The organism is Variovorax gracilis (assembly GCF_030317115.1).
GTDB classification, from domain to species: Bacteria; Pseudomonadota; Gammaproteobacteria; order Burkholderiales; family Burkholderiaceae_C; genus Variovorax; species Variovorax gracilis.
In genome coordinates, this window is sequence record NZ_JASZYF010000002.1 from 223,470 (window position 1) to 280,897 (window position 57,428).

Genomic DNA, 57,428 nt, shown 5'->3' on the forward strand with positions numbered 1-57,428 from the left:
GAGCAACATGCCGCTGGGGTCCAGTTCGACCGTCGGTTCGGTGATCGTCCCGGTGACTCTCGCGACGCCACTTGTCAGGCCCAGCAAGCTGAACTGAAAGAGTCCGCGTCGCACTGCGCGGTACCCGAACAGGATCTCGCTCGTTCTCAGATTCACCGCGCCACCGCCCAGAATGTCCAGATGCTTCAGGCGCAGAGCAATGCCGTCGCTCGAGGTGGCCACGCCATCGGCGATGGTGAAGCGCGCAGCCGCACATTCGAGCTGGGCGTTGTCCTCCGCCCTGCGCCCGGGCAGCAGCGTCAGGAGAAGGTTGCCGGCAACTCTCTCGAAGCCGTAGCCCGCATTGATGGGCAATGTCCCCTCGCCTGCCGTGAGCAGGAACTCACCGCGACTGGTCGCGAGCATGTTGCGCAACGTGGTGCCAGTGCCAGCGAGCTGAGCGTTGATCGACAGCATCGGCGTGGCGGCCCCGCGCGGCGGCGCCACCCGCGGCGTATGCAGCGCCTCTGTGTCGACGTCCTTGAGCGACAGGCGCAATGCCACGCCCGGCACTTCCTGGCGCAGATCGAGGCGCAGGTTCCCGCGCAACTCGCCCTCGGCCGCTGTGGTCGAAACCTCGATCAGTCCGTTCCTGAGCGTGCCATCGAGTTGAAGGTTCGCCAGGTCGTATCGATGCAGGAGGAAGCGCTCTGCTCTCAGTTGCAGCTGCGCGTCGCGTGAGAGCAGGGACGGCATGCGGATGGGCCGGTCCAGCACCGGTGTCTCGTTGGCCGTGGGTTCCGCCGCCCACTGCGTGGTATCGATCAGTCTGGACGTGAGATCCGCTGACAGGTCCGGGCGGTCACGCCAACGAATTCGCAGCCGCCCGGCCGCGTCCGACTTGCCGGCCTGCGCGCTGAGATCGTCGACCGCCACCTCCCCGTCTCCCAGCGTCACGCGTCCCGTGGCGCTCAACGGGAGGGCAGGCAGGCGCGAAGCGCCAAGCATCGCCGGCGCCTTCGCCAGGTTGTCGATCTCGATCCGGGCGTCGAGCCGCGTGCCCGTCGGCGCCGCAAGGTTGCCCACATTGCCCTGCAGGGTCGCGCGCGCGCCAGGCAGCGTCGCCTGCATCGCCACAGGCACGTCACGCAGGCCGATCAGACGCTGCAACGGCCCGCTGGTCGCGAGGACCTGGAGTGTTTCTCCGTCCAGAGCCGTGCGCAGATTCGCTTCCATCTTCGGCCACGCGGTCTCGGGGCTCAGCAGTTCGGCCAGCGGCCCGGCGACTGCCGTCAAAGTCATCGGCGCGCCGAGTGCTCGGCCAACCGCGCTCACGCGCACGGGGCCACCCGGCTCGACATCGATGTTCGCCTGCTCCACTCGGACCGGAGAGCGATCGCGACCCACCGCAAGGGAGAAGGGAGCATTGCGAACGGAAAGCTTCGCCTGCTTCATGAGTTCGCGCACACTCGTGCCCTGCGAGCCAAACACGACTTGCAGTCCCTGAATCGCGCCGCTCACCGTGGCCTGCCGATTCGGCGCGCGCAGCAGCGCCGCCACGTCGACGCGGTCGGCTCCCGCATTGGCATCGACGCGCCATGCCCGCCCGCTTGCATCGAGCGTGACATGGCCCTGCACCGGAGCGTTGGCGACCGTCGCAGACGTCAGGTCGATGGCGAGCTTGCCCTCCCGCAAATGGGCGAGCGCAGCAACCTTGCCGATCGGCACCGGTGCGCCCGCAATGCGGGCAACGTCGAACTGCAATCTGCCATCGAACGCACGCAGCGGCGCGAGCGGCAGTGGATCGTCGAATGCACTGCGTGGTCCTTTTCTCGCCGCGCCACCGCCAAGCTTGGCGAAGTCGAGCACCGCGATGCTCGCATTGCCGTCGATCTGCGGCCGGCCATCGCGCCAGCGAAGCGTGCCGTCTCCCGCGACAACCGTGCCGGCCAGCGTGGCGGCAAGGCCTTGCAGACCGACCACGTCGTCGCGCCAGTGCACCCTGCCGGACAGGTTCCTGGCCGACACCGGCAGGCCGGTGATGCCCGCAATCCGCAGCGACACATCCGCTTCGACGCGCTTGAGCCACGCCGGCGCGCCCCCACCGGGGGCGTCCCGTGGACGTGACTCAGGCGGCGCCAATTCGCGAGCCTTGATATCCAGCTGATTCAAGTCCAACTGGCCGAGGTCCAGCGCCCCGCTGAGCAGCGCACGCGGTGCGCTTTCGTACGCAAGATCGCCCGACACCTTCGAGGCGAGTACCAGGCCACGGATGTTCCTGGCCGAATAGCTCTCCTTCGAATGCGTCACGTGAGCCGCAAGATCCACTGGCAAGGGTTGGCTCAGGTGAAGGCCTGCAAGCGCGCGCATCGGCCCCAGCGCGTCGCCCCGGGCGGTCAGCGCCAGATCGAAGTCCGTGGCTTCCGCCGCGGGCGTGATGCTGCCATTGGCGCTCAGGGTGAAGTCCGCAAGCTCGGCGCGCAGCGTCAGAGGCACGAGGCCATCGACCTTTTGCAGCTCGGGCCACGGCGCGGTGCTCGCCTCGAGCGAGAACGGAGCTTCGCCGATCTTGCCCTCCACGGTCAGCCGGCTGTCCGCTTTCGCTCCGAACACAGCCTTGCCCGATCCGATCTCGACGCGCGACGGGTTCATCGGCAGTCCATCGAGCGACAGACTCAAGTCCTCGACCTGGAGGCCGCCTTGTGCGTAGCGCGTCTGCGCCGAAAGACGGTACGGGCCCCACGCCGGCAATGTGCGCCCCAGGACGCCGGACCACGCGTCGAGATGCTCGCCGGCCATCTCAAGTCCGAGTTCAACGCCCTCGAGCGACGCGATCGATGCCAACCGCACGTCGAGCGTGAGGGACGCGCCCGGAGGTCGCAGGCCGACGGACAGACGCCAAGGCTCGCCATTGAGCGCAGCCTGCAGCGAGGCGTTGGCCTCCACCGTGAGATGGATCGGAGACTTTCGGTAGTCGGCAAGCGCGTGAACCCGAAACGGCACGCTGCCGCTGATCGTGGCCTCGGCGGTGTCGACACGAACCTGCTCGACGGAGCCGCCGCCTTGCCGCCAGCCGATGTGCAAGTCGGACAGCGACATGGTGCCGAGGTCAGGCACTGCAGCGCGTTTGGTGTCCCGATCGGGCGTGCCGAACTGCCAGTTGACTGCGCCCTCCGCATTGCGCTCGAGCAGCAGGTCGACGCCCTCCAGGTGCACGTCGCGCATTTCGACCTGACCGTTCCACAGCGCGATGAGATCGAGGTGCGCCTCGCCGCTCGCAGCGGTCACGAAGTCCGGTCGCGATGCCCAGGGGGGATTGGCGATGCGCAGATCGCGCACGGACAAGGTCGGTCGCAGGGCAAGGTCGAACGACAGACTGCCCATCGAAACCTCCCGATCCAGAACGGATGAAAGCTTTCGCTCCAAGGCTCGTCTGTAGACCTCCGCGTCGAGCGTCTTCAGGAAGAGCATCACCCCCAAGACCGCGGCAAACAGCAGCCCTATCACCCACAGCAGCAACTTGGTTGCACGTCGACGCCGTGGCGACCCGGGTGTGGTCATGGATTGGGCAATGAGAAGCGGGCGGGCGGGTCGCGGGGTGGATGACGAACGGAGTGCCGCCATCGTAGCGAAGGAGCGCGACCTGCGCTCTGCTGCCCAGAGCATCGAGGCTATGCAACCAGATTTCAACGCTTGTAAGCGATTGCCGCACGCTATCGCTTGGCTGCGGCCTACGGCGATTGACGCGGGCTGAAACTTAAATGCAGCTTACCTCCGGCAGGAGGCCGGCACTGCAGTCGTGACCGGCTCGTGGGTTCAAGGAAGCGAAGGGCCCGACGCCATGGCGCCAGCGGCCTCGCTGTGCCGCCGATCGAACTCCGCAGGAGATGCCGATTTCCAGCTCTGCTTCAAGGAGAACGCACTGACCTCACGACATTTCCCCGCGTTTGCAACGCAGGAAGTCCCCCTCCCGGGCCCGGTGCCGCCTCGGGCCGCTGAAAAGCGCGACATCGAAAGGCGTGCTTCCGCTTACAACCACGGCGACCCGGTGGCCCCCGGCGGATCAATGATGGAAGGCATGGGATGGCTAGGCGTATGGCTCGTCTTCGGAATGTTGGCCGCGCAAGAGATCAGTGGGCTGTCGACCCAGCCCGCGAGCGATCCTGCGTTGGTGGTGTTCTACGGGGTGGCGGGACTGTTCGGACTCGGGATGATGGTCCGGCGCGCAGTGCGGAGAAGGCACCCCGCGCATCTCTATGCACCGCTCGCACTGAGCATGGCGGGCCTGGCGGTCGTTGCCTTGCTCATGTACGAGGGAAAGGTCCCGCCGGAGTGGATCAACACGCTCGTCGCTGTCGCCGGCTTCCTCGCTTTTTCCGCCTGTGCCGCGTCGGCTGGCGCCGTCATCGCATGGCGTCGGCGCGAGGCGGATCGCGATCGACGCAGCAGGGAGACACAGGCCTGGGAACGCCGGAGGCTGCTCGAACGAACATCGTCGGGTCCGATCCAGCAGTTCATCGCCGAGCTCGAGAATCCTCCCGTCGAGGATGACGCCGACCTGCTGCCTCCGCGACCGCCGAAACGCTGAAGCGGCCGCGGGGACATGGCTTCCTCCGCCCTCGTCCCCGCCGCCGGATCGCTCGGTTTCGAAGGCCCTTCGCCCGAGGTGGCGCGCCGGCTGATCGGCGTGACGCTGCTGGTCGATGGCGTGGGCGGGCGCATCGTCGAAACCGAGGCCTACGACAGCACCGAGCCGGCGGCTCATAGTTTCGGCGGCCAACGGCCGCGCAACGCTGCGCTGTTCGGACCACCGGGGCGCGCCTATGTCTATCGCTCGTATGGCCTCCACTGGTGCCTCAACTTCGTCTGCCGCGAATCCGGGCATGGCGCCGGGGTGCTGATCCGCGCGTTGGAGCCGACCCACGGTATCGCGCGCATGCGAGAGCGGCGCGGCCTCGGGAACGCGAGGCTGCTGTGCGCCGGCCCTGGGCGGGTTGCCCAGGCGCTCGGTGTGGACGGCAGCTTCAACCATCTGGCGCTGGATGCGCCGCCTTTCGCACTGCTGGCGCGATCGGACGATCACCCACCGCTGGACGTGGAGGTCGGGCCGCGGATCGGCATCTCGAAGGCGATCGAGTTGCCCTGGCGCTTCGGAGAGAAGAACTCACGCTACCTGAGCAAGCCTTTCGGCGGACCCTTCCGGAACACCTGAGGCGGCGCGAGTCGCTCATTCGCCCGGGTGGACGCCTGTGGCCGAACTTCCTACGATGGCCGAGCAGGACGGGAACGCGCCGTCCAAGGAGCGCAGATGCATCGACTCAAGACTCTGGCGGCGATCGGATCGATCGTCATCGGGCAAGCTGCCATGGCGCAGGCCCCCCGGCCCGCCGCATCGCCGCCCTCGGCGGCGGACGATGCCTCCACTCTCTCTTGCGCGGACTTCAATGCCGCGGCCTCGCAGGTCCTGCCCGGCGCGAACGCGAACGAGGTGCAGCGGCGCCGCGCCGTCGAGGCCCAGGACTATCTCGGCAACGGCATGGTCTGGCTGCACGGCTACCTCACCGGCCGCAACGGCCCCTCGACCGGCCGGCTCACGCGCGACTGGATCAGCACGACCGTGGCCAGGCTCGGCAAGGCATGCGCTGCCGCGGCCGACCCGGCGGCGACCCGCATCGTCGACCTGGTGCAAAAGCCATGAACGCCTTGCGCGCCCTGCTCATGGCGGCGCTGGTGCTGGTGGCGGGCGCGGCCGATGCGCAGCGTCACCACTCGCGCCATCGCCCACCGCCGAACCAATGGAACAACAGCGGCTGGAACAACAACCAATGGCACCGCAACAACCACTGGAACAACGATTGGCACAACCGCCGCGATGCGCAGCGCGCCGGCGTGGTGACGGGCGTGGTAGCCGGCGGCGTGGCCGGCGCGGCGGAGCGCAACCGCGCCGACCAGCGGCATTCCGACTGCCTCTGGGTCACCGGCAACCACTGGGAATGCGACCGCCGCCGCTGGGACGACGAGATGCGCGCCCGCGAGCGAGCGCGCCGGACCGGCGTGGTCGCGGGTGTGGCGGCCTACGCGATCGTGCGCAACTGAGCCCCTCCGGAACAGGCCAGCATCGGCCGGCGAAGTGCGTACTTTGACTCGAAAGATCCAGCCTTGATTCGCAAAATTTGTCCACAAGAGGCGGACACTCGCCTATTCTGCGGGCCATTCCAACTACCGAGACATTCTGTGACAAATGACCGCGCCGATCGCCAACCGAGCCTCGTCCCGTGGGCTGCGGCCCTCCTGCTGGCCGCTGCCGCCCCGGCCCATGCGCTGGTCATCGGCGTGACCGAGGGCGTGACCTACCAGGCCACCGACGGCCAGATCGAAGCCAAGTTCGAACCGATCGCCGAGGCACTGGGCAAGGCACTGAAGCAGCCAGTGACCATCAAGGTCCTGAGTTCGTACCGAAACGCGCGCGAAGCGCTGAAGGACAACCAGGTCGACCTGGCCTTCGTTCATCCCGCGCACGTGGCGTTCGAGGCGACCAAGTCGGGCAACTTCAAGACGCTCGCCTGGACCGCGGGTTTCACCGACTACAAGGTGTCTTTCCTGTGCAAGGACCTGCAAGCCATCTCCAACTGGAAAGAGATCGCCGGCAAGAGCCTGGTGATGCCCGATGCGGACTCCATCACCTCCGTGATCACTCGGGCGATGCTGCGCGAGCAGGGCTTGCAGGAGGGCGCGGTGAAGACCACCAACACGCGCTACCAGGACGCGGTGCCCTTCTATGTGCAGAACGGTTTCGCCGCCTACGGCGCCACCGCGTCGGCCAGCGTGGTCAAGGCCTGGAAGTCCACCGGCGGCAAGACCTGCGCCGAATCGCGCGCCGTTCCCATCAAGCAGTGGCTCGCCTCGAGCAAGCTCGACGCGAGCACGGTCGCGACGGCGCGCGACACGCTCTTGAGTCTGGCGCAGTCCGATGCCGGCAAGCGCGCGCTCGCCACCTCGACGTACAGCGGATTCATCGCGCCCTCGGCGGAAGTCGAGAAGACGCTCATGACGTGGCTGGGAATTTGAGTCCCGAATCCGCACGGCGAGCGCCGCACTCCGGCCCGATGCCTCAGTTGTAAAGCGAGGGCGGCGGCGCTTCGTCCTTGAGCGCCCAGCGCCCCAGCATGTTCAGCTTGTAGTCGAGCGGATCATGCAGCGTGTGCGTGCGCACGTTGCGCCAGAAGCGATCGAAGCCCGACACCGCGCTGGTGCCGCGCGCGCCGACCACCTCGAAAAGCTCCTGGCTTGCGTAAAGCCCGGCCCGATGGGCCACCACCTTGGCTTCCGCGGTGGCCACGGAGACTTCGGCGCGCTCCAATGCGCTCAGCGAGTTCCCTTGCACGAAGGCGGCGTCCAGCGCGTGCGCAGCGCGATCGGCAAGAGCATTCGATGCCGCGATCTGTACGCGCAACTCGCCGAAGCGGTTGAGCATGAAAGGGTCGTCCGTGGCATGCGCCACGCCCGAGCTCACCCATGGCCGCGCACTGGTCCTCGCATGGTGCCGCGCCTCCCGCTGTGCACCGATGGCGATGCCGAGATAGAGATTGACCAGCACCAGTTGGCCGATGCAGGTGCGCAGCGTATGGAAGGGTGTGGGCACGGCATCGGCCGCGCGGATGACGTCCCGGGCCGGCAGCGGCACGTTGGAGAAGGCCACCGAGTTGCTGTCGGTCTGGCGCTGGCCGATCGGGTCCCAATCGTCAAGCACGGCGATGCCGGGCTGCTGCGTGGGCACGATGCCGAGCAACATCCCGCCACCGCACCCCGATTGCTCGGCGGAGAAAGTCATGTAGCTGGAGCCGTTGGTGCCTGAGCAGAAGCTCTTGGTCCCATCGAGCACAAACCCGTCATCCGTCGCGCGCGCCTGCAGCCGCCGATCGAGCGGGTTCATGCCGTTGCCCCACCAGCCTTGCTCGCGCACCGTCGCCGAAAGCCAGCGTGCCTGCTGGTCCTCGCTGCCGTAGATGAGCACGGTCGCGACCTGCAGGTGATGAAAAGCCAGCACGTGGGCGAGCGAGCTGTCGACGGCGGCGATGCGCCGCACGATGGCGAACACGTCGGACCAGGATCGGCCACGGCCACCGAAAGCCCGTGGCACGACATCGAGCAGCAGGCCCTTCGCCCGGATCAGCGCCTTCTCCTCGGCGGCATGCCCGCCCTTTCGGTCGCGCTCGACGGCGCTGGCATGCAAAGTCTCTATCAACCCGGCAAGATCGTCGACGGAGGAAGCGGGCGGAATGGGAATGCGGGCGTTCATGGGCGCGGGGCGGCAGGTTCGCCCAGGGTGAGCATGAGCCGATTGGCCCAGTTGAAGAAAGCCGCGCCGTGGATGACGTCCGAGATCGCGAGATCGTCCAGCCCCACCGCGCGCAGCCGCGCCACGTGCTCGGTCCCAAAGGCGATGGGCGTGGACGACAACGCCACTGAAGCCTCGACGATGGCGTCCCAGCGCTCGTCGATTCGCGTGCCCACGCCGTCGTCGAGCAAGCGCTGCACCTCTTCGCCACGGCGAGAGAAGTGCGATGCGAAGCGCGCATGCACCGAAGCGCAATAGATGCAGCCGTTGTATCTCGAAGTCGCGGCCGCCGCCAGTTCGCGTTCCGCGCGCGGCAAGCCTGCTTCAGGGTTGTAGAAGATGTCCTTGTCGGTGCGCGTGCGGGCGCCGAGGATGTCCGGATCGCGCGCCAGCAGCATGAAGTACGGCGACTTCGCCCGCGATGCGTCCACCAGCCCCGCCCAATGGCGGTCGCTCAATTCGTCTTCGCGCAACGGCGGCAGCCACGCAAGCCAATCGAGCTCGTCCTGCGTGAACGCGTGGGGCGGAACGTTGCCGGGGTATTGCAATGTCGTGAGCGTCATGATGCCAACGCCTGAAGACCCGCCACCACGCGCACCTGGAACGCGAGGAACGCAACCAACTGCGACAGCGTCACGATGTCGGTGGGAGACCATCCGGAATCGAGCAGGGCCTGCAGATCCTGCGCGCCCGCATCCCGCGGATGGAACACCAGCAGGTGGGCATGTGCCAGCGCTGCCGACAAGCGCGCGCCGAGGATGGCGCTCCCGGAATCGCTCACGCGCCAGTACGGTCCCGGCGCGTCCTCCTTGGTCAGCGGCCCTTCCGGGAACCGACCGAAAGGCCCGGTCGCGGTTCCCGTGGCAGCCTCGACGGCAAGCGCATCGATCACTTGCCGAGCGGCGCCCTGACGGGCAAGGCCGGCCGCGTAGAAGCGGCTGGCCTGCGCCTGCCCCTGCACGCCCGTCACGAAGGTGGCGACTGCAAAGCGTTCCACCAAGGTGAAATCGCCCGCGACCGGCAGCGCGGGCTCGAACAGCGCCAGATAGCTTTGCTGGCTGTGGATGCGCGCCTGCGCGCGCCCGGCGCGTATCGCGTCGAGAGGATGGCCCGGCGCGATCCCGGACAGTTGGTCGATCACGTCGGATGTGGATGTGGAAGTCATGCGGCGAGCGGCAGGGATGGTTTGTTGAAGGCGGGCGATGGCTCGGGGCGTGACCAGCCGAGGGCGGGTGCCACCCGGGTGGCGATGAGTTCGATGGAGCGAAGAATCAGCGGATGTGGCGGATCGACCGAATGCACCTGGAACACCATGTCGGTCACATGATCGAGCACGCGGTCGGCGCTCAGCGTCGCGATGACGTCGTCCACGCTGCCGACATGAACGTCGTAGCCCGTGATCAGTTCCTGCAACGTCGCGCCCGCCCCGGGACGGCTGGGGTCGCCGAAGCGCGCCACGCTGCGACGCAAGCCCAGTTCGGCCAGGCGAAGCGCCTCGGCGCGGTCATCGGCGACGAATACCGAGCGGGAGCCCATGATGCGCGGCGGACGCCCAGCAGGCAGCCGGTCGAGGTACGCGCCGATGATCGGCTCCTGAAGCTCGGCCAGCGATGCATGGGGGGCACCCTCGGGCCGGGGCTGGGTGCGCGAGAGCATCAGCCCGTCACCCGCCTCCCCTGCCCGAGTACCGCCACTCACGGAAAAGGTCGCCTGCCAGATCCGGTCGAGCAACTGCGGGGACGATGGATAGAGATGGTCGCCACCCGGCAGCGGCCGTCCGGCCCATGCGTCGCGCAAGAGCGCGAGATGCCTTGCGAAGACCCCGGCGCGCTCGTCGCTGGACAGTCCGAACGCGGTGAACGACGAAGGGGTACCGCCGGTACCGACGCCGAATTCGAGCCGGCCGCCCGACAGCAGGTCGAACACGACCGCATCTTCGGCCACGCGCACGGCGTTCTCCAGCGGCAGCGTCACGACGCCGGTGCCCAGACGGATGCGCCGGGTGCGCGCTGCCACATGGGCCAGAAAGACAAAAGGCGACGGCAGCCCGCCTTCGGCCTCGTGGAAGTGATGTTGCGCCACCCATGCGGAATCGAAACCGAAGGCCTCCGCATGCGCGATCTGTTCGGCGACCAGCCGGTAGCGCTCGGCGGCCGGCGCGTCGTCGAGAAGCCGGCTGAAGAAGCCGAGGCGCTTCTTCGCCGGCATTGCCCCGGAGGCGGATGGTGGAAAAGACAAGGTGGGGGTCTCCTGGACTGCTGGGCGTCCGCTCAAAGAAAGGCAGGTCGGGCCGAAGCCGCGTGCGTGCGCTGCGCTTCCCCGTAGCCATCGAACTCGATGCTCGCGCCATGCGTGCTCGCAAGGTCCGGCGAGAGGGGCGCGCCGGCCAGCGAAGTCCTGAGGACGACGGCGAAGGGTCCTTCCCCACGCAGCGCCAGGCGCGCGCCGATCGGGTCGATGGCGTCTCCTTGCGCTCCGGCACCTTCCAGGGCTCCGCGCGTCGACGACAGCACCAGCGTGCTGTCACCCAGCTCGATGAGCGCCAGTCGCGAGCGTCCCCCGGGCAACGTGACAGCGCCGCCGACGCGCGCGGAACCGGGTGTTTCCGAATCGCCCAGCAGCGCCCCGTACCGCGACAGCGTGGCATCGAGATCGTGCACCGCGATCGCCAGGCTGGCCACGCCGGTCGCGCCGTTGGGATGCACGCGGACATCGCCCTCGGGTACCCGCAATGCGCGCGGCGTGATGTCGCCGCAGAGAAAGGGAAGGTCCAGTGACGGCGGCCGCGCAGTCTGCCAGCTCAGGCGCTCGCCATCGGGCCGCACGCGTCCGCCATCGAGCGGGCCGTCCAGCACCAGGCCGCGACGGGCCGCCGCTTCCACGGTCTCGGCCGTGCTCGTCGGCAGCAGCGCGAAGTCCACGATGCCTTCGCCGTGGCGCTGCAGCAGTTGCCACCAGCGCTCCTGTGGCGCCGGGGCCTTCCATGCGATCAGTTCGAAGTAGCTGCCGTCGGCGAAGACCACCAACGCGTTGTGCGTCGTCCGGCCGGGATGGTCGCCTCCGCGCTGGACGTTGAATCCCAGCGCCGTGTAGTCGGAGATGCTCGCTTCGAGGTCGGTGACGGCGATGACGATGTGATCGAGTTGAAGTGTCATGAGGCGGGTCTTTCAGGAAGCAGTCCGGGCGGCATCGCCGCCCCCGAGATAGGCGTCGCGGATGCGCGCGTCGGCCAGCAGTTCCCTGGCGGAACCCTGCAGAACGATGCGCCCGGTTTGCAGCACGTACCCGTAGTGCGCGATCTGCAGTGCGAGGCTCGCGTTCTGCTCGACCATGAAGACGGAGACGCCCTGCCCATTGATGCGGGCGATGAGCTCCAGCACCCTGTCGACATACAGGGGCGACAGGCCCATCGTCGGCTCGTCCATGCACAGCAGCTTCGGCCGCCCCATCAGCGCTCGCGCCATCGCCACCATCTGCTGCTCGCCGCCCGACAGGGTGCCAGCCTGGAAGTCGATGCGCTCGGCCACGCGCGGGAAGAGTTCCAGCATGCGCGCCAGGTCTTCGGCGACGGCCTTGCGGTCGTTGCGCGCATAGGCGCCCATGAGCAGGTTCTCACGCACGGTCATTGCCGGGAACAGGCGGCGCGCCTCCGGCACCGATCCGATGCCGCGCCGGATCACCTGCGGCGTACCCAGGCCGAGGATCGACTGTCCGTCGAAGCGGACCTGGCCCGAGCGCGGCTTGAGCAGTCCGAGGACGACTTTCATCGTGGTCGACTTGCCGCTGGCGTTGCCGCCGAGCAGGCTGACGACCTGGCCGGGACGCACTTCGAGGTCGAGATTGAAGTGCGCCTGCACCGGGCGGTAGAAGCTGTTGACCTGCCGCAGTTCGAGCAGCGGGTGCCTGCCGCCGGCGCCTTCCGATCTGACGGCCTGACCGAACGCACCCTCGTCCGGGCCTGCGCCCCATCCGGAAGCCGGCGCAAGCCCGGTGCGCGCGACCGTAGCCAGCGTGCTCATGCCGCAACCGCCTCCTGGACCAAGCCGCCTACGTGGCGGTGACCCAGGTAGGCCTCGATCACCCGCGGGTCGTTGCGCACCTCTTCCGGTTGGCCTTCGGCGATCTTGCTGCCATCGTCGAGCACCACGACGCGGTCCGAAAGCTGCATCACGAGGTCGAGCTTGTGCTCGATCAGCAGGATGGTCTGGCCGCGCGCCTTGAGCGTGCGGATGATCTCGAGCATCTCGGCCGTCTCGCTTTCGTTCATGCCCGCCGTGGGCTCGTCGAGCAGCAGCAGGCGCGGCTTCAGCGCGAGAGCGCGCGCGATTTCCACGCGACGCCGGTTCGCGTACGACAGGCTGTACGCCGGATTATCGATGCGCGGCGCAAGCCGCTCGCCGAACAGCGCGATGATGCCGAGCGCCTCTTCGCGCAGCGCGCGCTCCTCGCGCGTGACGGAAGGCGGCTGCACCAGCGCAAGTGCCAGCTCGGCCAGTGCAGCGACACCCGGCACGCCGCCGATGCGCGGTTTCACTGCGCGCAGCCGCGTGTGTGCGCCGACGAGCACGTTGTCGAGCACCGTGAGGTTGGCGAACACGCGCCCATGCTGGAACGTCCGGGCAAGCCCGCGCTCCGCGAGCCGCGGCGCCGGCCAGCCGGTGATGTCTTCATCTTCGAAGTGCACCTTGCCCGCGTCGGGATGGTCGAGCCCGGTCACGAGATTGAACAAGGTCGTCTTGCCCGCGCCGTTGGGTCCGATCACACTGACCAGCTCGCCCTCGCCGACCCGGAGATCGACCGCGTTGACCGCGGTAAGCCCGCCGAAGCGTCGAGTCAGCCCGGAGATCTCAAGCAGCGAGGGCATCCGGCTCCTTCCGGCCGGCGTTCGCCGCCTCGGCCTTCGAGTTGACCAGCTTGACCTCGGCACGGATCGACTGCGGATTGCGCAGCAGATTGAGGATCGGGCAATTGCGCTCGACGGCCTCGAACAGCGCATCGATGTCTTCGCGGCTCGCAGGCGAATCGATGTGAACCGTGTAGCCGATCTCGTGGGGCCAGATCGGCGTGCGCTCATGGCCCGGCTTGCCGCCGCGCGGATCGATGATGCCGGTGACCTCGACCTCGAGGCTTTCCAGCGGCACCTGCCGCTCTGCCGCCTGGATCAGGAAGATGTGCGTGACGCAGGTGCCAAGCACGCCAAGCTGAAGCTCGGGCGAACTCGGGCCGAGGTTGTAGCCCGCAAAATCCGGCGGACTGTCGCTGATGACCTGGTGGTCTCGAATCCGGAGGCGGCGCACGCCGCTGCGGCCTTCCGCGCGCACATGGGCCTTGAGCTGGAGCGGCTGCGCGCTGCCGGCCTCGATGGCGGCATTGCGCGCGAGCACGGCGGCGCGCTTCTCGGCGAGATAGTCGTTGAGTTGGCTCATGGGAATGTCCTGTGTGTGAAGAAGTTCAAACGGTGCCCAGCAATCCTTGCGGGCGGAAGCGGATCAGGAGCAACAGCGCGATGCCGTAGACCAGCATGCGGTACTCCGCCGTGACGCGGAACAGCTCGGGCAGGCTCACCAGCGCCACCGCGCCGAGCAATGCACCGCTGATGTTGCCGAGCCCACCGAGGATGACCATCGTCAGCGCAAGGATCGATATCTGCGACGTGAAGGACTCGTGGTTGATGTACGAGTACAGGTGCGCGGTGAAGGCGCCGCTCACGCCGGCCGCGAACCCGCCGAAGCCGAAGGCCAGCGCCTTGTAGCGATCGGGGCTCACGCCGTACGCGCGCGCCGCCACCTCATCCTCGCGCACCGCGCGGAAAGTGCGTCCCAGGTGCGAGCGCAGCAGCCGCCACTGCACCAGCGCGAGCAGCACCATGGCGCCGAAGGCAGCCCAGTAGAAGGCATTGGTCGACGAGGCGTCCCTGCCGAACAGCGAGAGCGGCGGAATGCCCGAGACGCCGATCGGTCCTCGCGTCAGGCTTTCCCAGTTGAGGATGGTCAGCGCCACGATCTCGCCGATGCCCAGCGTCGCGATCGACACATAGTGCCCGCGCAGGCGGAATGCCGGGAAGATGAGCGCGGTGCCGATCGCGGCGGTCGTGAGCCCCGCCAGGACGATGCTGGTGCCCACCGGCAGGTGCAGTTCCAGCACGAGCAGCGACGAAGCGTATGCGCCGATGGCAAGCAGCCCGGCGTGCCCCAGCGAGATCTGGCCGATCGTGCCCGCCACCAGCGTGAGGCTCAACGCCAACGCTGCGTAGAGCCATGAGTTGGTCAGGGTCTGCAGCACGTACGGCGACGGATCGAAGAGCGGCAGCGCCGCGGCCGCCACGAAGAGCGCCGCCAGCAGCCAGGACGGCACTCGCCAGGGCTTGCTCGGTGCGATGAAAGTGCCGGTGAGCGGCTCGGGTGGCAGTGTGCGCTTGCGGCCGAACAGGCCGTTCGGCTTCCACACCAGGATCACCAGCAGCAGCACGAAAGCGAAGAGATTGCGGTAGGGCGTTCCGAACAGGGCCACGCCATAGCTCTCCGTCAGGCCCAGCAGCATGCTGCCGACGATCGCTCCCGGCACGTTGCCCACGCCGCCGACGACTGTCGCCACCACGCCTTTCAGGGTGGCCTGGAAGCTCATGGCCGGGCTGATGTTGTTGTAGTACATGCCCACCAACAGGCCCGACAGCCCGCCCAGCGCCGAAGCGATGGCGAACACGCTCTGGTTCACGCGGTTCACGTCCACGCCCATCTGTTGCGCGGCGTCCCGGTCCTGCGCGGTGGCGCGGACGGCCCAGCCGAGCTTGGTGAAGCGCAGGAAGCCGAAGAGAAGCGCCGCGCTGATCAGGCCGACGCCGGCGATCAGCAGGTCCAGCGCGCCGATGGTGCCGGTGCCGATCTGCAATCTCCAGTCCGGCAATTGGGTGGGCAGCGAACGCGGATCGGGGCTGGCGATGAGTTGCACCAGGATGTCGAGCACGAAGCTGATGCCGATGGTCGCCAGCAACGGCGCGATGCGAGCCGCACCCTGCAGGGGACGCAGCCCGACGCGCTCGATCAGCATCCCCAGCGCGCCCGAGCCCAGCACCACCAGCACGATCGTGAGCGGCAGCGGCGTGTGCAGGAAGGTGATCGCGGCCCACCCGATGTACGCACCCACCGTGTAGACGGATCCGTGCGCGAAGTTGATGAGATGCGAGACGCCGAATATGAGTGCCAGCCCGACCGCCAGCAGCGCATAGATGTTACCGATGATCAGGCCGTTGACCGTGTAGTCGAAGAACGAAGCGAAGGAGGAATGCATGCGAACGGCGCGCTCCGGGCCTCAACGCACCGAGGCGACGGCCGCCCTGCTCTTCGGGTCGCCGAGCGCCCACTTGCCGTCCTTCACGACCAGGTCGACGCTCTTCACGCCGATCACGCGACGTGTCTGCGGATCGAAGTTGGCCTTTCCGAACACGACGCTCGGCACGTCCTTGATCTTGTAGAACGCATCGCGCACGGCCTTGCGGTCGCCACCCGGACCGGCCTCGCGCAGCGCCGCGGCGGCGATGACGACGGCGTCGTAAGCGTAGGCGTTGAAGGCGTCGGGCTCCTTGCCGTACTTGGCACGGAAACGCTTGACGAAGTCCTGCACCTCGGCGCGCGGCTCGTCCGGGAAGAAGGCGGTGTTGGTATAGATCCCGTTCACGGCGGCGCCCCCGAGTTCGATGAACTTGGGTGAATAGACCGATCCGCTCGCCGCGATCGGCTGCTTCAGGCCCACATTGCGCACCTGTCCAGCGATCAGCGCGCCGTCGGGGTAGTACGAGATCAGCACCAGGCCATCGGGGTTGGCATCGCGAACGCGCACCAGCGTCGAGCGGAAGTCCTTCTCGTCCGGCTGATAGCCCTCTGCGATGACGACTTCCGCGCCGCGAGCTTCCGCGGCCTTCACGAACACGTCGCGGCTCGTGCGGCCCCAATCGGTGTTGAGGAACAGCACCGCGACGCGCTTGAATCCCAGTGTCTTCACTGCGAGATCGGCGAGCAGCGGCTGCGCATCCGCCTGGCTGATCGACGGGCTCCAGACGTAGTCGCCGCCCTTCGTGAAATCGGGGTGCGAGTTGGTGAAGCCCAGCTGCACCAGTCCGGCACGCTGGTAGATCGGCGATGCGGCCATCGATGCCGGGCTGGAGAAGTCACCGAGTTCGATCTGGATGCGCTTGTCGTTGACGAACTTCTGCGCCAGGCCGACGGCCTGTCGCGGATCGCTCTGGCTGTCTTCGAAGGTGTAGGCCAGCGGCCGGCCGTTGATGCCGCCGTTGGCATTGATGTCATCCAGCGCGAGATCGAAACCGGCCTTCCACTGCGCGCCGTACTGCGCGTTCTGCCCGGTCAGCGGGCCGCTGACGCCGAACCACACGGGTTCGCCGGCGGCCGGTGCCGCAGTGGCGACGATGGGTGCCAGCAGAAACGCGGCTGCGAGACGAAGAAAGGATTGACGGTGCAACATGCGGTGCGCTCCAGGGCAACGGAAAGACCGCGATTCTTCGATGGCCCGACGGCAATGGGAACGAAGAAATCAGCGCGACCTTCATCGGAATACGCATAAGGCCGTCGCTGCAAAACGTATATCGATCGGCGCATTCCTTCTTTGCGTCCTTCCCTCTGCTCGTTAGGGTTCAAGCCTCTCACGAACACACGGCGGAACACATATGGGCGCAAGGGATTCCGAAGGTCGGGCACTGTCGGGTGCCGATGGCGGCCAACGCCACGAGGCGGATGTTCTGGTCATCGGCGGTGGGCCCGCGGGCACCTGGGCCGCCATCAGCGCCGCGGCGCAAGGTGCGCGGGTGGTGCTTGCCGACAAGGGCTTCTGCGGCACCTCCGGCGCCACGGCGCCCTCCGGTACCGGCCTTTGGCACGTCTCGCCCGAAGGCAGCGCACGCGCCGACGCGAAGGCCAGCCGCCTCGCGATGGGTGGTCATCTGGCGGAGCATGCCTGGATGGACCGCGTGCTCGAGCAGACCTGGGACAACGTCGAACGCCTCAAGGACTGGGGCTATCCCTTTCCGAGCGACGATGAAGGCCAGCTCCGCTGTACTTCGCTGCAGGGCCCGGAGTACATGCGGCTGATGCGCAAGCGGGTGAAGGAGTCAGGCGTGCGCATCCTCGATCACAGCCCCGCGCTCGAACTGCTCGTCGATGAGCAAGGTACGGTCAGCGGCGCCACGGGTGTCAACCGCCAGACGGGCGATACCTGGGTGGTGCGCGCGGGTGCGGTGGTCATCGCGACGGGCGGCTGCGCCTTCCTGAGCAAGGCGCTGGGCTGCAATGTGCTGACCGGCGACGGCCAGTTGATGGCGGCGGAGGTCGGCGCGGCGATGTCGGGCATGGAGTTCTCCAATGCCTATGGACTCGGCCCGGCTTTCTCGTCGGTGACGAAGTCGCTGTTCTACAACTGGGCGACCTTCTACGACCGCGACGGCAAGGCCATCGAAGGTGCCGGCTCCTCGCGCGGCCGCAGCGTGATCGCACAGAGCCTGCAGACGCAGCCGGTCTATGCCTGCATCGACCGCGCCGACGCGCAGATCCGGGACTGGATGCGCACGGCACAGCCGAACTTCTTCGTGTCCTTCGATCGCCAGGGCATCGACCCCTTCACGCAGCACTTCCCTGTCACGCTGCGCCTGGAGGGCACGGTGCGAGGCACCGGCGGGCTGAACCTGGTCGACAGCAGTTGCGCAACCTCGGTCGCGGGCCTGTACGCCGCCGGCGACGCCGCGACGCGCGAACTGATCTGTGGCGGGTTCACGGGCGGCGGCAGCCACAACGCGGCGTGGGCCTTGTCATCCGGCTTCTGGGCCGGCGCCGGCGCAGCGGTCTTCGGCAAGGGCGCGCGCAGCCGCGTGTCGCGGACGCTGCGGCGTGCCGGCGGCGTGGCACTCGCCACCGATGGTGCCGAGGGGTACGACAGCCAGGCCGTGGTGAGCGCGGTACAAGCCGAGGTCTTCCCGTACGAGCGCAACTGGTTCCGCCAGGGCCACGTGCTGGAGGAATCGCTGGGCCGGCTCGACGCACTCTGGGCACGCCTTCGCCACAGCGCGCCGGCGGCCACCGCCAGCGATGCCGTGCGCGCCCGAGAGGCGGCAGCCATGCTCGCAACCGCGCGCTGGATGTACCGCAGCGCACTGCAACGCACCGAAACGCGCGGCATGCACCGACGCCGCGAACACGACGCCCTCGACCCGAAGCAGCGGCATCGACTCCTCAGCGGCGGACTCGACGAAGTCTGGGTCCGCGCACAGCCCCTCACGGAAGCCATCACCGCATGATCGAACTCATCAGCCCCGAACGCTGCACCGCCTGCAACATCTGCGTCAACGCCTGCCCGACCAATGTGTTCGAGGCCGTCGCCGGCGGTCCCCCCCGCATCGCGCGGCAGGACGACTGCCAGACCTGCTTCATGTGCGAGTTGTACTGCCCCGAGGACGCGCTCTATGTCGCGCCCATCGCGGACCGCCGCGCCACCGCCGATGAACGGGAGCCGGCGACGCAAGACCTAGTGGGCAGCTACCGGCGCGCCATCGGCTGGGGCCGGGGGCGCCAGTCCACGGCATCGGCCGATGCCAGCTTCGAACTGCTCCGGCGTGCGCACTGACGCGCCGCTTGCACCCTGCCCTGGAATCCGATGACCCCTACGACTTCACCCCTTGCTTCCCGCCGGAGCCTGCTTCGCAGCGCCGTCGGCGCCGCCATCGCGAGCGCGCTCCCCGTCCTTTCGAATGCCCAGGGCACCGACACCGTGCTGCGACTCGGCTACATCGGCCCCGGCAAGAAGCCGGCTGCCGCCACCGGCTGGGCCCTGCGCCAGGGATTGCTGCAGCGCGAGCTCGCGTCGATCGGCATCAAGGACATCTCGACGCGCAACTTCCCCAACGGCCCCGACCTCAACGAAGCCTTCGTATCCGGCGCGCTGGACGTGGGCATCTACGGCGACACGCCGGCCATCGTCGCGCGCTCGCGCGGACTCGACAGCCGGCTCATCGGCTTCGACGCGGTCGGCATGAACGTGTGGCTGCTGACGCCGCGCGGCGGAGTACGCAGCGTCAAGGAACTCGAGGGCCAGTCGATCGGCGTGGCGCGCGGCTCGTACATGCACCGCTATGTGCTCGGCCTGCTCAAGGAGCACGGGCTGCAGAAATCGGTCAAGGTGATTCACATGTTTCCGCGCGACGGAGAGGCCGCGCTCGACCGTGGCTCCATCGCCGCGTTTGCCGCGCAGATCGATGTCGGCCCCCTGCTGGCCTCGCGCGGCTATCCCGTCATCGACCAGGCCGATCAGCATCCCACGCTGCGCGGGACTTCGGTGATCGTCGCTTCGGACAGGGTGCTGCAATCTGCGCCGGGACTGGCCGCGGCGTGGACTCGCGCACGGCGTTCGGCGCTCGCGGACATCCAGCGCGACAAGGAGGCCTACTACGCCTTCCATGCCGAGGTCAGCGGCTTTCCGCTCGACGTGGTCAAGGTGTCCCACCCGCTCTCGCAGTTTCCGGACGTCGCCTATCCGGCCGAGGGCACGGCACTGCTCGCCGAGGTCAAGAGCTTCCTGTTGGCCGAGAAGCTCATCGACCGTGATTTCACCCTGGACAGTTGGCGCGTGAACGACGCCTGACCCGAGGCATTGAGATTCGCCACATATCGTTGTTCGGAATCCTTCGTTGTCGATGAGCGGGGTGATTCCTACGATCGCCGACTTCGTCACAGGCGCTGTCGCCTCCAAGGATTCCTCATGGCCTCACACATCACGACCCCCTTCTCGTTGGCCGAGTTGCCGTCGCGCCGCCGCGCCCTGAGATCGCTGGCCTCGCTGGCTGCCGTGGGCGCCGGGGGCCTCGCGCTGGCCGCCTGCTCGCGCAATGAAAGCGCCAACACTTCCTCCGCGGGTGCCCCGGCGGTCGTCGGCAAGACCGGCGACAAGGTCGCTTTCAAATACCCCAACAACCCGTCTTTCGACCTCATCTACCTGGCCGACGAGCTCGGCTACTTCGAAGGCACGAACACGCGGCCCGAATACGTCGGCAAGATCGCTGCGCCGCAGATCATTCCGCTCGTGGGCACCGGCGAGATCGACTTCGGCTCGCGCATGGTGCCCCTGGTTATCTCCGCGATCGCCTCGGGCGCCGACCTGAAGGTCGTCGCTGCCGGCGGAAAGACGCTGGAGGAAGCGCCGCACATGAAGTACTTCGTGCGCAAGGACTCCGGCATCCGCGCACCCAAGGATCTCGAAGGCAAGACGATCGGCTTCAACAGTTTCGGAGCCTGCGCGGAGTTCGTGACGAAGAAGTACCTGCGCGAAAAGGGCGTGGACGTGAACAAGATCAACTTCCTCGTCATCCCCGACGAGCAGGCCGAGCAGACCCTGGTCACGGGCAATACGGACGTGGCGATCATCCATGCGCCCTTCTCCGGCCGCGCCGATCATGCCGAGCAGCTGGTGCGCCTGTGGAGCGACTACGACCTCGACGGCGGCCTGGGCGGCATGGCGCCATACAGCGCGCACGGCAAGTTCATCCGGGAACAACCCCAGGCGGTGCGCGACGTCGTCGTGGCCCTGGCCAAGGCGGGAAACTGGGTCAATGCGAACCCCGAAGAGGCGCGCAAGCTCGTCTCCAGGCGCATCAACATGGCGATCGAGAACGTCGACCGCTACGCCTATGTGGAGGATCTGGTCGTGACGGAGCCACCCATCCAGTACTACATCGACATCCTGCAGTCCGAGGGCAAGATTCCCGCGGGCAAGGTGGCGATCAAGGACGTCTACACCAACGAGTTCAACCCCTTCGCCGCCAAGCCGGCGAAGGCCTGAGGCGAGGACCGACGATGACGGTCAAGATCTCGGCGCGCGACGTTCGCATGGACTTCCCCGCGCGCGGCGCGCAGGAGCGCGTGCCAGTGCTGCGGGGTTTCGACCTCGACGTTCGGGAAGGCGAATTCCTGTCGGTGCTCGGCCCGTCGGGTTGTGGCAAGTCGACCTTCCTGAGCATCCTGGCCGGACTGACGGCGCGCACCGGCGGGCACATCACCATCGGTGGCCAGGCGCTCGCGGGCGTCAATCGCAACCAGGGCGTGGTGTTCCAGGGCTACGCGCTGTTTCCGTGGCGCACCGTGCTCGACAACATTGCCGTCGGGCTGGAGATCCGCGGCATGAGCCGCGAGGCGCGGCGTCGCACCGCGCAGGAATACCTGGAGCGTGTCGGCCTGCAGGGTTTCGGCAACAGCTATCCGCACGAGCTCTCGGGCGGCATGAAGCAGCGCGTCGCGATCGCGCGATCACTGGCCTACCAGCCGGACGTGCTGCTGATGGACGAGCCTTTCGCCGCGCTCGACGCACAAACGCGCGAGATCCTGCAGACCGAGCTGCTTCGCATCTGGGAACAGGACCGCAAGACCATCGTCTTCATCACGCACAGCCTCGACGAGGCCATCTACCTCTCGGACCGCGTGGCGGTAATGACGCAGCGTCCGGGCCGGATCAAGGACATCATCGATGTCCCTCTGGCACGGCCCCGATCGAACGAGATCCGCAACTCGGCCGAATTCGTCGCGCTGCGCCAACGTGCCTGGGACGTGCTCAAGGACGAAGTGCAGTTCGGCGTGCATCCTGCTGCCGCGCGCTCGGCAACGCCCGGTCCTCTTCGCGCACTGCAGGAGGCTGTGTGAGCGCCGTCGACCCCATTCACGACCAAGGGACGCTCGAGGCCGTTGCACGGTCCCGCGATCTCCGCGCGCGGCGGCCCCTGGCCGCCCTCGCCCGCCGGGTGCGCGGCGCCGGCCGCATCGTCGAACGAGGACTGGGCATCCTGGTCTTTCTCGCGTTGTGGGAGGCCCTGCCCCGCCTCGGCGTCGTGAGCGACGCCTACCTGAGCCCGCCCTCCGCTGTGCTTGGCACGATCGTCCAGCTCGGCTTCGACGGGCAGCTCTGGAAGCACATCGCCGCCAGCCTGCAACGCTCCCTCTGGGGCTTGCTGCTCGCCATCGCTGCCGGGGTGACGCTCGGCCTGCTGATGGGTGGATGGCGAAGGCTGGAGAACATCGTCGACCCCGTCCTTCAGTTGTTCCGACAGACATCGGCCTTCGCACTGTTCCCGGTGTTCATCCTCTTCCTGGGCATCGGCGAACTGTCCAAGGTGGCGATCATCTTCTGGGCCTCTTTCTGGCCGGTGCTGCTGAGCACGATCAGCGGCGTCAAGCAGGTCGACCGGCTGCTGGTCAACTCGGCCCTCTCGATGGGCGCTTCTCGGCGCTTCATCTTCTTCAAGGTGGTGCTGCCCGCGGCGCTGCCGTCGATCTTCACCGGCGTGCGGCTGGCGGGTGCCTACTGCATCACCGCCCTCGTCGCGGCGGAGATGATCGGGGCGCATTCGGGCCTGGGCTTCCTGACCCTGAACTCGCAGGAGACCTTCCAGATCCCGACCATGTACAGCGGCATCCTGCTGCTGGCGGTGCTGGGCCTGCTGCTCAACTACCTGCTGGCCCTGCTGGAAGGCCGGCTGCTGCGCTGGCGCAAGGGATTGAGCCTCGATGATTGAGACGGCACCGAAGCGCGCGACGCCCAGGCTGCGCAAGAGACGCTGGCTCACCCCGCGCGCCGGCCTCGCGGTCGCGGCGCTGGTGGCCGCCGCCGCGGGGGTGGGCGCCTTGCGGAGCGAGACGCCTCTTGCGGCTTTGCCCCATGGCCCTGTCCTCGATCGAGCGGTCGCGCGCGGCGTGCTGCGCGTCGGCGTCCGCAGCTATCCGCGACCCGCACCGCCGGAAGCGCCGACACCCCCCGAGCCCGACAGCTTCGATGCGACCTTGGCAGCCGGACTTGCAGCATCACTGGGCGTACGGCTGGAGCTCGTAGGCCTGGCGCCGTACGCACAGGCCGCCGCCTTGCGCCGGGGCGATGTCGACGTGGTCTTCGCCGGCGTGCCGGAGTCCCGGGAACTGGAGGGCGTGACCGTCGCGCCGGGCGACTACAGCCCGGGCAGCGGCATGGTCGTGACGCTGCGCAAGGGCCGCATCCAGGACAAGGCGGCCCTGCAGGGCGCCACCGTGTGCGTCGGCGAAGGCTCCAGCTATGCCCGCACGGTGGCCTCGCGCTACGGCGCGGTTCCGCGGCGCTATCCCTCCGGCGTGCACGCGGTTTCGGCCTTCATGGCTGGGGAATGCGCCGCGCTGGCGGAAGACATCGAGGTCCTGGATCGCCTGCTGCGAGACGAACAATGGCGCTTCTATCGGCCGCTCATTACTTCGCTCGAAGCCGTCGACGGCGCCGGTGCGCGCCTGCAGGAGGGTGACGCCGCCTCTCGCGACTACCTGTCGGCCGCGCTTCGTCGCTGGGAATCCGACGGCACGCTGGACCGTGCGCGCGTTGCGCGTGGAGGCAATCTCCGCCTGGAGATCGCACAGCTCAAGGACGGACTGGTGTGCCACTCCTGAAGACGCTGGCGACTGCACCCGACCCGCCCGGCGCCCGGGCGCTCGGATGCGGAGGTCGCGCCAGCCCCAGATGCTCGCGCAGAGTGCGACCCTCGTAGTCCGTGCGGAACAGTCCGCGTCGCTGCAGTTCGGGGATCACGAGATCGGCAAAGTCCTTCAGGCCGTGGGGCAGCGTCGGCGCCAGCACGTTGAAGCCGTCGGCCGCGCCGGTGGTGAACCAGTGCTCGAGCTGGTCGGCGATGCTCTCGGCCGTGCCGACCAGCGTCCAGTGGCCCCGGGCGCCCGCCACTTTTTCGTACAGCTGGCGAATGGTGAGGTGGTCTCGCCGGGCCATGGCAGCGAAGAGTTCCTGCCGGCTCTTCCAGCCTTCGGTCACGGGCAGGTCCTGCGGGAAAGGGTCGTCGACCGAATAGCCCGAGAGGTCGACATTGCCGAGAAAGGTGGAGAGGAGCCCGACGCCAAGCGCGGGGTCGATCAAGCCCTGCAGTTGCTCGAACTTCTCCTGCGCCTCCTGCCGGGTCCGCCCGACGAAGGGCGAGATGCCCGGCAGGATCTTGAGCTGGTCCGGCGTGCGTCCATGCGCGGCGAGCCTGCCCTTCAGCGAACGATAAAAGGCCCGCGCGTCATCCGCCGTCTGCTGGGCGGTGAACACCACCTCGGCCGTGGCGGCGGCAAGATCCTGCCCATCACCAGAGGAACCGGCCTGCACCAGCACCGGGTAGCCCTGCGGCGCGCGCGGCGTCTGCAAGGCACCATGCACCGTGAAATGCTCACCTTCGTGCGCCACGCGATGCAGGCGCTGCGGCTCGAAGAAGCGGTTGGCCGACTTGTCATGGATGAAGGCATCGTCCTCCCAGCTGTCCCACAGCCCCTTCACGATCTTCACGTACTCGTGCGCCCGCGCATAGCGATGGGCGTGGTCGAGTTGCCTGGGCAGACCGAAGCTGCGGGCTTCGAAATCGCTGCCCGAAGTCACGAGGTTCCACCCGCTGCGCCCTCCGCTGATCTGATCGAGCGTCGCGTACTTGCGCGCCAGGTGATAGGCCGGCAGGTAGGTGGCGGAGACCGTCGCCACCAGGCCGATGTGCGTGGTCGATTGCGACAGCGCCGCCAGCGTGATGAGCGGGTCGAGCGGATACCACAGCGCGTTTTTAGCCACGACCGCATCGGGGGGCCCGGGAAGGCCGACGTTGTCGGCGAAGAAGATCGCATCGAACCTGGCCGCTTCGGCGATGCGCGTCCATTCCTTCAGCGATTCGATCCGGCTGGCCGCACCGGCATCCACGTCGGGATGACGCCAGGCCGCAAGGTGATGGCCGACGCCGAAGAAGAAGGCGCCGAGGTGCATCTGCTTTCGAGAGAGGGTCATGGGGCTTGCGGCGCGCTCTCCTTCAGGGCTTTGCGGCGACGACCGCATCGCTGATCCGGATGGGCTTCGGAATCAGCTTGAGCTGGAAGAAGGTGTCCGCAATCTTCTGCTGGTCCGCAGCGACGGCCGGCGTGATGGGCTTCACGTTGAACTCGTAGCGACGCAACGCCGTCTCGACCACGTCGACCGGCAGCCCCTGCAGCGGCGCAATCAGCTCGGCCGCCTGCCGCAGGTTCTTCTTCAACCAGATACCTTGCGTGACCGCGTCCTCGAACAAGGCATCGATCACTTGCGGGTTCCTGGTGACGAAAGCGCGCTCCCCCAGGTAGTACTGGTAGTTGTTCACCACGTTCGGCGTTCCGTCCGCGAGGATGCGTGCGCCCGTGGCCTTCTCGGCGGCAGCCTGGAACGGCTCCCAGATCACCCACGCATCGACATTCTTGCTCTCGAAAGCCGCACGGCCATCGGCTGGCGCCAGGTAGATGGGCTGGATGTCCGAGAGCGAAAGCCCGTTCTTCTCGAGCTGCTTCACGAGCAGGTAGTGCACGTTGCTGCCCTTGTTCAGCGCGACCTTCTTGCCCTTCAGGTCGGCAACCGACCGGATCGGTGAATCCTTGGTGACCAGGATGGCCTCGGCTTGCGGTGCAGCCGGGTCGAAGCCGACGTACACGAACCTGGCCCCGGCCGCCTGCGCGAAGATCGGCGGCGCCTCGCCGACATAGCCGACATCGACCGCGCCGACGTTGAGGCCTTCCAGCAGTTGCGGTCCCGCCGGGAACTCGACCCACTTCACGCCGAAGCCGAGCGGGGCGAGCTTTTTCTCCAGCGTGCCCTGGGCCTTCTGCAACACGAAGAGGCTGGCCGACTTCTGATAGCCGACGCGCAGTTCGCCCTTGGACTGGGCGTGGGCGGAGGGGCTGGCGAGCAAGGCCGCGATCAGCGCCATCGCGCCGGCGATCAGCACGCCGAGCGACATGAAACGCAGCGTCCATTGCGACGATCTGCGCATCGGACGGTCTTCGAAATCTTCGGAAGCGAGAAGCAACATGAGAGGGTCCTTGCAAACAAGAGGGAGGCAGCCGAGGTTCCGCCCTGCGCCTGACGCGGCGGATTCTGGTGCCGAGGCCTGCAACCGCCAAAGAAGGTTTTCGAGTTTCCTGATGCGCTTTTCATGCTGGACAAGCGCGCCCTCTCCGGGCCAAGGTGCTACGCCGCCATCCGGCGGACACCCATCCCGACACGCTACCCATGACCAGACCCCGCCAACTCAAGCTAGGCGCCTTCATGCGCCCAGTCAGCATCCACACGGGCGCCTGGCGCTATCCGGGCGCATTCGCAGACGCGAACTTCAACTTTGCGCACCTCAAGCGATTCGCGCAGACGCTGGAGCGCGCCCGCTTCGATGCCTTCTTCATGGCGGATCACCTCGCGGTACTGAACATGCCGATGGAGGCGCTCCAGCGCAGCCACACAGTGACCTCCTTCGAACCGTTCACGCTGCTGTCGGCGTTGAGCCAGGCGACTGACCACATCGGACTCGTCGCCACCGCCTCCACCACATTCGATGAACCCTTCCACATCGCTCGCCGATTCGCCTCGCTCGACCACCTGAGCCAAGGCCGCGCGGGTTGGAACATCGTGACCACCTCGAACCCCGACGCAGCCTTGAACTTCGGCCGCGAGGAGCACCTTGCGCATGGCGAGCGCTATGCGCGTGCGCGCGAGTTTTACGACGTGGTGACCGGCCTCTGGGACAGTTGGGCCGACGACGCATTCGTCCGCGACGCCGGGGCCGGCCTCTTCTTCGACCCGGCCCGGCTGCACACGCTCGACCACAAGGGCAAGTACCTTTCGGTGCGCGGCCCGCTCCACATCGCGCGGCCGGTGCAAGGCTGGCCGGTGATCGTTCAGGCTGGTGCGTCGGAACCGGGCCGTCAGCTCGCGGCAGAGACGGCCGAGGTCATATTCGCCGCGCCCGGAACGCTGGCCGAGGGCCGGAGCTTCTACGCCGACGTCAAGGGCAGGCTGGCCACCCTGGGTCGCCAACGGGACCACCTCAAGATCCTGCCGGCCGCGTTCGTGGTCGTCGGTGACACGGTCGACGAAGCGCACGCGATTCGCGCCCGGCTCGACAGCCTCGTCCACTACGAAAGCGCGATCGCTTCGCTGTCGATCGCGCTGGGCCACGACGCGTCGAAGTTCGATCCTGATGCGCCGCTACCCGACGTGCCTGAAACCAACGCCAGCAAGAGCAGCCGAGAGCGGGTGATCGCACTGGCACGACGCGAAGGCCTCACGGTACGCCAGCTCGCGCAGCGCCTGGGCGGCTACGGTGGGCTGGCGTTCGTCGGAACGGCCGCGACCATCGCCGACGAAATGCAGGAATGGCTGGAGAGCGAAGCCTCGGATGGTTTCAACATCATGTTTCCGTGGTTGCCCGGCGGCCTCGATGCATTTGCCGACAAGGTCGTGCCCGAACTCCAGCGCCGCGGAATCTTCCGACGCGAGTACGAAGGCAAGACCCTGAGGGAGAACCTGGGCCTGCCGCGGCCGGGCAACCGGTTCTTCCAGGCGGGCTGAAAAGCGATCGGGCCGGTTCGGGCGCCCGTCCTCGCGCCGGCGAAGCACCTCGACATGACGAAAGAGGCGCAAGATGGCGCCCTGCTCGTCGATGCGCCATGAGTCATTCATCTTCGTTCCCGGGATCTTCGATCACGAACGTCATGTCGCAGAGCCTGGCCTGCCTTGCGATCGCTTCGCTGGCAGCCTGCAGCGGGCTGGTTCGCGACGAAACCCGACCTGTCGTCATCGAGAACAGCCTCGGCATGAAGCTGGTCCGCGTGCCCGCAGGGGTGTTCACCATGGGCAGCGACGAGAGCGTCGAGCGCCTGGCGCAGGCCTACGCACCCTACGCGCGGGGCGATCTGCAAGCCCTCGGCGACGAAGCGCCTCGGCACGAAGTGCGCATCACCCGTGCGTTCTACCTGGGCCAGCACGAAGTCACGGTCGACCAGTTCCGGCTTTTCATCGAACGCTCCGGCTACGTACCCGAGTCCATCGCCGACGGCACAGGCGGCTACGGCTACAACGCAGCCTACGACCCGGCGACCTCAGCGCGCGGCGATGCCTTCGAGGGGCGCGACCCCCGGTACTCCTGGCGCAATCCCGGTTTCGCGCAGGCCGGTGACCACCCGGTGGTGAACGTCACGTGGAACGACGCCAAGGCCATGGCCGCATGGCTCAGCCAGAGCGAAGGCGCGGTCTACCGGCTGCCGAGCGAAGCCGAGTGGGAATATGCCTGCCGTGCCGGCACCTCGACGCGCTACAACACCGGCGACGCCCCGGCAAGCCTGCTGGGCTCGGCGGCGCTGCTCGATCTGGACACCGCACAACGCTGGCCGCGACGGCTGCCATTCGCGGTGCCCGGCCATGACGGCCATGAGTTCACCGCTCCGGTCGGAAGCTTCGCGCCCAACGCCTTCGGATTGTTCGACATGCACGGGAATGTCTGGGAGTGGGTCGCCGACTGGTACGGCGAGCACTACTACGCGGAATCGCCTCGCGACGACCCGCCGGGGCCGGGCACCGGCAGGCTCCATGTGCGCAGGGGCGGATCGTGGGCCAGTTCGGCCCTGTACGTCCGCTCGTCATATCGAAACTGGAACACGGCCGAGACCCGCTACACCCTGGTCGGCATGCGTCTCGCGCGCGAGTTGAAGCCCGGGGAAGAATGAGCGGTTGCGTTTGGGGGGAGTTGCGGATGGCGAGGCGATGGCATTCGTGGCAAGGTGCCCTGCCACCGGTCTTCTTTTGAGCATTGATTCCAAGGAGAACCCACGATGCAACGCCGACACTTTCTCCAGATGTCCACCACCACGCCCCTGCTCGGCATGCTGGGTGCCGCCCTGCCCTCGCTGGCGGGCGCCGCGCCGCGGCCGGCCGGCGAGGGCTGGCGCGCCTACGACGTGACGACCCATGTCGACCTGAGCGAACGCACGGGCCTTGGCCGCGTGTGGGTGCCGCTGCCGGCAAGGCAGCTCGTCGGCAGCGGCGGCGTGGAATACCAGCGCCTGGTGGACACACGCTTCGATGCACCGGGCGCGAGCCTGGCGAAAGTCGTGCGCGGCCCGGCCGACACTCAGATGCTGGTGGTCGAGTGGACTGACCCGAAGGTGCAGCAGCAGGTCACGCTGGTGAACCGCGTGGCGCTGCGCGACCGCGCCACCGACCTCGGCGTGGAGTCGCGCCCCGTCAACGCCAGCGCGGCCGACCTGCGCCCCTGGCTGCGTGCCACCGCGCTCAAGCCGACCGACGGCATCGTGGGCGACACCGCCCGCAAGATCACCGCCGATGCCGGGGCGCACACCGACATGGAGAGGGCGAAGGCGATCTACGACTGGATCGTGGCGAATTGCCATCGCGAGGGCAGCGTGCGCGGCTGCGGCACCGGCGACGTGAAATTCGTGCTCACCAGCGGCAACCTCGGCGGCAAGTGCGCCGACCTCAACGGCCTCTTCGTCGCGCTGGCCCGTGCCTCGGGCGTGCCCGCGCGCGACGTGTACGGCGTGCGCGTGGACGACTCGGCGCACGGCTACAAGAGCATGGGCAAGAGTGGCGACATCTCGAAGGCGCAGCACTGCCGCGCCGAGTTTTATGCGCGAGGCTACGGCTGGGTGCCCGTGGACCCGGCCGACGTGCGCAAGGTCATGCTCGAGGAGACGAAGGAAGGCTTGCCCGCCACCGACGCGCGCGTGCGCGCCGCCAACGCCATGCTGTTCGGCGCGTGGGAGATGAACTGGATGGGCTACAACCACGCGGACGAGATGCGCCTGCCCGGCGCGCGCCAGCAGGGTCCGATCGGCTTCCTGATGTATCCCAACGGCGAAACCGCCAATGGCCGGCTCGACAGCCTGGACCCGACCACGTTCCGTTACAGCATCGGTTCCACGCGCGTCGCCGCCTGACCATCGCCCCACCATGGCCACGCTGTGCCGCCGCGCGATGCTGCTGCGCGGGGCGGCGGCAGCGGTGGCGGCTTCGGTCGGTGCGGTTGCCGCGCAGGCACCGGTCGATGCCGGCAACACTCTAGCGCCGTGGCGTCCCGCCAGGGCGCCACGGCTCGATGCGATCGAGCTGCTCACCGGTCAGCGCCGCACCCTGGCCGACTTCGCGGGGCACCCGCTGCTCGTGAACTTCTGGGCCAGCTGGTGCGGCCCCTGTCGGGTCGAGATGCCGTCGCTCAACGCACTGGCCACCCAATTCGCCGCATCGCACGGACTGAAGTTCATCGCCATCAACCACGGCGAGATGCCCGAACGCGTGCAGCGCTTCCTGGCCGAAGTGCCGATTGCCGGGACCGTTCTGCTGGACCGGAGCCAGGCAGTGTTCAAGGCATGGGGTGGGCGGGGATTGCCCGCGACCTTCGTCTTCGACGCGTCGGGCATGCCGCAGGCCTGGGCCGAAGGGGAGCGCGACTGGGGGACGCCGGCGCTGATCGCTGCGTTGCGAGGCGTCGTGTCGCGCTGATGTTCCTGCCCCGCCGCCATCCTCACAATTGGCGATTGCCGACATCGAGAATCTGCCCAATACTGGTCGATCCGATCCAACTTCGCCGACTTGAACGACCTTCGCTCCGTGCGCCGGTCGCGGCGGCCACGACGCCATGAACACGTCCACCACGGCAACCCGGCTGCGCCAGTTCGACGACCTGCCCGGCCCGCGCGCCGTGCCGGTATTCGGCAACCTGCTTCAGGTCGACTCCGGCCGGCTGCATCTGCAACTGGAACAGTGGTGCGAGGAGCACGGCCCGATCTTCAAGCTGCGCCTCGGCCCTCGCCGCGCGGTGGTGGTGGGTGACCATGAACTGATTGCCGCGGCCCTGCGCGACCGCCCCGACGGCTTTCGCCGCACCACCAAGCTGGAGCAGGTGTGGACTGAACTCGGCCTGATGGGTGGCGTGTTCGGTGCCAACGGCGATACCTGGCGGCGCCAGCGACGCATGGTGATGGCCGCCTTCGACCCCGGCAGCGTGAGGCGCTATCACCCTGCGCTGCAACGCGTCGGACTGCGCCTGGCCCAGCGCTGGCAGCAGGCCGCGCGCCAGGGAACCTCCATCGATCTGCAGTCCGACCTGATGCGCTACACCGTGGACGCGATCGCGGGCCTGGCGTTCGGCGCCGAGGTCAACACGCTGCAGAGCGATGAGGACGTGATCCAGAAGCACCTGAACCGCATCTTTCCGGCCGTGTTCAAGCGCATCTTCGCGCCACTTCCGACGTGGCGCTGGTTCCCGTCGGCCGAAGATCGCGCTGTGGTGCGCAGCGTGGCCGCGGTGAATGCGGCCGTCGATGGCTTCATCGTCGAAGGACGCAGGCGACTCGAGGCGAATCCGGCCCTGCGCGAGCACCCGTCCAACCTGCTGGAGGCCATGCTGGTCGCCGCTGACGAACCCGGGAGCGGAATGGACGACAAGCAGGTGGCAGGCAACGTGCTCACCATGCTCCTGGCCGGAGAAGACACCACCGCCAACACCTTGGCCTGGATGATCCACCTGCTCTGGCAAAACCCGAAGGCGCTGGCCAAGGCCACCGAGGAAGTGCGCCGCGTGTGCGCCGACGGCCAGCCGCCCACTGTCGACCAGATCGGACAACTGGACTACGTGGAAGCCTGCGCCCACGAGACCATGCGCCTGAAGCCGGTGGCCCCGCAGAACGCCATGCAAGCCCTGCACGACACCACGCTGGGCGACGTGCACATCCCGACCGGCATGGTGGTGATCGCCGTGATGCGGCGCGACGCGGTAAGTGAGCGCCACATCCGCGATGCCGCCAGCTTCGACCCCGAACGCTGGCTGGCGGACGGCCATCCCGGGCAGACCGCGGGCGCCGCCAAGCGCATCTCGATGCCCTTTGGCGCCGGCCCGCGCATCTGCCCCGGCCGCTTCCTCGCCCTGGTTGAAATGAAGATGGCGATGGCGGTCCTGTTGAGCCGATTCGACATCCAGGACGTGGGCACTCCCGACGGCAAGGAGCCTCGCGAACTGCTGCAGCTTGCCATGGCACCCGTGGGATTGACGATGAAGGTGCGCGAGCACGCCATCGGTGCCGAGGCCTGAGATCGCGCGTGCCTCTCCTGGTCAGGGCGTTGGTGCGGCGATCGGCAAGATGGACATCACGCGCCAGGCCCCTCCCGATCTCACGAGCACCTGGTTGAGATACAGCCGGGCGACTTGGGGAGCCTGCCCGGCAGCGCCCGTCGTGAATTGGACCGGCACATGGATCTGGGCGACGTCGTCGCTGATCGCCACAACACGCAGGTTTCCGTATTCGGGCTCCAGCCGCCACGTGCCTGCATAGAGTCTGGCGAACTGCTGCAGCGCCCCGTCGCGCCCCCAGATGACCGTTCCACGTGTGATCCACAGGAAGCCGGCGGAGTCGGCAAGGATTCCCTCCAGAGCCTTGGCGTCATGCGCGTTCTGTACTTGAACGAACCGCTCGAAGGCGGCCCGCACCTCGTCGTCGGCCGCCGCGCAGGCCGTGCCTCCGGCGCAGAGACAAGCTGAAATCAACAGCGCCGTCGGGCGCAGCCTTGGCAAGACGTTCATGATCGACTCCTCGGAAAGTGGTCAAGGGCCGGCAGGCGCCGGTGCTAGGATCATTCCGGCTTCCCTCATGCCAGTCCCTGCATGACGACTGGATTTCTCCTGCAATTGGCCTGAGGCACGGGGGTTGGGCGACATGGACAGTCACCAGGCGATCTTTCGATGCGGCAACATCCTGCTGGTGCCCAGCGAGCGCCTGCTCCTGCAGGGAGGCCAAGCGGTGGAGATCACCGGCAAGGCTTTCGACATCCTCGTTGCGCTGATCCGTCATCCCGGGCACCTCGTGAGCAAGGATCAACTGCTCGAACAGGTCTGGCCGGGGCTTGTCGTCGAGGAAGTCAATCTCAGCGTGAACGTATCGGCGATCCGCAAGGTCCTGGCGCGATCGCCGAATGGCGCCGGATGGATCGAGACGGTCGCGCGCCAGGGCTACCGCTTCGTCGGCCCCGTCGAGATCGGAGACATCTCGACCTTGAACCTGGCGCAGTTGCGCGGCAGCAACGACCTCGCTTCGACGGTTCCCGATCGGGCAACAGCACCCGCTCGATCACGGCGGATGGGCGCCTGGCTTCTCACGCTGGCACTCGGCGTCGTGGTGGCCGCATGGCTTGCCTTTCAAATGCCCGGCGCGGAGACGGGGTCATCCGGACGGAAACCCACCGCCAATGAGGCGGCGTACCGCGCCTATCTGCAGGGCCGATTTCTGTGGAACGAGCGCACCGAAGACGGTCTCAAGCGCTCCATCGATCATTTCCGCCGGGCCATCGAACTCGACGCGAACTTCGCCCTCGCCTACGCTGCATTGGCGAATGCGCACACGACGCTCGGATACCTGAGCTACGTGGCGCCGGTCAACTCGTTTCCGGTTGCCCGATCCCATGCCCTCAAGGCGCTCGAACTCGACCCTTCGCTCGCCCAAGCCCACGCATCGCTGGCCTACGTCAAGTTCTATTTCGACTGGGATTGGGCCGGTGCGCGCGAGGAATTCGTGCGGGCGATCGACTTGAACCCCGCTGATCCCGTATCTCATCAGTGGTACGCGGTGTATCTGCTGGCGGCAGGCGATCCCGATCATGCCTTCCGCGAAATCGAGACGGCGCACCGCCTTGATCCGCTGTCTCTCGCCGTCAATACCGACATCGCATTTCACCACTACTACAACGGCCGCGAGGCCGAAGCCATCGCGCAATTGAAATCGGTTCTCGGGATGAAGAGCGACTTCCTGCTTGCGCATCTGTGGATGGCCCGGTCCCTGGTCGAATCCGGCCGCTATGACGAGGCGCTTGCGGAAACCGCCAGCGCGGAGCGCTCGGCGCGCGAATGGCCCGTGCTGGTCGCCGCTCGCGGCTACACCTATGGCGTTGCAGGTCGGGAAGATGACGCGCGATCGGTGCTTGTGGAGATGGAGGGACTGTCAAGACATCGCTTCGTCACCGCCTATGGGATGGCGCTCGTGCATGCGGGTATCGGCGAGAAGGCTCAAGCCTTCGATTGGCTCGACAAGGCGTTCGAGGAGCGCTCCAACTGGCTCGTGTGGCTGCGCCTGGACCCGCGCTGGAAGTCGCTTCGCGAGGATGGCAGATTCGCCACGATGGTCGAGCGGTTGAAGTTTCCACCGTGATGGGCGACGCATTGCGAAGGTGCCGGCGGATGAACGGGCGCCCACCTACCATTTGAAGCGAACACCCGCGCGGCCGCTCCAGCCGTGGCTGTCGCCGCTGCCGAGCGAATGGTTGTAGTCCACGGAGCCGAATGCGCTCATGTTGCGCGCGATCTGCCCTGACAGGCCGACGCCGACCTGCGCCCACGTCGAAGCGCCAAGCGGTGCGCTCAGTGCCACCGGGTTCAAGCCCTGCAGGTTCGTGAAGGTGGTCGTCGCTTCGGAGTCGAAGGCATGCCACACGTTCACGCGTGCCCAGGCCGTGAGGTCCTGCCCTTCTCCGCCTTGCGCGATGCGGCGTGTCAGCCGGGCGCCGATGCGGCCATAGAAGGTGCTGGTGTCGTCGAAAAAAATGCGGGCCAGGCGGTCGGCGCTGTCATCGAGCCTCGTCCACTGATAGACGAGTTGACCCTGCGGCTCGAGTGCCCAGCCGGGTGCAATCACAAAGGGGTAGCCGGCTTCGAGCGAGGCCGCCACGCCCCAGCCGTCGGCTGCGAGCTTCTCGCCATAGATCGACTGCGTCTTGACGCTGTCGTAGCGCGTGCCCTGCAGCACGCCATCGATGTACCAGTCTGAATCGCCCTTTCGCGTCCAATAGCCGCCGAGCGAATAGCCGTACATCGAAGCCGTGCCGGCCTTGCCGCCGTAGATGGCATCGACGTCGCTGTCGATGTGGCCCAAGGCGATGTAGGCGCCCGCGACATCGCCTCGACCGTTGGCGTCGGCACGGCGAAGCAGGTCGATGCCGGCCTGCACGCCCGCCTCTTTGTAGTCGTAGGACGGGCCGTTGCGCGTGAAGTCGTCGAAGCGACCGATGTTGGTGCTGCCGCTGCCATTGCGAACGTCGCCGCTGGTGCCGAACACACGGCCCCAGGCACCCATGCGGCTGGGGCCCTCGCTCGTCGCAGTGATGCTGTCTTCACCAGCCCGGTCGTGGTACGTGCCGAGCATGGCGATGCCAAGCCGGTTCGCGAGCACGGGGACGGACATGTCGAGCGGGACTTCGACACGGTAGTTGGGCAGCAGGACTCCCGGCGCGGCGGCGGGCGCCGCGCCCGGTGTCGGGGGTAGTGCCTCGCCGACGGGGAGAGGCGGCGCCGGCGTTCCTGTCGGGGCTGGAGCGGACGGCGGCGCAGGCGGTTGCGCCATCGGCGGCAATGTCGTACGCAAATACCAGCTTTCGCCATTCGCCGTCCCGCCCTTGAACAGCAGGTATTCGTACGCTCCGGCCGCAAGCCTGGTACCACCCAAGGCAAACGCCGAATTCGCAGTCGTCGCCCCGTTTGCCGCAGCGACGACCACGATCCCGTCGCCTGTCGTGAGTGCGCCGCCCCCGCCTGCGTTGGCGATCTGCAGCGTTGACGTCCCGCTCGCACTGCCTCCGTTGATGACCAGCCTGTCGGAGGGCGAGTTGTCGGCCCCAAGGAAAGTATTGAGTGACACCCGGCTGCCGGGCGCTCCGACGTAACTGTTGACGGTCAGCGTATTGCCGGGCACTCCGTTGACTGCGCCGAGCTGCGCCACTCCTGCGTTTTGCAGCGTGCCATTGACCGTGAAACTGCCATTGCCACCGGCCAGGACCGCCGGCTTCGCGAGCCATTGGACGCCTGGCTTGCTGGTCACACTGGCGGCGAGGGGCGGCGAAGTCGGACCCGCAATTGCGTCGGCGACCTTGAGCAGGCCGTTGTTCACCACGTCGCCATTCACGCTGCCGTAGCCAGCCAGCGTCGCGCCCGGATTGACGAGGACCATTCCGCCACCACCCAGCGCGGCGCTGCGGCTGCCCGAGTCGCCGACCACGAGCGTTCCTGCGTTCACCGTCGTTCCGCCGCTGAAGGAGTTGGCGCCCTGCAGGACCAATGTTCCTGCGCCTGTCTTGGTCATGGCGCCCGCACCGGTCATGCCTTGCTCGACGATGGCTTCAAAGCCTTGCGTGTCCAGCGTGGCCCCGCCGGCCTCGATCGAGATCGGCCGCGTTGCAGACAACTCGAAGCTGCCGAGCCATCGCAGCGTGCCACCGTTGAAAGTCACGCCGCCCGTCGGCGCGCCGAGGACGCTATCTGCCGGCATGGCGAGTACGCCCTGCTGAATGAACGTGCCGCCAGCGTAGGTGTTGCCGCCGGCCGCCGAGGGTGCGAGCGTGAGCGTGCCCGCGCCCTGCTGGACGACCCGCCCGACGCCGGAGATCAGGCCGCTGTAGGTGACTGTGTCGGACCGGTTGAACGCCAGCGTGCCGCTGTTCGCCACATCTCCGGCGATGCTGCCCGTCGTGCCGCCATTGCCCAACTGAAGCGTGGCAGGCGCCGCGATCGTCGTCGCACCGGCATAGGTGTTGTCCGCCGACAGGATCGTCGTGCCGGCCAGCGCATTGACGGTGCCGGTGCCGCTCATCCGCGGTGCGAACTCGTATCCGGAGGAGGTGTGGTTGAAGTTGATCGTGGCCGTGCCGTCGCCGAGCGCCACGGTGGGCGTGTCGAGCCGGCCCGGGGCAGCAGCCGCATTGCCGGTGGCCCCACCGATGTTCAGCGTGCCCACCGACCCCGGAAAGAACGCCAGATACGTTGCTGGCGCGCTGACCGTGGCCTCTTCGCTGATCGTCAATGTTCCGGTCCCACCGTTGCCAACGGTCAGGTCAGGCCCCGTGTTGACCCAGCTCGAACCGGCGCCCGTGACGACAGCGCTTCCCACACCACCGGCGACGCGCCCGACAAAGCCCTGCGCGCTGGTCACGTTGGCACCACCGGAAACGGTCAGCGAGCCCGCGCCGGAACGCGCCACTTCGAAGGTCGAGTCGCTCGTCAGTGTCGATCCCGGCCCGCTGACCAGGGCAGTGGATTGCGCGCCTGCGTTCTCCCCTATCACGACGCTGCCGCCGCGCACCTGGCCAGCCCGGTCGATGGTCATCGTGCTGGTGCCGGACAGAAGGCTGACGAACCCGCTGGTCGTCCAGCGCGAGCCGCCGCCGCTCACTCGGATGGTGGACGTCCCGCTGCCCTGCGATGCACCGAGCGCAAACCCGCTCTGGACAATCCCGCCGTTCTCGACCGTGAGCGAGCCCGAACCGGAGTCGCCGATCGTGAGGCCGCTGCTGGTTGTCCACACGGAGCCGCTGCCCGTCACCGTCACTGCACCTTGCGAACCCGCATTGGCGCCGAGGACGCTTGTCGTGCCGGTGACCTGCCCGCCGTTCTCGATACGCAAGGTGCCGATGCCCGAATTGCCGACGGCGACATGCGCGGCCGGCGAATTGATGGTGCCACCGCGCACACTCAATGTGCCGCCGTCGATGGTGGTGTTGCCGGTGTAGGTGTTGTTGCCGGTGAGAACGAGCGTTCCGACGTCGGTCTTGGCGAGACCACCGCTGCCCTGGATCGCTGCTGCGATCGTGGCGCTCATCGCGGCGCCCGCGGCAGTGCCATCACCCACCCGGATGATCGTGTCGGCCGTGTTCGTCGTCAGTGGCTGGCCGGTGACTGTGTAGCCGTCGACTGCGAACTGCGCGCCGCTGAAGGTCACCGCGCCTGCGCTGTTGTCCACCGTCACGGTCCCCGGCGTGCCCTGGAAGATCGCGAAGCCGTTCGGCTGCCATGGCGCATTCACGGCGCCGGCGCTGTCGGTCCATGCATCGTTCGCGGGCGTTGCCAGCCACGTGCCCATGCTGCCATTCACCGCCACGTTGTTGAAGAGCGCGCTGGTGTTCCCGTCCCAGAAGTTCAGTACCAGCCCCTGCGTGTTGACCAGGTTCACCTGATTCGCCACCGACGTCTGGACGAAGAACGGACCACCGGGTGGCATCGCACCCAGATCCAGCCCCTGGTTGCTCAACGCGCCGCCGTAGTTGATCACCCTGTAGACGCCTGGTCCGAAGCTGCCTCCGGCTGTTTGCGTGACGTTCAGCGTACCGTCGAGCAGCAGGTTGCCGCCCACGACCGTCAAGTCGTTGAACGGCCCGCCCGGTACGTTGGCCTGGCCTGCTTCGTAGTCGAGTACCGAGCCGGCGGACAGCAACAGATCGCCGCTGATGGTCAGCGTGCCGGGGCTGGCGCCCGGCGCGATGTGGCCGCCGTCCCGGACCGTCACCGAGCCGGCGATCCTGCCGGTGCCCCCGAGCGTTGCGGCGTTCTGAACGGTGGTCGCTGGGCTGGCAATCGAGCCGTTGACCCGCAGCGTGCCGGCGCTGACGGTCGTCGCGCCCGTGTAGGTGTTCTCGCCCGTGAGCGTCGTCGTGCCGGCACCCGACTGGGCCAAGGTTCCGGACCCGCTGATGACGCCTGAATAGGTGAGTGCATCGCTTCGATTGAACACCAGCGCAGCGTTGTTGACGATGTTGCCCACCAGGCTCCCGGTGGTGCCACCGAGGCCCACCTGCAGCGTGCCCGCGCCGATGGTGGTGCCGCCGGTGTAGGTGTTGTTGCCTGTCAGCGAAAGCGTGCCGGCCCCGATCTTCGTCATGCCGCCGATCCCGCTCGCAACGCCGCGATACTCGCTTGAGAAGCCGTTGGTGTCGACGGTCCCGCCGCCTGCAAGCAAGGTCACCGGGCGGCCAATGAAACCGAAGGCTGACGCCAGGTAGCGAAGGGTCCCGCCATTGAACACGATCGGGTTTCCGAGCGTGCCCAGGTTGTTGGGGTTGCTGAAGGCCAGCACGCCCTCGTTGAGGATCGTCGGCCCGGTGTAGGTGTTGTTGGCCGTGAGGGTGAGCGTTCCCGCGCCGCTCTTCGTCACTGACCCGGTGCCGCTGATGACGCCCCCGAAGCTCAATGCGTCGCTGCGATTGAACACCACTGCGCCGTTGTCGGTGATGTTGCCTGCCACGGTGCCGCTCGTTGCCCCGGTGCCGATCTGCAGTTGGGTTCCGGCCTGCACGGTCACCGGACTGGTCAGCGTGCCGCTGACGCGCAGCACACCGCTCTCGACCTGCGTGTTGCCGAATGCACCGCTGCCCGACCAGGTCCAGTCGGTCCCGGTCATCCGCAAGGTTTCGAAGTTGGCAAACGCGTTGGCCGCCGTCCCCGCCCCCTCGAGGATCACGCCGTCTGTCCCAGTGCCGCCGTCCGCAAGCCCTGTGATTTGCGAGCCTGCCCGCAAGGTCAGCGTGTCGTTGCCCGCGCGCAGGTCGATCGCAGTGCCCGCATCACTGCGGATGACGCCGGCATTGATCAGGTTCTCCTGGCCGTTCACGCCCCGCACCGCGAAACTTCGCTCGCTGATGATGGAGCCTGTGTTTTCGATCCTTGCGACGAAGCTGCCCCCCAGGGTGTTGGACAGGACTCCATCGGCATTGATGCCCGATGCCCGGATCGTGCCGCTGTTCAACAGCGTGTTGTTGTCGCCCTGCATGAAGACACCGAAGGCGTCCCGCCCTCCAACGAGGAGATCGCCGCTGTTGATGAAGGTGCTGTCGCCATCATCTGCGCGCATGCCGTTGCCGCGCTGGCCGCTGGTGTTGACGGTGCCCCGGTTTTCCAGTGTGTTGTCCGCCCCGGCCAGCACGTAGAGACCGTGCGCTCCTGTGCCACTGACGTTGATGGTTCCCTCGTTGCGCAGCAGATTGCTGGTGCTGCCGGCGACTTCCATCGCGCTGGAACCGATCCCGCTGGCGGTGATGACGCCGCCAACCACGTTCCCCACGATGTTGCCGCCTCCACCGGTCACGAACATCCCGAATGCCCGGTTCACGGTTTCCGAACTGCCGCCCGACGTGGTGATCGATCCTGCATTGGTCATCGACGAATCGCTCGCATCGACCAGGAGCATCCCGTGCGACCCCTGGCCTCGCGTCACGATGGTGCCGTCGTTGCGCAGCACGTGACCGAGGCCGGTGATGGCCGCCATCCCGAATGCTTCGTCCAGGTTGGATTCGATGACGCCGGTGGCGGTGTTCGTCAGCACCGTTCGATTGCTCGCCTGGCCAAACATCCCCGAGCCCTGGAAGGTATTCAACGTGATCTGTCCTGCGTTGATCAGCTGGTTGCCCTCGTTGTTGGAGGAGATCAGCCCGGTGGCGAGGTCGCCGTTGACGGTGATCCGCCCACCGGCTTCATTGCGCAGCACACTGTTGTTCCCGACGCTGACGAAGGTCAGGGAGTTGAACCCGGATGTCACGAGCGTCCCGAAGTTGCGCAGCGTGCTGTTTTCGCCGAGAGCGACCACACCGATGTTGCCCGCGCCTGTGGATACCGGTTGGATGCTTCCGAAGTTGTTGAGCTGTGCGCCCGCGCCAAGCACGATCAGGTTGCCGTTCCCGGTGATCACGGCATCCGCGTTGACATTGACCGTCACGCCGGAGGCAGCGGACGCATCGAGCGGTACGGTCGTGGGGGCGGGTCCGGTGCACGTGACGGTCTGGCCGTCGGCTGGCGGATTGGGCAGGCAGTCCGCCTTGGCCAGCCTGGAACTCATCGATGCAAGAAGGCCGGCGATGACAGACGCCGAGACAGCAGCGATCTTGCGGGTCAAGGGGAACAAAGACATGGCATCGGGCCCTTCCTTGTCTGCACCTGAGGAATAGGGCGGCCTTTCTATCATCCTGCCTCGCGATAGCGCAAGCGATCAGGCCGCGGGACAGCCGCAGCGAACATGAGCAACGGCATCGAAGCGGTGGGCGACCGTCACGCGCAAGTCGTTGATTCGCAGGGCATTTCTCCCTCTCCAGCAGTGCCTTCGAACGCGAGTCGCCAAATGTGAGTTGAACTCATATTATTCCTGGCACCGATCCAACCATCAGTTCCAGGAGACCCTCGCAATGCAACGCAGGACTTTCATGAAGGCAGGCAGCGGAATCGCTTCGGCGGCCGCACTCGCGACCGCCACGGCCTCAGGCGCCCAACCATCCAGCGGCGCGACGCGCCCGGACCAGCGACTGGCGCAGAAGTACAGATTCAACGATCCCAACATGGATCTGTTCTTCATGGCCGCCATGAGCTGGGGCCCGACTGGCGGACTCGACATCGGGCAGGTGCACTACATCGCCTCGACGATCAAGGACGGCGACGCCGACAGCTGGGTCCAGGCTTTCGCGAGCTATGGAGACCTTCAGAACGCGCAGGCCGACACGTGCAAGCAGCGCGGATGGAAGCAGGCCGCCGGTGAGGCGCGGCTGAAGGCCTTCGCGAGCTACCGCTCGTCATGGCAATTCGCGGCGCCCGGGGAGCGCTTCGCGTCGCTCTACGCGAAGCACAAGGCCGCTTTTGCAACTGCGATGTCGGAGCTCGAGTTTCCTGCGAGCTTCTTCGTCACGCCCTACCAGGGCAAGGGCCTGCCTGGCGTCTATCTCCAGAATCCGGTGAAAGATGCTCCGCTGGTGCTGGTGATCGGCGGCGCCGATACGTGCTTCGAGGACTTGTTCCTCACGGTCGGTCGCAACCTCCTCGGCCGCGGCTATTCCGTCGCGCTGGTGGACCTGCCTGGGCAGGGCATCACGCAGGCCAGCGGCCTCTATTGGGAGACCGAAGCGGAGAAGCCTGTCGCCGCGGTGCTCGATGTGCTCGTCCAGCGCTACGGTGCCAGGCCGGGCCGCATCGCCCTGCTCGGCTTGAGCCTCGGCGGCTACTTCGTCGCGCGCGCCGCCGGCCACGAGACGCGCGTCGCGACCGTGATGGCGAGCACGCCTTTCCCCGATCCGTCGGACCTGTTCGCGCAGTCGGTGCGTCATGCCATGGCGTCGGGCGGAACCCCGACCGAGGCGGCACTGCGCAGCTACCAGGCTTCGCTGTGGAAAGCCGGCGCAAAGTCGCCCGAGGAGTTCATCGCACGCACGGCCGGCATGAAGGCCGACGCTTCCCTCGTCACCGTGCCGTTCCTGTCGATCCTCGGCGCGGGCGATTCGCCGGTCTTCGCCGCGCAGGCCAAGGCATGGCATCGTGACATCCGCTCCACGCGAAAGTCCTTCGTGCTGCTTGATGCGGCCACCGGTGCCGACGGGCATGTGCAAGTCAACAACCGTCTCCGGCTCGCGCAGGAATGCTGCGGCTGGCTGGGCGAGATCTTTGCGGGCTGACGACATGCGCGCCCCCTCTGGCTCGGCGCGCTGCTGCTGAGCGCGCCCATGACCATTCCCCGCACAGCGGCAGCTGAAACGCCCGAGGCGCAGACCCGCGCGATCGCAGCCGAGGCCTACATCTACGGCTATCCGGTGGTCGAGATGTACAAGACGCTCTACGCACAGGCCGTCGCGCGCGGCGGCCCGAACTTCAGGGCAGGACGCGCTCTCCGATTTCGTCGATTTCGACGTGTTGTCGGCCGGCCCGATCGTGCAGGCGATGTCGAACGCCTTCGACCGCTACTGGCGCAGCGACCGCGTCTATCCGGTGGCATCGGTGGTCCGCACACCGTTGAAGCAGGACGCTCGATCGAGCTTCGACGAACTCGTTCGTCAGGCAGGCGAGCCGATCCCCGAACGCGCCATCGACGTGCTCGGGCGCGCGCCCGTGGCGCGGGAACTCGACGACGCAAGCTTGAAGCTCTTCGCCGCACATGCGCGCTTGTTCGTCGATGACCCCATGAAGGGTTCAGCCGAACTCGCAGGCGACGTGTCCGAAGCGACGGTCACCGATCGCACGATCGGCCTCATGGCCACGGCGCGGAGGAACGTGCGCATCGTGTCGCCCTATTTCATCCCCGGCGACCGTGCCATCGACCTGTTCGAGAAGGCACGCGTCGCAGGGGGCGCCGGCAATGTCACGGTGGTCACGAATTCACTGGCGTCGACCGATGAACCGCTCGTCTACGGGGAGTACGCCAAGTACAGACTGCGCATGCTCCAGGCCGGCGTGCGCATCTTCGAGGTCGACGCCCGGATGGGCGCGGCGCCCGGATCAGGCCAACCGGGCGTCGGAACCCGCGAAGGCGCGGTCACGAGGTTGCACGCCAAGGTCGCGACCTTGACGAGCACCTCGTCTACGTGGGCTCCATGAACTTCGACGGCCGCTCTGCCCACAGGAATACGGAGATCGGATTGGTCATTGACAGCCCGGAAGTCGCGCACACCCTGAGTTCGATCTCACGCGGCAATCTCCTCAAGGTGGCCTACGAGTTGCGGCTGTCGCCGGACGGCTCGGCGATCGTCTGGATCAGCCGCGACGAAAGCGGCCGGGAAGTCGTGCACGATTCGGAGCCGCACAGCACCTGGTGGACACGGCTCAAGCTGGGTTTGCTCCTGCCCTGGCTGAACAAGGACGAGTTGTAGGCCAGCGTCGAGCAGCCACGGATCGTGCAGGCCTGGGCTCTCCAAGCGACTCTCAATGCCGGTGGCTGCTTGCCAGCGCCCGGCGGTAGTGCTCTGCGAGCACGTCGCGCCCCCAGTCCCCTTCGAAGTCACGCCACACGTTGTGGATGTGGTTGCCACCCGAGTTGTCCCATTCGATCAGGAAGCGCGCGCCCTGGATGCGCCAGTAGTGCGGCTGGCCGCGCTCGGTGGCGCCCGCCCATCCGAAGCGGATGCCGTCCAGGCCGCCCGCGCGCACGCTTTCCAGTCGCTGCTGCGCCAACGACGATTCGGCCACCGAGGCGAGCGATTCGACGATGCGCAGCAGCAGGGCCTGCTGCGCTGCGTCCATGGCGCTGAAGGCCAGGCCCACGGGTGCCAATGGGTCCAGTTGGGCGGCATTGCGCGTGACGATGTCACCGAACGGCCGGGCATTGAATACGGCCTGCTGGCGCTGCGCCGGCGAGAGCGCGGCGAGCAGCGCGAAGGCGCGGTCCTCCTCCTCGCCCAGCGCGCGCTGGCCCTGGCGCGGGCCTTTGTTGGCGATGTCGCGCGGTACCTGCGCCGGATTGGCGCCCAGGAACTGCGGCAGCGTGGCCACGACCTGGCCGTCGGCCAGCGTGAAGTGCAGCGAGAGATGGTGCCCTTCGATGCGCCAGCCCCAGGGCGAACTGGCGTGCGGCGTGCCGAACAATGCGATGGCGTAGTTCTCCGGATCGCGCGAGAGGCCGAAGGCTTCGATCTCGCGCAGCGCGATTTCCAAGGCGATGATGGCCTGCACCTTGACCAGCCCCGGCTCCGACAGAGCCGCAGCCAGCAACTGCTGCGCGGCCTGGCGCTGTGCATCCTGCATGGCCTTGAATGCAATGCCGGGCCGGCTGCGCGGCGTGTAGTTCCAATCGCCGCGCGCCTCCAGCGAGAACGGCCGCAGCAGTTCCGGCTGCTGCCCCGCCGGTGTCGCGTCCAGCAGCGCCCGTGCCGCGGCCGTCATCGCCTGCGCGGCGCGGCTGGTGTCGCCCGCGGCCGCAAGTGGCGCCACGGCGAGCAGGGTCCAGCATGTCATCCAGGCAGAGAGAGTGCGCAACAGCATGGTTGGTCCTTCCACGTGAGCAGTCGATGCGAACGCGCGGCGATAGGCGCGCCGGCACACGAGGCTTCTGAAGTCAGGGCGCCGCCACCTCCACCTCGCCCCTGCGCGCCGCCGCCGCAAACGCCTCATGATCCCGCCGCGTCTGCTCCGCATACCCGGCCGCGAAGCGCACCAGCGCATCGTCGAAGGCCTCCGACTTGCCCAGGTAGCCAGCGATCATTGCCGCATCCCCTGACTTGGCATGCGCCAGCGCAAGAGCCCAGCCGCAGAGCCCGCAGTATTCCGCGAATGCGGCCGGCGTGGTTTCGCCCATCTTGAGTTCGACCCCACCCTTCATGTCGCGCAACTGCCGGACGTAGAAGTCGGTCCCGTCGAGCTGGCCCCAGCCGAGAAAGATGTCCGGCGAGCCCTGGATCAGCCGCTGGCCCACCACCACGCGCTGACCCTGGTTCTGCGGCCCCTTGTTCGGGCCGGGCCACGCAACGTAAGGGGAAAGCACCGAGGGCTGCGCCTCCTTGATCTGCAGGAAGAGCGGATCGTCCTCGTCCCGCCCCTGCATCAGCACCACCCAACAGCGCGTGCCGACGCTGCCCACGCCCACCACCTTCTGCGCGACATCGAGGACCGTGTAGCGCGAAAACAGGAAGCGGCGCTCGGGCGCCAGCGAATCGAGATAGGCGGCCAGGAAGTGGCCCAGCGCGTCATCCACCGGCCTGCCGGCCGAGGTGTGGCTCACACGCACGATGAACGGATGCTGCTCGACGATGCGGTGCTGGTCGTCCACCAGGTCGGTCATCTTGTCGAGCACCTGCAGGTGGTTTCGCTTGCGCGCCTTGTCCAGCAGGGCGGAGGCGGCATTGCGCCACCAGGGCGAGATCGCCTCCAGCAGCCGCGCGCTGTCGATGGTGTCGTACCAGATCTCCAGCAGCCCCATGCCGGCATAGCGCCGCATGCGTTGCCGATAGCGGGTCGCGGCGGAGCGCACCGCGGCCTCGCACGAATCGCGGTCACCGCCCAAGTGCAGCGAGGCGACGTACGCGCTGGCGGCAAGCCGCTTGATGTCCCACTCCCAGGGGCCGGGCTGGGTCTCGTCGAAATCGTTGATCGCGAAAACGAGCTGGCGCTCGGCCGACGCGAACACGCCGAAATTGGCGACATGCATGTCGCCGCAGGCCTGCACGCGCAGCGCCGTCGTCGGCGTCGGCGCGAGATCGGCGGCCATCACGGCTGCGGAACCCCGCAGGAAGGCGAAGGGCGACTGAAGCATGCGCGCGTGGCGCACCGGCACCAGCTGCGGCAGCCGCGTTCGGGCCTGGGCGAGCAGGATGCCCACCGGGTCGACGCCCGCCGGCCGCTCGAAGGCGCCGTGGCTCGCTCGGGGAACGCGTTCGCGAATCGTCTTGCCGATCGCCATGCGTTCGTCGACCGTCGGCTTGCGCGCTGTGAATGCGCTCGACAGCTCCTGGGCCCGCGTCGCGTCTTCGGTGCTGGCCTCGGCCTTCTTCGTACGTGCCATGAATCCTCCGGTGTGTCCTACGGACTTCATTCTGGGTGCCATTCCATCCGAAGGGAAGGCCGCGCGCCGCGCATGAATCAGAGCAGTCTGATGGACGCTGGCTGGCACGAAACTTAAATTTCACCGCTCCCCACTGCGCCCCCGGCCGAACCATTGCAACCCTGCTTCCGTGGGGTTCCGGCCCTCCCCACCCATGAGATCCACCTTCGATACCGGCTTGCGTATTCCCGCCAAGGTCTACCTTTTCAAGGCACTTCATCCCCTCCTCCGGCGTACAGGGCGCTACTTGCTTCTGGCCAGGCAGAGCCGGCGCTTCTTCCTGATGCCGGGGGACTATGTGAGCAGCTACACCGCGCAGTTCGGTCTGTTCGAAGCGGAGGAAGTCGAGGTTTCCCGCCGCCTCTGCAAAGCCCTGTTCGGATCGGCCCAGCTCGCGGCCTCGACGATGATCGACGTCGGCGCGCACATCGGAACGTACAGCACGGCACTGGGCGCGAAGTTCGGACGCATCGTTGCCATCGATGCGGTCGAGGCGTTTGCCCATGTGGTCCGGGCCAACCTGAGATGGAACGGATTGCAGGACAAGGCGCGCGTGCTGCATTGCGCCGTGGCCGACCATGAAGGCCACGCCGACATCGTCGTGGAGCGGTCGCTCAACATGGGCCACTCGCGGATCGCTGCCGAGGCCGAGCCGGCAGCCGGAGAGGCCCAGACGCGCGAGCGCGTCGCGGTCTCGACGCTCGACACGATCGTCCGCGAGAACTCGGCCGACCAGCGAGTCCGCTTCATCAAGATCGACGTGGAAGGCCATGAGGTCGCCGCGCTGCGCGGCGCGTTGGGTGTTCTGGCCGCGCATCGGCCTCTGGTGCTGTGCGAGATCGATCGTGGAAACCTGCGCGCAGTCAAGGAGTGCCTTGGCACGCTGCCTGCGCCCTACGACGTCTGGCACGTCGCAAGAGGCACGCCCGGCCGCCACATCGTTCGTCGGGTCTGGGACGTCGTGACAGGTGGCCAGCCCGTTGTCATGACCAGGCTCGAAGCCAGCGACAACCCGGCGCACATGTCCTGCGTGCTGCTGATCCCGAGGGAATACGTGCCGCGGATTGCCAGCGCCTTCTCCAAGCCGACGCGCATCGACCCCAGCCTCTGCATCCAGGTCCCCCGTTTGCGCTGAGGGACACCCCTCGGAACAGCCATTTCCTGGCGCCGTGAACGGTGCGCCGGGCAGAGGCGTGCCCAGCGGCGCCTGGTGCACGCGAATTTCGTCCGGCAAGCCCGCCCGGGTTTCGTCGGCGGTCCATCTCAACGTCCGTTCTATTCAAGGAAATCCGTATGAAACAAGCGAAGAACCTTTCAGCTGTCGGTGGCGCCATGCTGGTGATCGGCCTGCTGCATGGATGTGGTGGCGGCGGTGGTGGCGGCGTCGCGACTCTGCCGACCGTCGGCAGCACGGCAACGCCAGAGGGCCCCGCCTCCAGCTCGGAGCCCGAGCCCGCATCCGAGCCCATCGTCGCCGTGCCGACGCCCCCGGCCGACACGGCCAAGGATTCGCGGGAACCCGTCGAAGGCAGCGAGCCGGCACCCTCCCTGCGCGCACCGCAGCCCGGGTCCACCGCCGCGGTGGGCAATGACAGCGAAGGCGTCTACGAATCGATATTCGGGTACGCCTACGTCAGCGCGAGCGGCAAGGTCGTTCGGCAGTTCAATGTGGGATTGCTCTGGGGCTCTATCGACATCTCCGGGTCGAACTGGATATTCAATCCGGAAACGGAATACACCTTCGTTACCGTCGATCCGGTGACGGGCTCAGGGACGTTCTCGCCCAAGGCTTCGATGGACGGCACCTATTCGCGTCGCGGCAGCGCGTCGGCATTCGGGCCCCTGACCTACAGCTTCGCCAACGCCCTGGCCGTCGATCAGACCAGCGTTGCGGGCACATGGTCAACGCCCGATACCTTGGGGATGGGCATGTCGATCATGGTGGACAAGACCGGCGCATTCGCCGGCAGCACGTCCGGCAGCAGGATCGGCGTTTGCAAGCTCTCCGGGACCTTGCTGCTGGCTGAGCCGGATTCGGCCAAGAATGCCTACGCCACCACGTTGAACGCGGAGAACGCCGCCACTGGCACCGAGAGCAAATGCCAGCTCCTGTCCGACATGCCCTACGTCGGTCCGTCCGCGATCGTTTTCCACCCTGCGGGCAGGTATGTGACAAACGGGTACTTCAGAACCATCGCGTTGACGATCCGGCAGGAAGGCACCAAGGCCTCCATGACGAACTACCTGCAAAAGCAGTAGGTCAGACCGCCGAATCCGGCGCGCCGCGAACGATCGCGTCGCGCAGCGCCGCGGGAATCTCCACCGCTCGATGGCTGTCGAGCGATGTCGTGACCAGCACCTGGTGCATGCGCATGCGGGTTTCGCCCTGGTGGTCGAAGCAATGCAGCGCGAGCGTGAGCGAGCGCGTGCCCAGCCGCTCGACAGTGAGCCCGAGGATCACGCGGTCGCCCAGGCGGCTCACCGCACGGAAGTCGGCCTCCAGGCGCACGGTCGGCAGGCCGATGCGCTGCTCGGCGATGAGCTTGTGATAGCCGATGCCCAGCTCTTCGTTCACCCAGTCTTCCACCAGGCCGTTGAACATCACGAAGTACTGCGGGTAGAAGACGATGCCCGCCGGGTCGCAGTCCGAGAAACGGATCAGCCGCTCGCGGCGGAATTCGGCTGCCTTCTTCGCTTCGCTCACGCGCTCTCCTCCGCAGGCGGCTCGCCGCGCATCACATGCACCCGCAACTGGCCGAGTTGGCTGTGCAACTGGCGCACGGTCTTCACGTCGAGGCCGGCGAACATCTCCAGAATCCATTGCTCATGCTCCTTGGCCATCGCCTCGAAGCTGCGGCGGCCCTTGGGCGTGAGGCTGACGATCCATGCGCGGCGGTCGTCCGGGCTGGCAGTGCGCGACACGACGCCTTCGCGTTCCAGCTCGTCGGTGAGGCCGGTCACGTTGCCGCCGGTCACCATCAGGTAGCGCGAGAGCACGCGCATCTTGAGCCCGTCACGGTAGCGGTACAACTGCGCCATGTAGTCGAAGCGTGCCAGCGTGATGTCGAAGCGTTCGCGCAGCCGCTTGCGGATCTCGGCCTCGATCTGCGTGGTGCTCGCCAGCATGCGCAGCCAGAGCTTGAGCACGGCATGGTCTTCCTGGCCGGCGCGCGCCTCGTGGCCGAGTTCCTCGGCATCGCTCAGCGCCGCATGCGAGGGGTCGTTGCCGATGTCCGTCATGTCACTTCTCCCCCCGAGACCGAGATCGACTGCCCGGTCATCGACGCCGCGCCTTCTCCGCACAGCCAGCGCACGGCGTCCGCCACCTCGGCGGGCTGCACGATGCGACGCTGCGGATTGACCCCGGCAAACTCAGCCAGCGCATCGGCTTCGCTGCGGCCCGTCTTGCCGACCACGTTCGCGACGCTGGCACGCAGGATGTCGGTGTCCGTGTAGCCGGGGCAGACGGCATTGACCGTGATGCCCTTGCGCGCCACTTCGAGTGCGAGCGAGCGCGTGAGGCCGACCACGCCGTGCTTCGCCGCCGTGTACGCCGCCACATAGGCATAGCCCTTCTGGCCCGCAGTGCTCGCGATATTGACGATTCGGCCCCAGCCGAGTTCCAGCATGTCGGGCAGCGCCGCCTGCGCGCACAGGAAGCTGCCGGTGAGGTTCACCGCCAGCATGCGCCGCCACAGCTCCACCGAAGTCTTAAGGAAGGGTGCGCTCTCGGCCTGGCCCGCGTTGTTGACGAGGATCGCGACCGGGCCCGATGCCGCACGCGCGGCATCGAAGCCGGCGCGCACCGAATCGGCATCGCTCACGTCGGCTACAACCACACCGTGGCCAGTGCCCGGCAGTTCGTTCTGCACGCGGTGCAGCGCTGCTCGGTCGCGGCCGAGCAGGCTGACGCGCGCCCCTTGGGCCGCCAGGGTCCTGGCGATTTCGGCGCCGATGCCGCGTGCGGCGCCTGTGATGACGGCATGCCGCCCATTCAGTGCTTGGCTCATGGTCTGGAATTGGTTGACAACTAAATAATTTTAACCGTTTGGATCTGGCGACCCGCGACGCGACTCATCGCATCAGCCGTCCCCCGTTGAGGTCGAGCGTCGCGCCTGTCGTGAAGGCACCGGCCGCAGATGCGAGATACACAGCCGCCGCGGCGACCTCCTCCGCCCCGCCGAAGCGGCCGAGCGGAATGCCGGCCCGCACCGTGCGCTGGCGCGCCTCGTCCATGGCATCGAGCACCGGGCTCCTGATCGCGGCAGGCGCGATCGCGTTGACCGTGACGTCATGCGGCGCGAGTTCCTGCGCGAAGGAGCGCGTGAGCGCCAGGATGCCGGCCTTCGACGCGGCGTAATGAACGCCGGTCGCTGCACTGGCCCGCTGCCCCGCGATCGACGACAGGTTGATGATCCGGCCCGCGCCCCGGTCGCGCATGTGCAGCCCGGCGATGCGGCAGCCGAAGAAGACACCACGCAGGTTCACCGCCATGACCTGGTCCCACTCCTCGGCCGGGATGTCCCAGAGCGAAGTCGATGGCGTGAGCGCGGCGTTGTTCACCATCACGTCGATGGCGCGGAAGCGCTGCACCGCGGCGTCGAAGCGCCGCGCAAAAGCAGTCTCGTCGCGCACGTCGAGCGGCAAGGCGATGCAATCGTGGGCCGCAGCGCGAAGGTCGGCGGCGACGGCGTCGGCCGCCGCCTCGTCGATATCCGTCAGCGCTACGCGCGCGCCCGCTTCAGCCAGCCCGCGCGCAATCGCAGCCCCGAGACCTTGCCCCGCGCCGGTCACGAAGGCGGTCCGCCCTGACAGCGAGAACATGGCCCTAGCCCTTCGCCGCCTTGCGGCCGGCCGGACGCCCGTCCCACGTCTGCGGCGTCACGCCGCGCTCGCGCAGCTTGTACTTCTGCACCTTGCCGTTCTCCGTGCGCGGCAGATCGGCCAGCACGTCGATGTAGCGGGGCACAGCGAAGTACGGCAGGCGGGCTTCGCAGAACTGCGTGAGTTCTTCCGGGTCGATGCGACGATCGGGCCTCGCGACCAGCGCCGACATCACCTCGTCCTCCGCCAGTTCGGAGCGCACCGGATAGACCGCGCAGGCAGCGACGCAGGGGTGGCTCAGCAGCACCTGCTCGACTTCGAATGAAGAGATGTTCTCGCCCCGACGCCGGATCGCATCCTTGATACGGTCGACGAAGCGGAATGCCCCGTCGGCATCGCGCACCACGCGATCGCCGGTATGGAACCAAAGATTGCGCCAGGCTTCGACGGTCTTCCCCGGCATGTTGAAGTAGCCGCTCGCGAAGGCATACGGCTCATCCGCGCGCAGCAGCAGTTCGCCAGCCTCTCCGGACGGTAGCTCGACATCGTCCTCGTCGGCCACGCGCGCATCGAAACCGGGGCGCAGCCACCCCATCACGCCACCGCGTGGCGAGTCGGGCGCACTGGCGATGGCGAAGTTCGTCTCGGTCGAGCCGTAGCCTTCGAGCAGCCGCACCCCGGTGCGCTCCATGAAGGCCTGTCCGGCAGCCGCCGGCACGCCGGGGCCGAGGCCGGTGCGGACACGGTGATCGCGCTCGCCGGGCCCTTCCGGCTGCGCCAGGAGGATCGGCACCATCGCGCCAAGCAGGTAGACGACCGTCGCGCCGCTCGCGCGCATCGCCGGCCAGAATCCGGAAGCCGAGAAGCGCGACTCGAACACGACCTCGCATCCCGTGACCGCCGCCTGCGCGAAGGTGTTGAGCGCGTTGATATGGAAGAGCGGCAGCGTGGTGCACAGCACATCGTCGGCGCCGACCCCGAGCACCTCCGCGCTGTTCACGCCCCACCAGAAATATTGCGCATGCGGGCAGATGACGCCCTTGGCCGGTCCGGTGGTGCCGGACGTGTAGAGGATGGCGAGCGGATCGCCCGGCTGCACCGCTGCCGGCGGGATCGGCTCTGCACCGGCGGGATACGGCATGGAGCGCACGCCAGCGGGTGCCTGCCACGATGCCTCCTGCGCTTCGCCGACAACCCAGACCTCGCGCAGCTTCGTCTGGCCGAGATCGGCCGTCTGCAGCCGCTCAAGGAACTCGACATCGACCACGAGCAGCCTGGCCTCGCTGTTGGCGAGGAAGTATTCGATCTGCGGCCCCATCGATGCGGTGTTGATCGGCACCACCGACGCACCGAGCCAACCCGCGCCGAAGAACACCTCCAGAAACTCGATGCGGTTGCCGCACATCACGGCTACCCGGTCGCCGCGCGCCACGCCGGCCTGCGCGAGCGCCGCAGCACGCTCGCCTGCCGCCTGTGCCGCATCCCCATGAGCCCAGGCGCGCCCCGCGATCCGAAGCAGCGGTCGCCTCGCGAACTGCGCCGCCTGGCGCTGCAGCATCGCGGGCAAGGTGCGCTGCGACGGCGGCAGCGCGCGCGCCTCAGTCGTCATCGTGAGTGCCTCCGCCGAGATAGGTCGCCTGCACGCGGGGATCGCTGGCGAGGTCCTGCGACGCGCCCGAAAGCGCGATCTCGCCCGTCTCCAGCACGTAGCCATGGTCCGAGGTTTCGAGCGCAGCGCGGGCGTTCTGCTCCACCAGCAGGATCGACACTCCATCCTCGCGCAGCTTGCGCACGATGGTGAGGATGTCGCGCACGATCAGCGGCGCGAGGCCCAGGCTGGGCTCGTCGAGCATCAGCAGCCGGGGCGCCGACATCAGCGCACGGCCCACGGCGAGCATCTGGCGTTCGCCGCCCGAGAGCGTGTCGGCGCGCTGCGCACGGCGTTCGGCCAGGCGCGGGAAGCGGTCGTAGACGGACTGCAGGCGGCTCTTCAACGCATCGCTGCGCAGCCGCCGCGAGAAGGCGCCGAGCTGGAGGTTGTCGAGCACGCTCAGTTCACCGAAGAGTTCACGTTTCTCAGGCACGAGACACAGGCCGCGCTCCACCCGCGCCTCGACGTCGAGGCCGTGCAGATCCTCGCCCTCGAAGCGCAGGATGCCGTTGCACGGCAGCAGCCCCATCGCGGCGGCCAGCAGCGTGGTCTTGCCCGCGCCGTTGGGGCCGATCACGGAGATGATCTGGCCGTGCTCCAGGTTGAGTGTGACACCGCGCACGGCATCCACTTGCCCGTACGACACATGCAGGTCTCCGATCTCCAGCATGGCGGTCATGGGTTCACCCCCAGGCTTGCCACTGCGTGTACTGCGCCAACCCCCTCGAGGGGGCCCGCGCCTTCGGGCGGCCGGGCGGCGCTCATACGACGCTCCCGAGGTACGCAGCCTGCACACGCTCGTCCGCACGCACGGCCGACGGCACTCCTTCCACGAGCTTGGAGCCGAAGTTCATCACCACCAGCCGGTCCACCAGTTTCATCACGAAGTCCATGTCATGTTCGACGATGAGGATGGTCACGCCCTCCTCCCGCAGTTTGCGCAGCAGGTCGCCCAGCGCCATCTTTTCCTTGCGGCGCAACCCGGCGGCCGGTTCGTCCAGCACCAGCAGCACCGGGTCGGCGGCGAGGGCGCGTGCGATCTCCAGGATGCGTTGCGTGCCGAGCGGCAGGCTGCCCGCCAATTCGTGGGCGCGGTCGCCGAGGCCGATGCGGTCGAGCTGCCGCTGCGCTTCCTGAAGGATCTGGCGCTCCTCGGTGCGGTCCAGCCGCAGCCCGGCCTTGAGCACGCCCGTCGCGGTCCGCGAATGCGCGCCGAGCGCGACGTTGTCGAGCAGGCTCATGTGCGGTCGCAGCTTCACGTGCTGGAAGGTGCGCGCCAGACCGAGCCGTGCAACCTTGCGCTGCGGCATCCCGGCAATGTCCTGACCCAGAAAGCGTACTTGCCCGGCCGTCATCGGCAGCGTGCAGGTCAGCAGGTTGAACATGGTCGACTTGCCGGCGCCGTTCGGGCCGATCAGCCCGACGATCTCGCCAGCCTTCACATCGAAGCTCACGTCGTTGACCGCCACCAGCCCGCCGAAGCGCTTGACGGCCCCCGTCACCGACAGGATCGGCGATCCGCGGTCCGGCAGCGTGCGGTGCGGCAGCGGCTCCACCGGCACCGAAGGCTCACGCGACAGCGGTGCGGCGAAGCGGCCTCGCGTCCAGCGCCGCACGAAGCCCATCAGCCCGCCGCGCGCGAAGTGCAGCAGCAGGATGAAGAGCGTCGCGAAGGCCACGGCTTCGAGCTGGCCGGCGCGTTGCGTCAGCATGGGTAGCACGTCCTGCAGTCCGTTCTTCAGGATCAGTACCAGGGCAGAACCGACCAGCGCGCCCGCAAGCTGCCCGAGTCCGCCGGCCACCGCCATCAGCAGATACTCGATGCTGGCCCGCACGTCGAAGGGCGACGGGCTGACGAAGCGATTCATGTGCGCATAGAGCCAGCCCGCGAGACCGGCGAACAGCGCGGCCGTGACGAAGAGCGAAAGCCGCACGCGGTAGGCGTCCTCGCCCACGCTGGCGAGCAGCGTCGCGCCGCCCCGCAAGCTGCGGATGGCGCGGCCCGGTCGCGATTCGAGCAGGTTGCGGCTGAACAGGAAGGCCAGCCCGACCAGCGCCCAGATCAGGTAGTAGATGGCGCGTGGGTCCGCCAACGACCAGCCGCCGATCCTGAGGGCCGGGATGTTCGACAGACCCGTGTGACGTCCCAGCGCATCGACGTTGCCGAACAGCATCGCGATCGACAGCCCCCACGCGATCGTGCTGAGCGGCAGGAAGTGCCCGCCCAGGCGCAAGGTGAGCATGCCGATGGCGAGCGCCGACAGCCCGGTCAGCAGCAAGGCGAACGGCAGCCCGATCCAGGGCGAGAAGCCTTGCGCGGTGGTGAGCCAGGCCGTCGCGTACGCCGCGATTCCGACGAAGGCCGCCTGCCCGAAGGAGGTGGCGCCGCCGATGCCCGTGAGCAACACCAGTCCGAGCGCGACGAGTGCGCCGATGCCGATGTCGTTCAGTAGCGAGACGGTGAAGTTGCCGGCCAGTGCGGGCGCGATGGCGAGCGCCACCACGACGAGGCCGATCCAGAGCTTGCGTTGGACGAGCGGGCTCATTGAGTAACCTCCGTGCTTCTGCACTGCGGTGCGAGCTTGCTTGGAGCGGTCCGGCGCGGCGCTCATTGGTCCACCTCGTCTTCTTCCTCTTCGGAATGCACGCTGAGGAAGGACCTCAGCATCAGCACCGGTATCAGCAGACTGAACACGATCACATCTTTCAGCGCGCCGCTCCAGAACGACGCAAAACTTTCGACCACGCCCACTGCGAGGGCGCCGACGGCTGTCATCGGATAGCTCACGAGCCCGCCGATGATCGCGGCGACGAAGGCCTTCAGGCCGATGATGAAGCCGGAGTCGTAGTACATGGTGGTCACGGGCGCGATCAGCACGCCGATCAGCCCGGCCAGCAGGGATGCGCTGCCGTAGGCCAGCAAGGCGGTGCGTGCCGGCCGGATGCCGACCAGCCGCGCACCCACGCGGTTGACGGCGGTCGCGCGCAAGGCCTTGCCGGCCACCGTGCGTTCGAACACCAGGAAGAAGAGACCGCTCAGCACGATCGCGGCGCCGACCATCAGCACGACCTGCCCGCTGACCGAGAAGCCGTCACCGAGCGGAATGGTTCCGCTCGCAAGCGGTGCAGTGCGCGAGCCTTCCGGCCCGAAGAACAGCAGGCCCAGGCCTGACAGCAGGAAGTGCAGCGCCAGCGACACGATCAGCAAGACCAGTACCGACGCATCCGCGATCGGCTGGAACACGACGCGCGCCAGCAGCGGCGCGATGGGCACCACGAGCAGCACCGAGACCGCGATCTGCACCGCCGCCGGCATGCCGGGCCGGGCGGCGGCCCAGGCGAGGACGCATGGCAGCAGCGGCAGCACGCCCCAGGCCAGGATCGCCTTGGGCACCTTCTTCGCCTCGCCGCGCCGCAGCAGGCTGCCGACCTCGGTCATCGTCGCCAGCGCAGCCAGCACCATCACCAGCCCGATGGTGGGCGGAAGACGGCCGGTCTCGAAGGCGGCCAGCGTCAGCGCAGCAAACGCCGCGATGTCGCCAAAGGGCACGAACACCACCCGCGTGACGGAAAAGATCAGCACCAGTCCCAGCCCGGCGAGCAGATAGACCGCCCCATTGGCGAGCCCGTCGATGCCCAGAATGAGCGCCACGTCCCATGTCATTGAAAAAATCCTCTGGGGTTATGGAAAGGCGCGTTCGAAGCGCTGCAGGTGCTGGGATGCCGCGGAACCGGCCTCGCCGGGCCGCAGGCATCGCCCCCTCGAAGGGGGTTGGCGGCCACACGCAGTGGGCAAGCCTGGGGGTGGGTCATTGCGCGAGTTTCCATTGGCCGTTTTCCAGCTTGACGATCACGCGTGCGCGCTCGTCCACGCCGTAGAGGTTGCCCGGCTTGAAGTTGTAGACGCCATGCGTGCCGACGACTTCCTTGGTGCTCGCGATCGCATCGCGCAGCGAGAGCCTGAACTCGGGCGTGCCCGGCTCACCCTTGGCGCGCGCGGCAGCATCGGTGAAGACGAGCCAGCCGTCAAAGGAATAGGCCGAGAAGGCATCGCTGGTCGGCGCGTTGTTCACCTTCTGGAACACCGAGCGGAAGTCCATCGCGATCTTCTTGGTCGGGTACTCGGCAGGCAGTTGCTCGGCCACGATCACCGGGCCGGTCGGCATCAGCGCCCCCTGGCCCGAGGCACCCACCACGCGCACGAAGTCGGGGTTGATGAGGCCGTGCTGTCCGTACACAGGGCCCTTGAAGCCACGCTCGGTCAGCGCGAGGAAAGGCAGCGCGCCCGGGGTGCCGGCGCCGCCGGTCATCACCGCGTCGGGCTTCATCGCCACCAGCTTCAGCACCTGGCCGGTGACGGAGGCATCGGCGCGCGCATAGCGCTCGTTGCCCAACACCTTGATGCCCGCTTCGGGGGCTGACTTCATCAGCGCGTTGTAGACCAGGTCGCCCCACGCATCGGAGAAGCCGATGTAGCCGACGGTCTTGATGCCGTCCTTCTTCATGCGCTGGACCACCGCGTCGATCATGAGCTGCGTCGGCTGCGCGACGGTGAACACCCATGCGTTCTCGGCGGGGTCGAGCTGGATCGGGGTAAGGCCGATCATCGGCACCTTCGCATCGCGGCCGACCTGCGCCATCGCGATCGCCGCAGGCACGCCAGAGGTGCCCATCAGGATGTCGACCTTGTCCTCTTCGACCAGCTTGC

At 67.4% G+C, this 57,428-nt stretch carries 49 protein-coding genes (2 of these 49 cut by a window edge); 23 read left to right on the forward strand and 26 right to left on the reverse strand.

Annotated features, from left to right (window positions below):
* A protein-coding gene (locus QTH97_RS06685; protein WP_286567311.1) for an AsmA family protein crosses the window boundary here: on the reverse strand, positions 1–3,540 show its 5' portion. It extends 192 nt beyond the left edge of the window; only the first 3,540 of its 3,732 coding nucleotides appear in the window; the start codon lies at positions 3,538–3,540; its stop codon lies off the left edge, out of view.
* Positions 3,541–3,778: 238 nt separating this feature from the next.
* Between QTH97_RS06685 and QTH97_RS06690 the strand changes: the two genes are divergently transcribed.
* From QTH97_RS06690 to QTH97_RS06710, 5 genes are all read left to right on the forward strand, one after another.
* Entirely contained in the window at positions 3,779–4,567 is a 789-nt protein-coding gene (locus QTH97_RS06690) for a hypothetical protein (protein ID WP_286567312.1), read from the forward strand.
* 15 nt (positions 4,568–4,582) lie between these two features.
* Positions 4,583–5,191 (forward strand): DNA-3-methyladenine glycosylase, encoded by a 609-nt coding sequence (locus QTH97_RS06695; protein WP_286567313.1) that lies wholly within the window; start codon positions 4,583–4,585, stop codon positions 5,189–5,191.
* Positions 5,192–5,287: 96 nt separating this feature from the next.
* Complete coding sequence (locus tag QTH97_RS06700; protein ID WP_286567314.1) at positions 5,288–5,677, forward strand: hypothetical protein; 390 nt, start codon at positions 5,288–5,290, stop codon at positions 5,675–5,677.
* The gene (locus QTH97_RS06705) at positions 5,674–6,075 is read left to right on the forward strand and encodes a hypothetical protein (protein ID WP_286567315.1); all 402 of its coding nucleotides are present in this window, start codon (positions 5,674–5,676) and stop codon (positions 6,073–6,075) included. The genes QTH97_RS06700 and QTH97_RS06705 overlap by 4 nt, the downstream gene beginning before the upstream one ends.
* Positions 6,076–6,213: 138 nt before the next feature.
* Entirely contained in the window at positions 6,214–7,047 is an 834-nt protein-coding gene (locus QTH97_RS06710; protein ID WP_286567316.1) for a phosphate/phosphite/phosphonate ABC transporter substrate-binding protein, read from the forward strand.
* 43 nt (positions 7,048–7,090) lie between these two features.
* Here the strand turns inward: QTH97_RS06710 and QTH97_RS06715 are convergent, their stop codons facing one another.
* From QTH97_RS06715 to QTH97_RS06760, 10 genes are all read right to left on the reverse strand, one after another.
* Positions 7,091–8,278 (reverse strand): acyl-CoA dehydrogenase family protein, encoded by a 1,188-nt coding sequence (locus tag QTH97_RS06715; protein ID WP_286567317.1) that lies wholly within the window; start codon positions 8,276–8,278, stop codon positions 7,091–7,093.
* The gene (locus QTH97_RS06720; RefSeq protein WP_286567318.1) at positions 8,275–8,880 is read right to left on the reverse strand and encodes an alkylhydroperoxidase domain protein; all 606 of its coding nucleotides are present in this window, start codon (positions 8,878–8,880) and stop codon (positions 8,275–8,277) included. The genes QTH97_RS06715 and QTH97_RS06720 overlap by 4 nt, the downstream gene beginning before the upstream one ends.
* The gene (locus tag QTH97_RS06725; RefSeq protein ID WP_286567319.1) at positions 8,877–9,482 is read right to left on the reverse strand and encodes a CMD domain protein; all 606 of its coding nucleotides are present in this window, start codon (positions 9,480–9,482) and stop codon (positions 8,877–8,879) included. Before QTH97_RS06725 ends, QTH97_RS06720 begins: the two co-directional genes overlap by 4 nt.
* Positions 9,479–10,525, reverse strand: a complete 1,047-nt coding sequence (locus tag QTH97_RS06730) for a putative FMN-dependent luciferase-like monooxygenase (protein WP_286567555.1) — start codon at positions 10,523–10,525, stop codon at positions 9,479–9,481. Before QTH97_RS06730 ends, QTH97_RS06725 begins: the two co-directional genes overlap by 4 nt.
* A 62-nt stretch (positions 10,526–10,587) precedes the next feature.
* On the reverse strand, positions 10,588–11,472 hold the full coding sequence (locus QTH97_RS06735) for a VOC family protein (protein WP_286567320.1): 885 nt from the start codon (positions 11,470–11,472) through the stop codon (positions 10,588–10,590).
* A 12-nt stretch (positions 11,473–11,484) separates the two neighbouring features.
* On the reverse strand, positions 11,485–12,336 hold the full coding sequence (locus QTH97_RS06740) for an ABC transporter ATP-binding protein (protein WP_286567321.1): 852 nt from the start codon (positions 12,334–12,336) through the stop codon (positions 11,485–11,487).
* Positions 12,333–13,181 (reverse strand): ABC transporter ATP-binding protein, encoded by an 849-nt coding sequence (locus tag QTH97_RS06745; protein WP_286567322.1) that lies wholly within the window; start codon positions 13,179–13,181, stop codon positions 12,333–12,335. Before QTH97_RS06745 ends, QTH97_RS06740 begins: the two co-directional genes overlap by 4 nt.
* On the reverse strand, positions 13,165–13,743 hold the full coding sequence (locus QTH97_RS06750) for an OsmC family protein (protein WP_286567323.1): 579 nt from the start codon (positions 13,741–13,743) through the stop codon (positions 13,165–13,167). Before QTH97_RS06750 ends, QTH97_RS06745 begins: the two co-directional genes overlap by 17 nt.
* A gap of 25 nt (positions 13,744–13,768) precedes the next feature.
* Entirely contained in the window at positions 13,769–15,604 is a 1,836-nt protein-coding gene (locus tag QTH97_RS06755) for an ABC transporter permease (RefSeq protein WP_286567324.1), read from the reverse strand.
* Positions 15,605–15,625: 21 nt separating this feature from the next.
* Positions 15,626–16,795 carry an ABC transporter substrate-binding protein gene (locus tag QTH97_RS06760; protein WP_286567325.1) on the reverse strand — a complete coding sequence of 390 codons (1,170 nt, stop codon included), beginning with the start codon at positions 16,793–16,795 and terminating at the stop codon, positions 15,626–15,628.
* 202 nt (positions 16,796–16,997) lie between these two features.
* Here QTH97_RS06760 and QTH97_RS06765 point away from each other — a divergent pair, with 202 nt between their 5' ends.
* From QTH97_RS06765 to QTH97_RS06795, 7 genes are all read left to right on the forward strand, one after another.
* Positions 16,998–18,617 (forward strand): FAD-dependent oxidoreductase, encoded by a 1,620-nt coding sequence (locus QTH97_RS06765; protein WP_286567326.1) that lies wholly within the window; start codon positions 16,998–17,000, stop codon positions 18,615–18,617.
* The gene (locus QTH97_RS06770) at positions 18,614–18,943 is read left to right on the forward strand and encodes a 4Fe-4S dicluster domain-containing protein (protein WP_286567327.1); all 330 of its coding nucleotides are present in this window, start codon (positions 18,614–18,616) and stop codon (positions 18,941–18,943) included. The genes QTH97_RS06765 and QTH97_RS06770 overlap by 4 nt, the downstream gene beginning before the upstream one ends.
* Before the next feature lie 30 nt (positions 18,944–18,973).
* Positions 18,974–19,957: an ABC transporter substrate-binding protein gene (locus QTH97_RS06775; RefSeq protein ID WP_286567328.1), complete on the forward strand. Its 984-nt coding sequence runs from the start codon at positions 18,974–18,976 to the stop codon at positions 19,955–19,957.
* A 117-nt stretch (positions 19,958–20,074) separates the two neighbouring features.
* Complete coding sequence (locus tag QTH97_RS06780) at positions 20,075–21,151, forward strand: ABC transporter substrate-binding protein (RefSeq protein WP_286567329.1); 1,077 nt, start codon at positions 20,075–20,077, stop codon at positions 21,149–21,151.
* Between the two features lie 14 nt (positions 21,152–21,165).
* Positions 21,166–22,005, forward strand: a complete 840-nt coding sequence (locus QTH97_RS06785) for an ABC transporter ATP-binding protein (protein WP_286567330.1) — start codon at positions 21,166–21,168, stop codon at positions 22,003–22,005.
* A gap of 98 nt (positions 22,006–22,103) precedes the next feature.
* Positions 22,104–22,874, forward strand: coding sequence for an ABC transporter permease (locus QTH97_RS06790; RefSeq protein ID WP_444813400.1), 771 nt, complete (start codon positions 22,104–22,106; stop codon positions 22,872–22,874).
* Complete coding sequence (locus tag QTH97_RS06795; protein ID WP_286567331.1) at positions 22,867–23,766, forward strand: transporter substrate-binding domain-containing protein; 900 nt, start codon at positions 22,867–22,869, stop codon at positions 23,764–23,766. Before QTH97_RS06790 ends, QTH97_RS06795 begins: the two co-directional genes overlap by 8 nt.
* On the opposite strand, the gene QTH97_RS06800 is transcribed toward QTH97_RS06795, so the two are convergent.
* Together QTH97_RS06800 and QTH97_RS06805 are read right to left on the reverse strand one after the other, a co-directional pair.
* Complete coding sequence (locus QTH97_RS06800; RefSeq protein ID WP_286567332.1) at positions 23,738–25,135, reverse strand: LLM class flavin-dependent oxidoreductase; 1,398 nt, start codon at positions 25,133–25,135, stop codon at positions 23,738–23,740. The two genes, QTH97_RS06795 and QTH97_RS06800, sit on opposite strands and share 29 nt — an antisense overlap.
* A gap of 22 nt (positions 25,136–25,157) precedes the next feature.
* Positions 25,158–26,081 (reverse strand): sulfonate ABC transporter substrate-binding protein, encoded by a 924-nt coding sequence (locus QTH97_RS06805; protein ID WP_286567558.1) that lies wholly within the window; start codon positions 26,079–26,081, stop codon positions 25,158–25,160.
* Between the two features lie 302 nt (positions 26,082–26,383).
* Here QTH97_RS06805 and QTH97_RS06810 point away from each other — a divergent pair, with 302 nt between their 5' ends.
* The 5 genes from QTH97_RS06810 to QTH97_RS06830 all read left to right on the forward strand — a co-directional run bounded on the left by QTH97_RS06810 (position 26,384) and on the right by QTH97_RS06830 (position 32,249).
* Positions 26,384–27,715 carry an LLM class flavin-dependent oxidoreductase gene (locus QTH97_RS06810; RefSeq protein ID WP_286567333.1) on the forward strand — a complete coding sequence of 444 codons (1,332 nt, stop codon included), beginning with the start codon at positions 26,384–26,386 and terminating at the stop codon, positions 27,713–27,715.
* 98 nt (positions 27,716–27,813) lie between these two features.
* Positions 27,814–28,869, forward strand: a complete 1,056-nt coding sequence (locus QTH97_RS06815) for a formylglycine-generating enzyme family protein (protein WP_444813391.1) — start codon at positions 27,814–27,816, stop codon at positions 28,867–28,869.
* Between the two features lie 105 nt (positions 28,870–28,974).
* Entirely contained in the window at positions 28,975–30,099 is a 1,125-nt protein-coding gene (locus QTH97_RS06820) for a transglutaminase-like domain-containing protein (protein ID WP_286567334.1), read from the forward strand.
* A gap of 13 nt (positions 30,100–30,112) precedes the next feature.
* A complete protein-coding gene (locus tag QTH97_RS06825; RefSeq protein ID WP_286567335.1) occupies positions 30,113–30,661 on the forward strand; it encodes a TlpA family protein disulfide reductase in 549 nt (182 codons plus the stop codon).
* 136 nt (positions 30,662–30,797) lie between these two features.
* Positions 30,798–32,249, forward strand: coding sequence for a cytochrome P450 (locus QTH97_RS06830; RefSeq protein ID WP_286567336.1), 1,452 nt, complete (start codon positions 30,798–30,800; stop codon positions 32,247–32,249).
* 21 nt (positions 32,250–32,270) lie between these two features.
* Here QTH97_RS06830 and QTH97_RS06835 read toward each other — a convergent pair whose 3' ends face one another.
* Entirely contained in the window at positions 32,271–32,738 is a 468-nt protein-coding gene (locus tag QTH97_RS06835; protein ID WP_286567337.1) for a nuclear transport factor 2 family protein, read from the reverse strand.
* Positions 32,739–32,871: 133 nt separating this feature from the next.
* On the opposite strand from QTH97_RS06835, the gene QTH97_RS06840 reads away from it, so the two are divergent.
* The gene (locus QTH97_RS06840) at positions 32,872–34,356 is read left to right on the forward strand and encodes a winged helix-turn-helix domain-containing protein (RefSeq protein ID WP_286567338.1); all 1,485 of its coding nucleotides are present in this window, start codon (positions 32,872–32,874) and stop codon (positions 34,354–34,356) included.
* A 45-nt stretch (positions 34,357–34,401) separates the two neighbouring features.
* Here QTH97_RS06840 and QTH97_RS06845 read toward each other — a convergent pair whose 3' ends face one another.
* Positions 34,402–40,869 (reverse strand): autotransporter outer membrane beta-barrel domain-containing protein, encoded by a 6,468-nt coding sequence (locus QTH97_RS06845; RefSeq protein WP_286567339.1) that lies wholly within the window; start codon positions 40,867–40,869, stop codon positions 34,402–34,404.
* A gap of 271 nt (positions 40,870–41,140) precedes the next feature.
* Here QTH97_RS06845 and QTH97_RS06850 point away from each other — a divergent pair, with 271 nt between their 5' ends.
* The 3 genes from QTH97_RS06850 (at position 41,141) to QTH97_RS06860 (ending at position 43,582) form a co-directional block, all read left to right on the forward strand.
* Positions 41,141–42,394, forward strand: coding sequence for an alpha/beta hydrolase family protein (locus QTH97_RS06850; RefSeq protein WP_286567340.1), 1,254 nt, complete (start codon positions 41,141–41,143; stop codon positions 42,392–42,394).
* 232 nt (positions 42,395–42,626) lie between these two features.
* Positions 42,627–43,310: a phospholipase D-like domain-containing protein gene (locus QTH97_RS06855; RefSeq protein ID WP_286567341.1), complete on the forward strand. Its 684-nt coding sequence runs from the start codon at positions 42,627–42,629 to the stop codon at positions 43,308–43,310.
* Positions 43,311–43,351: 41 nt separating this feature from the next.
* Positions 43,352–43,582, forward strand: coding sequence for a phospholipase D-like domain-containing protein (locus QTH97_RS06860; RefSeq protein ID WP_286567342.1), 231 nt, complete (start codon positions 43,352–43,354; stop codon positions 43,580–43,582).
* A 52-nt stretch (positions 43,583–43,634) separates the two neighbouring features.
* Here the strand turns inward: QTH97_RS06860 and QTH97_RS06865 are convergent, their stop codons facing one another.
* Both QTH97_RS06865 and QTH97_RS06870 read right to left on the reverse strand, forming a co-directional pair.
* Entirely contained in the window at positions 43,635–44,690 is a 1,056-nt protein-coding gene (locus QTH97_RS06865; RefSeq protein ID WP_286567343.1) for a DUF3500 domain-containing protein, read from the reverse strand.
* A 73-nt stretch (positions 44,691–44,763) separates the two neighbouring features.
* Positions 44,764–46,206 carry a DUF2252 domain-containing protein gene (locus QTH97_RS06870; RefSeq protein ID WP_286567344.1) on the reverse strand — a complete coding sequence of 481 codons (1,443 nt, stop codon included), beginning with the start codon at positions 46,204–46,206 and terminating at the stop codon, positions 44,764–44,766.
* A gap of 193 nt (positions 46,207–46,399) precedes the next feature.
* Between QTH97_RS06870 and QTH97_RS06875 the strand changes: the two genes are divergently transcribed.
* Both QTH97_RS06875 and QTH97_RS06880 read left to right on the forward strand, forming a co-directional pair.
* Complete coding sequence (locus QTH97_RS06875; protein WP_286567345.1) at positions 46,400–47,380, forward strand: FkbM family methyltransferase; 981 nt, start codon at positions 46,400–46,402, stop codon at positions 47,378–47,380.
* Positions 47,381–47,538: 158 nt separating this feature from the next.
* A complete protein-coding gene (locus tag QTH97_RS06880) occupies positions 47,539–48,504 on the forward strand; it encodes a hypothetical protein (protein ID WP_286567346.1) in 966 nt (321 codons plus the stop codon).
* A gap of 1 nt (position 48,505) precedes the next feature.
* Here QTH97_RS06880 and QTH97_RS06885 read toward each other — a convergent pair whose 3' ends face one another.
* From QTH97_RS06885 to QTH97_RS06925, 9 genes are all read right to left on the reverse strand, one after another.
* A complete protein-coding gene (locus tag QTH97_RS06885) occupies positions 48,506–48,949 on the reverse strand; it encodes an acyl-CoA thioesterase (protein ID WP_286567347.1) in 444 nt (147 codons plus the stop codon).
* Positions 48,946–49,485: a MarR family winged helix-turn-helix transcriptional regulator gene (locus QTH97_RS06890; protein ID WP_286567348.1), complete on the reverse strand. Its 540-nt coding sequence runs from the start codon at positions 49,483–49,485 to the stop codon at positions 48,946–48,948. Before QTH97_RS06890 ends, QTH97_RS06885 begins: the two co-directional genes overlap by 4 nt.
* Entirely contained in the window at positions 49,482–50,255 is a 774-nt protein-coding gene (locus QTH97_RS06895; protein ID WP_286567349.1) for an SDR family NAD(P)-dependent oxidoreductase, read from the reverse strand. The genes QTH97_RS06890 and QTH97_RS06895 overlap by 4 nt, the downstream gene beginning before the upstream one ends.
* Before the next feature lie 64 nt (positions 50,256–50,319).
* Entirely contained in the window at positions 50,320–51,069 is a 750-nt protein-coding gene (locus QTH97_RS06900) for an SDR family NAD(P)-dependent oxidoreductase (RefSeq protein ID WP_286567350.1), read from the reverse strand.
* Positions 51,070–51,073: 4 nt separating this feature from the next.
* On the reverse strand, positions 51,074–52,678 hold the full coding sequence (locus QTH97_RS06905; protein ID WP_286567351.1) for an ATP-dependent acyl-CoA ligase: 1,605 nt from the start codon (positions 52,676–52,678) through the stop codon (positions 51,074–51,076).
* Positions 52,668–53,399, reverse strand: a complete 732-nt coding sequence (locus QTH97_RS06910) for an ABC transporter ATP-binding protein (protein ID WP_286567352.1) — start codon at positions 53,397–53,399, stop codon at positions 52,668–52,670. Before QTH97_RS06910 ends, QTH97_RS06905 begins: the two co-directional genes overlap by 11 nt.
* An 82-nt stretch (positions 53,400–53,481) precedes the next feature.
* A complete protein-coding gene (locus QTH97_RS06915; RefSeq protein WP_286567353.1) occupies positions 53,482–55,266 on the reverse strand; it encodes a branched-chain amino acid ABC transporter ATP-binding protein/permease in 1,785 nt (594 codons plus the stop codon).
* Between the two features lie 62 nt (positions 55,267–55,328).
* The gene (locus QTH97_RS06920; protein ID WP_286567354.1) at positions 55,329–56,384 is read right to left on the reverse strand and encodes a branched-chain amino acid ABC transporter permease; all 1,056 of its coding nucleotides are present in this window, start codon (positions 56,382–56,384) and stop codon (positions 55,329–55,331) included.
* A 145-nt stretch (positions 56,385–56,529) separates the two neighbouring features.
* Positions 56,530–57,428, reverse strand: the 3' portion of a protein-coding gene (locus tag QTH97_RS06925; protein WP_286567355.1) for an ABC transporter substrate-binding protein. It continues 259 nt past the right edge of the window; the window shows 899 of its 1,158 coding nt (coding positions 260–1,158); its start codon lies off the right edge, out of view; it ends in the stop codon at positions 56,530–56,532.

Bases quoted from the DNA above. Each gene is read 5' to 3' on its own strand.
- QTH97_RS06695 (WP_286567313.1), top strand. From the start codon at position 4,583: ATGGCTTCCTCCGCCCTCGTCCCCGCCGCCGGATCGCTCGGTTTCGAA.
- QTH97_RS06700 (WP_286567314.1), top strand. From the start codon at position 5,288: ATGCATCGACTCAAGACTCTGGCGGCGATCGGATCGATCGTCATCGGG.
- QTH97_RS06705 (WP_286567315.1), top strand. From the start codon at position 5,674: ATGAACGCCTTGCGCGCCCTGCTCATGGCGGCGCTGGTGCTGGTGGCG.
- QTH97_RS06715 (WP_286567317.1), bottom strand. From the start codon at position 8,278: ATGAACGCCCGCATTCCCATTCCGCCCGCTTCCTCCGTCGACGATCTT.
- QTH97_RS06720 (WP_286567318.1), bottom strand. From the start codon at position 8,880: ATGACGCTCACGACATTGCAATACCCCGGCAACGTTCCGCCCCACGCG.
- QTH97_RS06725 (WP_286567319.1), bottom strand. From the start codon at position 9,482: ATGACTTCCACATCCACATCCGACGTGATCGACCAACTGTCCGGGATC.
- QTH97_RS06730 (WP_286567555.1), bottom strand. From the start codon at position 10,525: ATGCCGGCGAAGAAGCGCCTCGGCTTCTTCAGCCGGCTTCTCGACGAC.
- QTH97_RS06735 (WP_286567320.1), bottom strand. From the start codon at position 11,472: ATGACACTTCAACTCGATCACATCGTCATCGCCGTCACCGACCTCGAA.
- QTH97_RS06740 (WP_286567321.1), bottom strand. From the start codon at position 12,336: ATGAGCACGCTGGCTACGGTCGCGCGCACCGGGCTTGCGCCGGCTTCC.
- QTH97_RS06745 (WP_286567322.1), bottom strand. From the start codon at position 13,181: ATGCCCTCGCTGCTTGAGATCTCCGGGCTGACTCGACGCTTCGGCGGG.
- QTH97_RS06750 (WP_286567323.1), bottom strand. From the start codon at position 13,743: ATGAGCCAACTCAACGACTATCTCGCCGAGAAGCGCGCCGCCGTGCTC.
- QTH97_RS06755 (WP_286567324.1), bottom strand. From the start codon at position 15,604: ATGCATTCCTCCTTCGCTTCGTTCTTCGACTACACGGTCAACGGCCTG.
- QTH97_RS06760 (WP_286567325.1), bottom strand. From the start codon at position 16,795: ATGTTGCACCGTCAATCCTTTCTTCGTCTCGCAGCCGCGTTTCTGCTG.
- QTH97_RS06765 (WP_286567326.1), top strand. From the start codon at position 16,998: ATGGGCGCAAGGGATTCCGAAGGTCGGGCACTGTCGGGTGCCGATGGC.
- QTH97_RS06770 (WP_286567327.1), top strand. From the start codon at position 18,614: ATGATCGAACTCATCAGCCCCGAACGCTGCACCGCCTGCAACATCTGC.
- QTH97_RS06775 (WP_286567328.1), top strand. From the start codon at position 18,974: ATGACCCCTACGACTTCACCCCTTGCTTCCCGCCGGAGCCTGCTTCGC.
- QTH97_RS06780 (WP_286567329.1), top strand. From the start codon at position 20,075: ATGGCCTCACACATCACGACCCCCTTCTCGTTGGCCGAGTTGCCGTCG.
- QTH97_RS06785 (WP_286567330.1), top strand. From the start codon at position 21,166: ATGACGGTCAAGATCTCGGCGCGCGACGTTCGCATGGACTTCCCCGCG.
- QTH97_RS06795 (WP_286567331.1), top strand. From the start codon at position 22,867: ATGATTGAGACGGCACCGAAGCGCGCGACGCCCAGGCTGCGCAAGAGA.
- QTH97_RS06800 (WP_286567332.1), bottom strand. From the start codon at position 25,135: ATGACCCTCTCTCGAAAGCAGATGCACCTCGGCGCCTTCTTCTTCGGC.
- QTH97_RS06805 (WP_286567558.1), bottom strand. From the start codon at position 26,081: ATGGCGCTGATCGCGGCCTTGCTCGCCAGCCCCTCCGCCCACGCCCAG.
- QTH97_RS06810 (WP_286567333.1), top strand. From the start codon at position 26,384: ATGACCAGACCCCGCCAACTCAAGCTAGGCGCCTTCATGCGCCCAGTC.
- QTH97_RS06815 (WP_444813391.1), top strand. From the start codon at position 27,814: ATGAGTCATTCATCTTCGTTCCCGGGATCTTCGATCACGAACGTCATG.
- QTH97_RS06820 (WP_286567334.1), top strand. From the start codon at position 28,975: ATGCAACGCCGACACTTTCTCCAGATGTCCACCACCACGCCCCTGCTC.
- QTH97_RS06825 (WP_286567335.1), top strand. From the start codon at position 30,113: ATGGCCACGCTGTGCCGCCGCGCGATGCTGCTGCGCGGGGCGGCGGCA.
- QTH97_RS06830 (WP_286567336.1), top strand. From the start codon at position 30,798: ATGAACACGTCCACCACGGCAACCCGGCTGCGCCAGTTCGACGACCTG.
- QTH97_RS06835 (WP_286567337.1), bottom strand. From the start codon at position 32,738: ATGAACGTCTTGCCAAGGCTGCGCCCGACGGCGCTGTTGATTTCAGCT.
- QTH97_RS06840 (WP_286567338.1), top strand. From the start codon at position 32,872: ATGGACAGTCACCAGGCGATCTTTCGATGCGGCAACATCCTGCTGGTG.
- QTH97_RS06845 (WP_286567339.1), bottom strand. From the start codon at position 40,869: ATGTCTTTGTTCCCCTTGACCCGCAAGATCGCTGCTGTCTCGGCGTCT.
- QTH97_RS06850 (WP_286567340.1), top strand. From the start codon at position 41,141: ATGCAACGCAGGACTTTCATGAAGGCAGGCAGCGGAATCGCTTCGGCG.
- QTH97_RS06865 (WP_286567343.1), bottom strand. From the start codon at position 44,690: ATGCTGTTGCGCACTCTCTCTGCCTGGATGACATGCTGGACCCTGCTC.
- QTH97_RS06870 (WP_286567344.1), bottom strand. From the start codon at position 46,206: ATGGCACGTACGAAGAAGGCCGAGGCCAGCACCGAAGACGCGACGCGG.
- QTH97_RS06875 (WP_286567345.1), top strand. From the start codon at position 46,400: ATGAGATCCACCTTCGATACCGGCTTGCGTATTCCCGCCAAGGTCTAC.
- QTH97_RS06880 (WP_286567346.1), top strand. From the start codon at position 47,539: ATGAAACAAGCGAAGAACCTTTCAGCTGTCGGTGGCGCCATGCTGGTG.
- QTH97_RS06890 (WP_286567348.1), bottom strand. From the start codon at position 49,485: ATGACGGACATCGGCAACGACCCCTCGCATGCGGCGCTGAGCGATGCC.
- QTH97_RS06895 (WP_286567349.1), bottom strand. From the start codon at position 50,255: ATGAGCCAAGCACTGAATGGGCGGCATGCCGTCATCACAGGCGCCGCA.
- QTH97_RS06900 (WP_286567350.1), bottom strand. From the start codon at position 51,069: ATGTTCTCGCTGTCAGGGCGGACCGCCTTCGTGACCGGCGCGGGGCAA.
- QTH97_RS06905 (WP_286567351.1), bottom strand. From the start codon at position 52,678: ATGACGACTGAGGCGCGCGCGCTGCCGCCGTCGCAGCGCACCTTGCCC.
- QTH97_RS06910 (WP_286567352.1), bottom strand. From the start codon at position 53,399: ATGACCGCCATGCTGGAGATCGGAGACCTGCATGTGTCGTACGGGCAA.
- QTH97_RS06915 (WP_286567353.1), bottom strand. From the start codon at position 55,266: ATGAGCCCGCTCGTCCAACGCAAGCTCTGGATCGGCCTCGTCGTGGTG.
- QTH97_RS06920 (WP_286567354.1), bottom strand. From the start codon at position 56,384: ATGACATGGGACGTGGCGCTCATTCTGGGCATCGACGGGCTCGCCAAT.